The following is a 57,019-nucleotide window of genomic DNA, read 5'->3' on the forward strand; positions in this document are numbered from 1 at the left end:
GCCCGCTTCGTTTCGTCTATCTGCGCATCCAGCGCCGCAATGACCACGCGGATTGAGGGCTGCACCACCGCATCCGAGACCTCCAGCCGGTTCTCTTCCATCTGCCGCATTTCCTGAAGATTCGTCAGGCGCTTCACCAGCGCCTTCAGCCTGCGTTCATTCAGCGGCGCCGGCTGCCACAGCGACGGGCCGTGCAGTTTACAGTAGCGCGCTATCATGCGCGCATCGTCTTTATCCGTCTTGTTACGGCTCAGCTCCGCCTGTCCGAAGCGCCTGATGCGCGCGGGATTTTCCACGCTGACATCATAGCCTTCGTCGTGCAGGAAGGTGGCCAGCGGCTCACTGTACGCGCCGGTAGCCTCCATGCAGATATGGCAGCAGCCGAACGGCTCCAGCCATTTTTTCAGGGCGATAAAGCCCTTAGGGGTGTTGGGAAAGACTTTGGTTTTGTAAGACGTGTCGCCTTTCCAGACGGCCACATCAAACTTTCCGGAGGCAATATCAATGCCGACAGGCATACGGGTTTGCATAGATTCTCCTTAACAGCACAGGGAAACCGCCATGACCATCCTTATGGATGCGTGCTCGGGGCACAGGATACCGTCCGGTCTTGAAGGCGGGAGTTAAGTTGCCGGGGATGAATCTACGAAGCAGGCTTTATGCCCAGGGGGCGCCCCCATCTCACCAGCAACTTCCCGATGATCAGTCGGGGATCATCATACCCGGAGGAGAATGATCGGGATATAAGGGGCGCCATTCATGGCGACCTTTCAAAAATACGCTTCCATCTTCGCCCCAATGATGTTTCCGCAACGCCGGTCTGAACGCTCAACAATCACTGGCCTCACCGGTCATTGCTCAGCACTCTGCCTTCCACTGTTTTTCAGCCATTTAGCCGCTTTTTTTTCCCGCCTCATCGCTGACTGGCAGATGGACTTTTTGACGATTTTTTATGTGTTGACAGAGAGTTAGTGCCGGTTTTTCAGATAAAGATTATACTTGCTCAACCGGCCGATCCTGCATAATCGACCCCACGTATTCACTTCATGAAATGGAATAAATATGACCAAGCTTAAAGCAGTAATCCCGGTTGCGGGTCTCGGTATGCATATGCTCCCTGCGACTAAAGCCATTCCGAAAGAGATGCTGCCTATCGTCGATAAACCAATGATTCAGTACATTGTCGACGAGTGCGTGGCGGCGGGCATCAAGGAGATTGTGCTGGTCACCCATGCTTCCAAAAATGCAGTGGAAAACCACTTCGATACCACCTACGAGCTGGAAGCGCTGCTTGAAGCGCGCGTTAAACGCCAGCTGCTGAGCGAAGTGCAGTCAATCTGTCCGCCGGGCGTGACTATCATGAACGTGCGTCAGGCGAACCCGCTGGGTCTTGGCCACTCAGTACTGTGTGCCCGTCCGATGATTGGCGACAACCCATTTGTGGTGGTACTGCCAGACGTGCTGCTGGATGACTCCACCGCTGACCACCTGCGCTACAACCTTGCCGCGATGGTGGCACGCTTCGAAGAGACCGGCCGCAGCCAGGTTCTGGCGAAACACATGCCGGGCGAAGACCTGTCTGAATATGGCGTGCTGACCACCGAGCAGCCGCTGGATAACCCGGGCGATATCAGCACCATCACCAACTTCGTGGAAAAACCTGAGCATCCGTCCGAGCTGAACTCAGACCTGACCGCCGTGGGCCGTTACGTGCTTTCTGCGGATATCTGGGGTGAACTTGAGCGCACGGAGCCAGGCGCCTGGGGCCGTATCCAGCTGACCGATGCCATCGCCTCTCTGAGCCAGAAAAAACCGGTTGATGCTCAGCTGCTGACCGGCACCAGCTTCGACTGCGGCCGTAAACTCGGCTACATGCAGGCCTTCGTCTCTTACGGTCTGCGCAACAACACCCAGGGCCGCGATTTCCGCGAAGCAATCCAAAAAATTCTGGCAAAATAATCTCTTTCCCCGCCGCGCAGGTTGCGCGGTTTTAAAGGAGTACACATGGCTATTTTGGTAACGGGCGGAGCAGGGTACATCGGCTCCCATACGGTGCTGGCGCTGTTAGAGCGCGGCGACGACGTTGTAGTCCTGGATAACCTTTGCAATGCCTCGCGCGAAGCAATCAATCGCGTTGAGAAGCTGGCCGGTAAGAAAGCGGTCTTCGTTGAAGGCGACATCCGCGACCGCGCCTGCCTGCGCGATCTGTTTGCCAGCAATGACATCTCAGCCGTCATCCACTTCGCCGCGCTGAAAGCGGTGGGCGAATCCACGCGCATGCCGCTGGAATATTACGAGAACAATGTCGCCGGGACCGTGGTGCTGCTGGAAGAGATGCGCGCCGCCGGCGTGTGGAACTTCATCTTCAGCTCATCCGCCACCGTATATGGCGCTGACGCACCGGTTCCGTACGTCGAAACGACGCCGATTGGTGGCACCACCAGTCCGTACGGCACCTCCAAGCTGATGATTGAGTTCGTGATGCGCGACTTCGCCAAAGCCGAGCCGAACTTCAAAGCCATCGCGCTGCGCTACTTCAACCCGGTCGGCGCGCACGAATCCGGTGAGATTGGCGAAGACCCAACCGGTATTCCGAACAACCTGCTGCCGTACATTGCGCAGGTGGCGATTGGGCGTCTGGACAAGCTAGGCGTGTTTGGCGATGACTACGCGACGCCAGATGGCACCTGCCAGCGCGACTACATTCACGTCGTCGACCTGGCGGAAGGGCACCTGAAAGCGCTGGATCACCTGCCAAAAGTTGAAGGCTACAAAGCTTACAACCTCGGCGGCGGCAAAGGCTTCTCGGTGCTTGAGATGATCAAGGCGTTTGAGCAGGCGTCCGGTAAACAGATTCCGTTCGAGTTCAAACCGCGCCGCGACGGCGATCTGCCCGCGTTCTGGGCGGATGCCAGCCTGGCCAACAAAGAGCTCGACTGGCGCGTCACGCGCGGTATTGATGCGATGATGCGCGATACGTGGAACTGGCAGTCGAAGAACCCGAATGGCTTTAAGTGATTAAGCAGGTAATGAGTAAAAACCCGGCATATGCCGGGTTTTTTTATGGGCAAATAATTTACTTTGGTGTTTTTTTGTTCAGGCATTCATTTGCGGGATGCAGAAAAATCCTAATCAGCGCCAGACCAATGCATCAAGTTCACAACTCATCATATTGATTTAGTGAAACCCCGCTGCAGCCTTTCATTCTGCGAATCGCCAGCTATATTCTTTCCGACTCAGTAGCTTGCAGTTAACCGCAACGATGAAAAGAAATTAAGATTCGCCGCGCCGGCATCAGACAATAACCATGTTAATTCGGCAGCACAAAATGTATTATTTGCGATGGTCTCAGACAAAGCGGTTGATGCTGCAATATTGACCATAATTAGCCGAGACGGAAAGCACAGGATTGACTTGTTACACAGCATATTGGTTGCTGCAAGCCAAGGGCGGTAGCGTGGCTATTTTTTGTTTTGCTGAAAAATTGTCCCGCTGAAAATGATAGAGCAGTCTAAAAGACACATTAGAGGTTGTGGAATGTTACTTCCCGTAATCATGGCCGGAGGAACCGGCAGTCGTTTGTGGCCCCTTTCACGTGAATTGTATCCAAAACAGTTCATCAGCTTGCACGGACAGCACTCGATGCTGCAGGAGACTGTCAACCGCCTGACCGGTGTCGAAGCGCGAGCTCCGCTGGTCATCTGCAACGAAGAGCACCGTTTCCTCGTCGCTGAACAGCTTCGTCAGATCAACAAACTTTCCCATAACATCATCCTTGAACCGGTTGGTCGCAACACGGCGCCGGCGATTGCTCTGGCAGCGATTAACGCGATTGAGCAAGGCGATGATCCGGTACTGTTAGTGTTAGCCGCCGACCATGTCATTGAGAACCGCGCGGCATTCCACCAGGCCATCACCACCGCAACGAAATATGCCAAGCAGGGGCATCTGGTCACCTTCGGCATCGTGCCCACCGGACCTGAAACCGGTTACGGCTATATTCATCGCGGTGAGCAGCTGGCGGGTGATGAACATGCGCCGTTTAGCGTGCAGCGTTTTGTGGAAAAGCCTAACCTGAAAACGGCTCAGGATTATCTGGCTTCCGGTGAATATTACTGGAACAGCGGGATGTTTATGTTCCGCGCCAAACGTTATCTGCAGGAACTGGAAAAATTCCGTCCTGATATTCTGGATGCCTGCCGCCGTGCCATGGCGAATGTGGCAGAAGGTAACGACTTCATCAGCATTGATAAAGACGATTTCATTGCCTGCCCGGATGAGTCCGTTGATTATGCCGTGATGGAGCAAACGGACGCTGCCGTCGTGGTGCCGCTGGATGCAGGCTGGAGCGATGTCGGATCCTGGTCCGCGCTGTGGGAAGTGAATGAAAAAGATGCAGCCGGTAACTCGCTGAAAGGCGATACCTTCCTGCATAACACTAAAAATTGCTACATCAACAGCGAAGATCAGTTAGTGGCAGCTATCGGCGTGGAAAATCTGGTGATTGTTAACACCAAAGATGCCGTGCTGGTGGCGCGCAAAGATCAGGTTCAGGACGTCAAACGCGTGGTGGAGTTCCTGAAGAGCGAATGCCGTACGGAATATCGTCGTCATCGTGAAACTTACTGGCCATGGGGACGCTGCGATCTGGTGGTAAATACCGGCCGTTTTAATGTAAATCGTATCACCGTTAAACCGGGTGAACGTTTCGAATTACAGATGCATTATCACCGAACTGAACACTGGGTGATCTTATCCGGCACTGCCAAAGTGACTATTCAGGATAAAACCTTATTGCTGACGGAAAACCAATCGACCTTTATTCCTATTGGCCATCAGCACACTCTTGAAAATCCAGGCAAGATTCCCTTAGAGTTGCTGGAAATTCAGTCAGGCTCCTATCTGGGTGATGACGACTTAATTCTGATTAAAGAACAATTTGCAAGTAAGTAAGGACAGACAAGATCATGGCAGCATTGACCTGTTTTAAAGCTTATGACATTCGCGGTGAGCTTGGCGCGGAATTAAATGAAGAAATTGCATATCGTATTGGTCGCGCTTATGGCGAATTTTTAAAGCCGGAAACGATTGTCGTGGGCGGCGATGTCCGCCTGACCAGCGAAAGCCTGAAAATGGCCCTGGCCAATGGTTTAATGGATGCGGGTACCAATGTACTTGATATCGGCTTAAGCGGCACGGAAGAGATTTATTTCGCCACCTTCCATTTAGGCATTGATGGTGGCATCGAAGTGACGGCAAGCCATAATCCGATGAACTATAACGGCATGAAGCTGGTGCGTGAAGGTTCCCGTCCTATCAGTGGCGATACAGGCTTACGTGATGTTCAGCGTCTGGCTGAAGCTAACGATTTTGCGCCGGTAGATGCAGCTAAGCGTGGCAGCTATAAACAGATCTCGGTATTGGATGCCTATGTCAATCACCTGATGGGTTACATTGATCTGGCAAATTTCACCAAACCCATGACGCTGGTCATCAACTCGGGTAATGGCGCTGCCGGTCATGTTATCGATGAGATCGAAAAGCGCTTTCAGCTGGCGAATGCACCGGTCACCTTCGTTAAAGTTCATCATGAAGCGAATGGCAACTTCCCGAACGGTATTCCTAATCCCTTACTGCCAGAATGCCGGAAAGATACCTCCAATGCGGTGAAAGCGAACAAAGCCGACATGGGCATCGCATTTGATGGCGACTTTGATCGCTGCTTCCTGTTTGACGAGAACGCAGAGTTCATCGAAGGTTATTACATTGTTGGCCTGCTGGCAGAAGCGTTCCTCAAGAAAGAGCCTGGCGCGAAGATCATTCACGATCCCCGTTTGACCTGGAACACCATCGACGTCGTAACCAAAGCGGGTGGCATACCTGTTATGTCTAAAACAGGTCATGCGTTTATTAAAGAGCGCATGCGTGAAGAAGATGCGGTGTACGGCGGCGAAATGAGCGCACACCATTACTTCCGTGATTTTGCCTATTGCGATAGCGGAATGATTCCGTGGTTATTATCGGCTGAACTGCTAGCTGTAAAGGGAATTAAATTATCGGACATGATAAAAGAAAGATTGACCAAATACCCTTGTAGCGGTGAAATTAATTTCAACATTGAAAACAAGAACGCAGCGATAGCCGCAATAAAAGATTCATTTTCTGCGAAATGTCTTGAAATTAATCATACCGATGGCCTTAGCATAGATCATGAACATTGGCGAATTAACGTTAGAACTTCTAATACAGAACCATTACTACGTGTAAATATAGAAGGGAAATCAAATCCCGGAATGGTTGAAGAAAAACTTACGGAAGTAAAAGAAATCATCAGAGGCTTGATTTAATGCTCAAAACATTAATAGCTGCTTCAGCTTATAAAGATTTTATAATTAACAGTATCAAAAGAGAGTTTAAGAGCAGATATCATACCAGCTTATTGGGGGCTGCATGGCTCGTACTTCAGCCCCTTGCAATGATTGTTGTATACACTGTCATTTTTTCGGAAGTTATGAAAGCGAGGATGCCGGATAGCACTATTCCTTTTGCATATAGTATATATCTGTGTGCAGGCTTGCTAACGTGGGGCTTTTTCTCAGAGCTTCTGAGTAGATTAATAAATATTTTTGTAGATAGTGGGAATTATTTAAAAAAAATAAACTTTCCGAGAATATGCCTGCCTATTATTTCTATTGGAGTATCGTTTGTTAATTTCCTTATAATATTTTCATTGTATGTTGTTTTTTTGATAGTAACAGGAAATTTTCCTGGGGTAGTCTTCCTTTGCATCATACCATTACTAATAATACAGGTTTTATTCGCTACAGGTCTGGGTATTACATTAGGGGTGATGAATGTATTTTTTAGAGATGTTGGCCAGTTTATGACTATACTTTTGCAATTCTGGTTCTGGTTCACACCTGTAATATATTTAATAAATATCATTCCAGAATGGGCTCGCAGTTGGTTAATGTGGAATCCAATGACTGCAGTGATCATGGGTTACCAAAGAGTATTTGTGTATCACCAGGCACCTATTTGGTCTGATTTAACATTAGTAATGACATTAACTATTATATTCAATGTGATTGCATATCGTTTATATCGCAAACACTCCGGCGAAATGGTAGACGAACTATAATGAATATTATCTCAGTTAGTGATGTATCTAAAACTTATAAAAATTACGCAAAGAGAAATCATAGGATTATTGAATGGCTGACGTTCGGAAATAAGATATGCCACAGTAACATTGAAATATTGAGAGATATAAGTTTCGATATTGGCTCTGGTGAATCTGTCGGTATTATTGGAATGAACGGTGCTGGTAAGAGTACCCTATTGAAGATAATTACCGGTACCACTACAGCTTCATCAGGCTATGTTAAAGTGCAAGGACGCGTTGCTGCACTTTTAGAGTTAGGCATGGGGTTTCATCCGGATTTCTCCGGGCGTGATAATGCTTATATGTCGGGTCAATTAATGGGACTTTCTTCGCAGCAAATTACAGAATTAATGCCACAGATAGAGTCGTTTGCTGAAATAGGCAACTATATCGATCAACCTGTGCGGACTTATTCAAGCGGTATGCAAATTCGGCTTGCATTTTCTGTAGCAACAGCAACCCGTCCGGAACTACTGATTGTAGACGAAGCTCTCTCTGTAGGCGATGCTTATTTTCAGGCTAAGTGCTTCAATAGAATCCGGGAATTTAAATCTCAGGGAACTACATTATTGCTTGTATCACACGATCAGGCTGCAATTGCCAATATTTGTTCCAGGGCTATCTTGTTGGAAAAAGGAAAGATTATAGCAGATGGATTACCTACAGATATTATGAATCTGTATAACGCCAAATTATCAAAAACATCTGAAAAAAATGAGGTTTCCGCAGCTGGTGGTCAATCAGAATCGGGTAATAAAAAAGCCATGATTAAGGCTTTTTACCTTGAAAATAGCATTGGTGAAAAAACTGACATAGCAACCTCTGGTGAAAATATATATTTAGTCTTTGAAGTTTTTAATGGCAGCGTTACTAATGGCTTGACACTTGGTTTTCATATCAGAGACAGGCTAGGAAATATTATATTTGGTACTAACACACTTGCGCATAAAATAGAAATGAATAAGTTAGGGGAAAAGTTAATCAAGTTCAATTTGAATATGAATATAGGTGTTGGAGAATATAGTGTTTCAGCAGCGTTGCACAAAGATCGTGACCATTATGAAGAATGTTTTCACTGGAAAGATGGTTTAGGGAAATTTCAAGTCATCGCACCAGGAAAAATTTTCGTTGGAAGCGCATGGCTTGAAAATAAATGTGTAGTTATCGAATCCTAAGGTTATTATGATCAATTTCATTCATGAATTAAAATCCAGATATCAAAACATTGTAAACTCGTTAAACCTACTGAACGAAAAGGTTAATCAACTGGATGCAAAATTACAAACCATAGTAATGGATAAAAACTCAAACACTCAACCTAATCCTGTGACTGAGACAAGTGATGAAAATATAAATATTATAAAAGATGATATAATTGAGCGAGTGATAAGCAATAGTAATAATATTTTAGCCAGAGTTGATGATGTACGCAATCGTATGGAATTCATACGTGAAGAAATGATGTTTGAAATGCGATTGAAAACTGACACTTTGACGGATAAGAAAGATTTTAATAAAATTGATAAAAGAACAATATCTGATGATAAATTCTTGAAGCTTGGTATTCGTAAGATAAACTTGGGATGCGGGCATGTACAGCCAGAAGGATATATAAATGTTGATGCGCGTGAGCTTCCCGGTGTTGATGTAGTTACTAGTGCGGATGATCTCTTATTTGATGACAACATTTTGGAAGAAATTTATGCTGCGCATTTGATAGAACATTTCACTGAATTAGAATTGAAAAGAAAAATTTTCCCACATTGGCTTAAAAAAATTAGGCCTGGCGGAAAGTTGCGATTAGTTACACCTGATGCCGATAGTATGATTAGAGATTATATTGCAGGGGAAATGACTTTTGAAGCGCTTCGTAAAGTCACTTACGGGGCTCAAGACTATGAAGGCGATTTTCATTACACAATGTTTTCAGTAAATTCATTGAAAGAATTACTGATAAATGCAGGATTTGAAAAAATAGAGCTTATCGAAGATAACAGACGAAACGGACTTTGTCGGGAAATGGAACTTGTTGCAGTAAAATCGGAGGTTTAATGAAGGCATTCTCTGAAATCGATAATGACATAATGTCAATCATTGATGAGTGTCGTATCGAAAGAAAAAAAGAAGAGCGTAAGGGCGCGAATTTACTGCCAAAAGATTTGCGCTTTTTGTTCAAATCAAACGTTTTTCAAATAAATGAATTGCTTAACCTATGTCATGGTGATTACAGGCAAATCATGACAGTTCTGATAACAAAAAAAACTCCTGAGAATGTTAAATGTTATGATTTAATAAATAAGTTCAGAAACCGACCGTTTATTTTCATAACGTTATTATCCTGCCATCCCGCTTCTCAGGTAAGAGTTAAGGGGGGCTTTAAATATGCAGCCGTGAAAATTCTCAAGAAAAATAAAAGAGCCTTCGACCTGGCGAGAAAAATTCATCATAAGATTAGAGGGTGAAGATGTATACTCATTACAAAGGAAGGTTTATTCAAGTAATTGAGTCTTTAGATATGTATGACGCGTGCTCTAATCATGTTGTTAACATTGATGAGTACGTGAAGACTAATTATGGATTGCAGTCTGAAATTTATGTCAAACATTTCCATCCTCAGAGAGAATCAATGGTTAAATATATTGATCATCTTGATACAACTGATGATGATATTATTCTATTCCATTTTTCGGCTTTTTCTGAATATTGTGCGAATAAAGTTATTTCAAGCAAAGGTTTAAAAATACTTCATTACCATAATATCACTCCTCATTATTTTTTCTCTAAGGGCTCTTTTCTCTACAAGTTGTGTAAAAAAGGAAGGGAACAACTAGCTGAAATTTATAATAAGTTTAATTACGTGACAGGTGATAGTTTTTACAATATTCAGGAGATAACTGAGTTAGGGTTTAATCCGGGCAGGACCAAAAAATTACCTATTATTATCGATGATAGAAAGCTTGACCGAGTAAGAACTTTAAAAGAAATAAATAAAGATATAATCTTTGTTGGTAGAATATGTGAGAATAAATGTCAACACAAGCTCATCGAATTTTATAACCTATATAGAAAAAGCAACGAGGTGGGGAGATTATATATAGTCGGTAAGTTTGACACTGCATCAGACTATTATAAATTAGTTGTCAGTAAAATTAATGATTATAAATTAAATGACAGTGTAATAATAACAGGCGCTGTTTCTGAAGGCGAACTTGATGAGTTGTATAAAAATGCAGCATGTTTTATTTCTTTTAGCGAACATGAAGGATTTGGTGTGCCTTTACTGGAGGCATCACAATATCAGATTCCTGTTCTAGCCTTAAATAAAGCTGCTGTTAGCGAGACTCTTGGTGGCTCACAAGGGCTTTTTGATGATCAGATTGAATTGGAAATAAAGCTCAACAAAGTTTTAAGCGATGATGACTATAGAAAAGCAATAATCGATTTTCAAAATCAGGTTTTAAGCAATAATAATTATGAATCCTGGAAGAATTTCGCCGACTCATTTTTTACAACAATTCTTCCGAATGCTGAAAATTTCAAGAATGTTTCAGTTGTTATCTGTACCTTCAACAGGGCTGATCATTTGGCAAGATGTCTTGAATACCTTGAACGAAGTTATAGTAACAACTTTGAAGTCATTGTGGTTAACGGTCCCTCTACGGACCATACTTCTCAGGTTTTGGAGAAATGGAAAGGGAAGATAAAATTAGTAAACAACTCAGTACGCAATCTTTCTGTTTCAAGAAATTTAGGGATAAGTGCTGCCAGCGGTGATTTAGTTGCTTTCATCGATGATGACGCAATTCCTTTTTTGGACTGGTTCGAAAGAATTCAAAACTACTTCAATAGTACGCATAATTTTGTAGCTGGTGCTGGAGGTCCAACGTATTATGCTGGAACACTAGCTTTTCAGGCAGAAGACATTTTTGTAGACCATTATGGTAGTGGAATCATAAATCCTAGCCAAGATGTTGTAATGGACCCTGAATATAATCGCTCTTTATTAGGTACTAACTCAGTTTTTCGGCGAGATTATTTGATTTCTGTGGGCGGATTTAATGAAGAATACGATTATTTTTTAGATGAAACTGATGTTTGTTTCAGATTAATTAAAAATGGTTTTCTTATAAATCATTGCAAAGATGCGTACTTAAGACATGAATTCGCACAAAGCGAAAATAGAATCAATAAATATAACTATAATTGGTTTTCAATTGTTAAAAATACCGTATATTTCGCATTCACTTATGCGAATGCTCCAGAATCTTTCCTCAAAGAAGAACTTGAGAATCTTATAAAGAAAGATCGGGTCGCTTATATTCAACATGGAATGAGCACTGGAGAGATAACAAAGGAAGAATTCGAGAGATATCTTAAAAATATTTGGGATGGTTATGCTGCTGGAAGAGAGGCTGCAAAAAGATCTCCTGTCTTATTGGAAGAAAAGGAAATCGAAAAGGATTTTTTACCATTCAATCAGTTTGAAAAGTCTTTTCAAAGACTTCACATTGTTATAGTCAGTAAAGAATTTCCACCTTTCACAAAGGCGGGTGGGATAGGTACATTATACTATCATCTTGCTAGCGAGCTGTTGCTTGCAGGAAATTTTGTAACCGTAATTACTGAAAGTGAAGAAAGCAATGTGCTAGAACGGGGGCGTTTTAAACTTATTGCTCTTGAAAAAAACGGTATTCATAATAATATAATTCCGGATTCTGATCTGGCTAACTCAATACTTAATTGGTCAACAAGAGTTGCTATTGAAATTGATGCTCTCAATGAAATTGAGCCTGTATCAATTGTTGATTCTTGCCTGTGGGATTCGGAAGTCTATAGTTTTAGCTTAGTCAAAGACAAATTAAATATCCCGTTAGTAATCAGATTGGTTACTCCTCTCAAAGTTGCTAATGAGATGAACAATTGGGGTATGAATTCTTCGGATTTGAATTATTTATCGCATTTCGAAACTCAAATAGTCAATCGAGCTAATGCAGTAGTACCTATAAGCGATTCCATAAAGAATACCTTCATTAAGAAATATGATCCTGCCAATTCGGTTAATTACATAAAAATTAATGCGGGTATTGCTTACTGGCCTTCATATGAGGTATCACAAGGCTATGGTGTCCTTTCTTCTGACTCTCCTCTTTACAGTTTGAAAGAAAGAAAGGAAAGAGGTGAAAAAATATTTCTTTTCCTGGGAAGGCTAGAGCTCCGAAAAGGCATTGATATTCTCTTAGATGCTATTGAAATATATAATAATAAATTTTCATCTGAGAGCAAAGCTAGCTTTGTCATCGCTGGGAGTTCATCAATACCTATTGATGAAATACTTGCAACAAGATTCACTAATGTAAATAATATTGAATACATAGGTGAGGTCAGTAACTTTGATCGCGAAAAAGCATATGCACTATGTGATGTTGTTATTTTCCCATCAAGATATGAATCGTTTGGGTTAGTACCATTGGAGGCCTTTGTTCATGGTAAACCAGTTATAGCAAGTAATGCTGGAGCTATCCCAGAAGTCGTTATTGATGGTAATTGTGGTTTGCTTTTCAACGATGGTGATGCCTTAGATCTTTCTTCAAAAATAGAGTTATTGGAACAGGATCATGACCTATACAATAAATTAAGCGCTGGAGCAAATGAAAGAGTCCGTCATTTGTCATCTTATAATTCGGCTCAACAATCACTTGAGCTTTACCATTCTTTAAATATCAATTCAGGTAATAAAATATGAAATCAGCAGTAGTTACTGGAATCACCGGACAAGATGGCGCCTACCTTGCAGAATTACTCCTTAATAAAGGCTATACAGTTTATGGTACCTACCGGCGTACCAGCTCAGTAAATTTCTGGCGTATTGAAGAGCTAGGTATCAAGAATCACAGTAATTTGCATTTGGTTGAATACGATCTTACCGATCTTTCCGCTAGTATTCGTTTATTACAGCAAAGTGGTGCAACGGAGGTTTATAACTTAGCCGCTCAGAGCTTTGTTGGTGTCTCTTTTGAACAACCACTAACCACTGCAGAAATTACCGGTATTGGACCTGTTAATCTGCTCGAAGCAATTCGTATTGTTAACCCGAAGATCCGTTTTTATCAGGCTTCGACATCAGAGATGTTTGGAAAAGTTCAGGCTATTCCACAGAAAGAAGATACACCATTTTATCCGCGTAGCCCATATGGCGTAGCTAAGCTTTATGCCCACTGGATGACGATTAACTACCGTGAAAGCTATAACATCTTTGCCTCAAGCGGTATTTTGTTTAATCATGAATCTCCACTGCGTGGTCAGGAGTTTGTTACTCGGAAAATCACTGATTCAGTGGCAAAAATCAAACTGGGTAAGCTTGATGTACTTGAACTGGGCAACCTTGATGCGAAACGCGACTGGGGCTTTGCTAAAGAGTATGTAGAAGGAATGTGGTTGATGCTTCAGGCAGATGAACCGGATACCTTTGTACTTGCTACCAACCGAACAGAAACTGTACGTGACTTCGTGTCAATGGCATTTAAAGCTGCTGATATTGAATTACGTTTCGAAGGTAAAGACGAACAGGAAGTGGCAATTGACGTGGCAACAAATAAAGTTGTTGTAAAAGTGAATCCGAAATTCTACCGTCCAGCCGAAGTTGAATTACTGATCGGTAATCCTCAGCGTGCTAAAGATATTCTTGGATGGGAACCTAAAACTACTCTTGAAGAGTTATGTGCTATGATGGTTAAAGAAGATCTTCGCCGTAACGAACAAGGATTCTCTTTCTAATATGACTAATGGCAAAAAAGCATTGATCACCGGGATCAAGGGCTTTACTGGCCATTATATGGCAGCGGAACTTTCCGCTGCTGGATATGATGTTTATGGCCTGGGTTCAGCTTGCTCGGATAATATCGATAATTATTTTCAAGTAGATCTCACAGATAATATTCAAGTTAAAAACGCAGTAGATTGTATAAGTCCCGATGTGGTCGTTCATCTGGCAGCAATTGCTTTTGTTGGTCACTCAAATCCGAACGCATTCTATGATGTCAACCTTTCCGGCACGCGTAACTTGCTATCTGCGTTAACTGAAACAAAGAAAATGCCCGAAGCCGTATTAGTGGCAAGTAGCGCAAACGTTTATGGAAATAATATTGCTGGTAAGCTTGATGAATCAACGCTTCCGAATCCTGCTAATGATTATGCCGTTAGTAAGCTAGCTATGGAATATATGGCTAACCTGTTTAAAGATAGGTTGCCATTAATTATTACCCGTCCTTTTAACTACACGGGAGTGGGACAAGCTGAAAATTTTTTAATTCCTAAAATTGTTAAACATTTCCGCGAACGCAAAGACGTTATTGAACTTGGTAATATAGATGTATGGCGTGACTTCTCTGATGTACGAGATTTGGTTAAATGCTATGCTGAATTACTGAAGTGTAAAGCTTTTGGGGAAGTGGTCAATGTTGCTACTGGAGAGATGCACTCACTTAGAGATGTTATTAGCCTTTGTGAAGACATTACCGGCCACTCCATAACTATTGAGGTGAACCCTGGTTTTGTTAGACCAAATGAAATCAAAGAGTTGTGCGGTGATATTTCGTTGCTGAATAGTCTGATTGGCCATGAAATGCAAAAAGTACCACTTAGGGAAACTCTGAAATGGATGCTGGAAACAAAAAGCTAGAGGTTGTTTTCTCGACGGATTGCATAAAATACCCTTTAACGGGTATCGGGCGTTATGCTTTTGAACTGGCGAAACAACTTCAGCAACGGGAAGATAAACTTTCACTTACTTTTTTGCATGGAGCAAGAATAAGAGATTCATTGGCGGTTGCAAGTGAATCTTCGCAATCCGTTCAGTCGCTTAAGCGAGAGTTACAAAAAAGCAAAATAGTTAGTGAAGTTTATCGCCTTGTTTTTCCTCATTTAAAGTCCCGGGCACTTAAGAAATTCAAAGAATACATTTACCATAGTCCTAATTATTATCTCCCTCCGCGTGTTAAAAATTGCGTTGCGACTTTTCACGATCTGTCAGTATTTCATTGGCCACAGTTCCATCCTGCTGGGAGAGTACATCTCATGCAGAAAGAGTTGCGTAACACTGTAAAGCGTGCTTCGGTATTGATTACGGATTCGTATTATACCAAAAATGAGTTGATGGAATTTTTTTCTTTGGATGAAAAGAAAATTTCAGTTGCACCATTGGCGTGTAATCACCAATTTCATTCGCGCACTCAAGAGGATGTTCACGCAGTATTGGATAAGTATCATTTAAAATGGCGTCGCTTCTTTCTTTATACTGGTACAATCGAACCCAGAAAAAATATTTTAACGCTTCTACGTGCATACGATCGCTTGTCATTACAAGAGAAGAACAATTTCCCGCTCGTTATTAGCGGATATAAAGGCTGGGAAAATGAAGAGCTCTTTCGTCTTTTTGATAAAGGTGAGCGGGAAGGCTGGTTGAAATATTTAGGCTTTGTACCAGGTAGCGATTTACCCATGCTCTTTAGCGCTGCTAACAGTTTCCTCTTCCCTTCGATTTATGAAGGGTTTGGATTACCAGTTTTGGAGGCTATGTCATCTGGCACTCCCGTTATTTGTTCAAATGCAACGTCATTACCTGAAGTCGTTGGAGATGCCGCGTTAATGCATGAACCGGAAGACATAGAATTGCTCACGCATTATCTAAAATTGATGATTAATGATGAGGAGTTGAAACAGAAAATGATCCAGGTTGGTCTTAGTCAGGCCCAAAATTTTTCGTGGTCATTTTGTGCCGATAAAACGATAGAAGCGTATGATCAGGTTTCTAAATTAATATGATAAAAGTCCTTCACTGCTATAAAACATATTACCCGGATACTTTTGGTGGTATTGAGCAAGTTATTTATCAGCTCGCTGAAGGCGGGGTGAAAGAAAATATCCAATCAACGGTTTTTACGCATAGTCCTGATTTTGATGATGCTATTTCAATGTTGGATCATCATACTATTCATCGTGTTAAAACATCATTAGAGTATGCATCTACGCCAATTTCATTTGCTGCTATTACTGAGTTTAAAAAGCTAGCAACACAGGCAGATATTATTCATTATCATTTTCCCTATCCGTTTATGGATGTCCTGCATTTCTCGAATTTTACAAAAAAGCCATCGATTGTAAGCTATCATTCCGATATTGTTAAACAAAAGGCCCTGCTAAAACTTTATACACCATTGATGAATAGGTTCCTTTCCAGTGTAGATTGCATTGTCGCTGCATCACCAAATTATGTCGAAAGTAGCCCGATTCTGCAAAAATTTAAAGATAAAGTTAAGGTTATTCCCTACGGTCTGAATGAAAGTTTTTATCAAAACAATGATCCCCAGGTATTAGAAAAGTGGTCCCAGCGATTCCCTAACGGCTTTTTTCTTTTCATTGGGACCTTTCGTTACTATAAAGGGCTTCACATACTCATCGATGCTGTCGCTGGTAGTGATTATCCTGTTGTCATTGTTGGTGCGGGACCCATTGAATCTGAACTGAAAGCGCAAGCCCAGTCATTGGGTATCGACAATATTCATTTCCTTGGTGCATTACAGGATGACGATAAATCTGCGTTATTACAGCTTTGCACTTGCTTAGTTTTTCCTTCACATCTTCGTTCAGAAGCTTTTGGTATTTCTTTGCTTGAAGGGGCTTTGTACTCAAAACCACTGATTTCAAGCGAAATTGGAACCGGTACTACTTTCATCAACATTGACGGCCTTACCGGTCTGGTTGTCCCGCCTTCAGACCCCAGGGCTTTACGCAAAGCTATGGATGAGATCTGGTTCAACCCAGAGAAGGCTCGTACCTTTGGCCAGGCTGCTCAACAACGATTCGAAAAACTTTTTACAGCAGACAAGATGATTGAAAGTTATGCAGGTTTGTATATGTCTCTGTTAAATAAGTAAATTTCATCACTCGCTGCATTTCTTAAAAAGCATCAATAATTACCTCTTATCACCTCTCATGAGTTAACATATTGGTCACTTACTGAATGGTGTTACTGGTAACACCTAGCGAGACCACAGACAGGAGTATGTAATGTCCAAGCAACAGATCGGCGTTGTAGGTATGGCAGTGATGGGGCGCAACCTTGCTCTTAACATCGAAAGCCGCGGTTACACAGTCTCAATCTTTAACCGTTCACGTGAAAAGACTGATGAAGTTATCGCTGAAAATCAGGGCAAAAAACTTGCTCCTTATTACTCCGTGGAAGAGTTTGTTGAGTCGTTAGAAAAACCCCGCCGCATCCTTCTGATGGTACAGGCAGGTGAAGCGACAGACAAAACCATCGCTTCACTGACGCCACACCTTGATAAGGGCGACATTCTGATTGATGGTGGTAACACCTTCTATAAAGACACTATCCGTCGTAATAAAGAACTATCTGATCAGGGCTTCAACTTCATCGGTACCGGTGTCTCCGGCGGCGAAGAGGGCGCACTGAAAGGCCCATCGATCATGCCTGGCGGTCAGAAAGAAGCGTATGAACTGGTAGCGCCAATTCTGGATAAAATTGCTGCGCGTGCAGAAGACGGTGAGGCCTGCGTTACTTACATCGGTCCGGACGGTGCTGGTCACTATGTGAAGATGGTGCACAACGGTATCGAGTATGGCGATATGCAACTGATTGCAGAAGCATACGCTTTACTTAAAGGCGCACTAGGTCTGAACAATGAAGAGCTGGCTAAAACCTTCACTGACTGGAACAACGGTGAACTGAGCAGCTACCTGATCGACATCACCAAAGATATCTTCACCAAGAAAGATGAAGACGGTAAATACCTGGTTGATGTGATTCTGGACGAGGCAGCCAACAAAGGTACCGGTAAATGGACCAGCCAGAGCTCCCTGGATCTTGGCGAGCCACTTTCTCTGATCACTGAGTCCGTGTTCGCACGTTACCTCTCTTCACTCAAGTCACAGCGTGTTGCAGCTTCTAAAGTGCTGAGCGGCCCTCAGGCGCAAGCCTTCACCGGTGACAAAGCTGAGTTCATTGAGAAAGTGCGCAGAGCACTGTATCTGGGTAAGATCGTTTCTTATGCTCAGGGCTTCTCTCAGCTGCGTGCGGCTTCAGAAGAGAACAACTGGGATCTGCATTACGGTGAAATCGCGAAGATCTTCCGTGCTGGCTGCATCATCCGTGCACAGTTCCTGCAGAAAATTACTGATGCTTATGCGACCGATGCTAACATCGCAAACCTGTTGCTGGATCCCTACTTCAAAAACATCGCTGATGAATATCAGCAGGCGCTGCGTGATGTTGTCTCTTATGCCATCCAGAACGGTATTCCAACGCCAACCTTCTCCGCGGCAATTGCATACTACGATAGCTATCGCTCAGAAGTACTGCCTGCCAACCTGATTCAGGCGCAGCGCGACTACTTTGGTGCGCACACTTATAAGCGTATTGATAAAGACGGTGTATTCCATACTGAGTGGCTGGACTAATTGTAAAAAGGCTTCCTTCGGGAAGCCTTTTTTCTTATACCACCAGCAACTCCCCCTTACGTCCCGCATTTTCCCCCGCCAGCCTCACCACCAGCATTCCGGCCGTGACAAACTTGGTCAGGTTTCGTGCATACAGCACGCCGCCAAACTCAGCCACCAGCGGTGTCACGTAGTCATTGATCGGGTCGACAATCTCCGCCACCACTTCGCCCGCTTTAATCCACTCGCCTAATTTTCTGCGGTTCAGCAGCAGTCCGGAGTGAGGTGCGTGGATGTACTCACAGCCCGCCAGCTGGGTTGGTGCATGGATCAGGGCAGGGGAGTCTCCGGTTTCTCCGGCAATATATCCCCCTTCAATCAGCGCATTGATAATCGCATCCGCATCTTTCTCCGCCTGTTCCGGCGACACATCGGCTACGCCGCGCAGTTCCAGCGTCACCGGCAGCAGCCCGCGCGGCATCGGGTAGTCCTTGCCAAAACGCTCAGCCAGCGTCAGCCAGGGTTCGCAGCAGGCCTCATCAAACGGCTCTCCGCCGGAGATCTGCGCCAGTAGCTGCACTTCACTGCCAAGCCAGCGCGCCAGCGGCTCAATCTGCGGCCAGGCGTGCGGTGTGGTGTAAAGATGCGGCAAGGCATCCCAGTCGCAGTGCAGGTCAATCATCAGGTCTGCCTGGCTGGCCATGCGCATCAGGGTAAAGCGCTGGGCCTCCAGTTCGGTTTTGGCGATGCGGTCGCGGTAGTGACGATCGATGGCGTCGCGAATCAGTCGTTTGTTTTCATATTCACTCTGTGTCAGCGAGCCCGCCAGTTCTGCCGCCAGCGTATCGCCCAGCGCCGGGAAGCGACGGTTAAAATCCTGACCAGAAAGAGTATGAAAACGTCCGAGGTGAGTGCCGTGCCAGTGCTGACCCAGCGCGAGCGGATTCGCGACCGGCACCAAAGTGACTTTGGCTTTCAGCTTGCCCGCTGACTCCAGCGCCAGCAGCTTCTGCTTGAGATACCACGCCACCGCCATGCCCGGCAGTTCATCGCCGTGCAGCGCCGCCTGAATATACACCCGCTGCTGTGAGTCGGTGCCGAAGTGGAAGCTGACAATTTCCCGCTGGGTGCCCAGCGTCGCGCTTAACAAAGGATGATGTTGTTGTTGCATAACGCTGTCGATGTCCTGTGTCTGGGCACGCTCGTGGCCGCGCCGCATGAAATTGATGAAGGGAATTATAGTTCTGCTGGAAAAAGGGCGGCAAATGCGCCGCCCCATCGATCACGGCTTAATAGAGATATCCGTCGCAAAATACTTCTTCTGCAAGGTATCAAAGGTACCGTTCTTTTTGATTTCCGCGAAGGCGTTATCCAGCACGGTTTTTAATTCGGTGTCGCCTTTGCGCAGGCCGATGGCGGTGCCGGGGCCGATAATCGGATCCTGCACAATCGGGCCAGCCAGCTCGAAATCTTTGCCCTGCGGATGTTTCAGGAAACCGTTTGCGGCCTGTGCGGCATCGGTGAACACCACGTCAAGGCGTCCGGAAATCAGGTCGCTCTCGACCTGTGCCTGATCGCCATACGGCACCACGTTCACGCCGTGCGGCTGCCATTTTGCCAGCGCGTAGCGCTCCTGCACGGTGCCCTGTTCCACGCCCACGGTTTTGCCTTTCAGCGATTCCGCGGTGGGCAGCAGGCCGGAGCCTTTACGCGCAATCAGCTGGGTGTGGGTGTCATACAGCGGCACGGTGAAGTCGATCTGCTTCAGACGCTCTTCGGTGATACCCATATCCGACAGGATGGCGTCAAACTTACGCGCCTTCAGCGCCGGGATCATGCCGTCGAACTGGCTCTCGACCCACACGCATTTGGCCTGCATCTGCGCGCACAGCGCATTGCCGAGGTCGATGTCAAACCCGACCAGCTTGCCCTGCGGCGTTTTGGATTCAAAAGGGGGATAGGTTGGATCAACGGCGAAACGCACCTGATCGATTTTTGCCTGAGCGCCGAACGCGCAGCCTGCCAGCACAGCCAGTGCCAGCGTCTGGCGCAGACGGGCGGTAAAACGGGAACTTGCCATAGTTGCGGTCTTCTTTTGTCGTGATGATAAGTCATCGAGAGTACCGCTCAGCGTGGTGTATGGCAATTAGAGTATTATTTTCATCACGTTACCATTATGCAGTGCGCGGTAATCCTCCACCTGCAGTACCACCGACTTCTCCAGCAGCCCGGCGTTAAAGGCAATTTCGTCGTAGCGCTCGAACAGCAGCGGGTCGACCACCAGCTGTAAATCCGCATGAAAGCTAAACGGCGGAATCGCGCCAAATACGCAGCCGGTCAGCGCATCCACCTCAGCCGGCGAGGCCAGCGAGGCGCGACGGCCACCCACGGCGGCTGCCACTTTACTCAGGTCGGCCTGCTGGTCGGCCGGTAGCACCGCCAGCACATGCTGTTTGATGCCGTTGCCCTTGACGTGACACACCAGCGCTTTGGCACCTTGTCCCACTTCTGTGCCACGAATCGCGGCCACGGCTTCACATTTACCGGTCGCTTCATGCTCCATGAGTCGGTAACGGGCGTTGTGCTGATCGAGCAGGGCGAGCAGTTTTTCATGCGTGGTCATGGAGGTTTCCATTCTGATGAAGTGCAATTGATCGCACTCTTTTGCGAAGTATGCTGCTCAAAATCGAGCCAGAAAGCCCGTTTTGAGCAGCATGGCGCACAATCGTTACTTATGGCGTGCGCGCAGGTTGTTGATGATGGTGCTGAGGTCCAGCTCCTGATCCTGCAGCAGCACCAGCAGATGGTACAGCAGGTCGGAGGCTTCGTTAGTCAGTTCGTGGCGGTCATTGACGGTAGCGGCCAGCGCGGTCTCAACACCTTCTTCTCCCACCTTCTGTGCAATGCGCTTGGTGCCGCTGGCGTACAGCTTCGCCGTATAGGAGCTGGCCGGATCGGCGCTTTTACGCGAGGCCAGCAGCTGCTCCAGCTGATACAGGAAAGTCCAGTCCGGTGCGGCAGGCGAAAAGCAGCTTGAGGTACCGAGATGGCAGGTGGGGCCAATCGGATTGGCCAGCACCAGCAGCGTGTCGTTATCGCAATCCGGCGTGATGCTGACCACTTTGAGGAAGTGGCCCGACGTTTCGCCTTTGGTCCATAAACGGTTTTTGGTGCGGGAGAAGAAGGTGACGTTGCCGTCGGCCAGCGTCTTGTGCAGCGCGTCCTCGTTCATATAACCGTGCATCAGCACTTCGCCGGAGACGTTGTGCTGGACGATGACGGGCATCATGCCCGCGGTTTTGGCCCAGTCCAGTCTGGCCAGTTGTTCTGCAGTTAACACGCGCGAATCTCCACACCGTTGTCGATCAGGAAGTTTTTCAACTCGCCGATATTGATAATTTGTTTGTGAAACACCGAAGCCGCCAGCGCGCCGTCGACGTTTGCCTGCTCGAATGCTTCGAGGAAGTGCGCCATGGTTCCTGCACCGCCGGAGGCGATCAGCGGCACCTTACACACGTCACGCACTTTCTTCAGCTGCACCAGGTCGTAGCCGTTACGCACGCCGTCCTGGTTCATCATATTCAGTACGATCTCGCCAGCGCCCAGCTTCTGCACTTCCTCTACCCAGTCCAGCGTTTCCCACTGGGTAACGCGGGTGCGCGCTTCGTCGCCGGTATACTGATTGACGTGATACTTGCCGCTGGCTTCATCAAACCAGGTATCGATGCCGACCACGATGCACTGTACGCCGAAGCGATCTGCCAGCCGGGTTATCAGAGTCGGATCGGCCAGCGCGGGCGAGTTGATGGAGATCTTATCTGCGCCAAACTGCAGAATGCGCGCCGCATCTTCCGGGGTTTTGATGCCACCGGCGACGCAGAACGGAATATCGATCACTTCCGCCACGCGCGATACCCAGCTTTTATCCACTACGCGGCCGTCGGAAGAGGCGGTGATATCGTAAAACACCAGTTCGTCAGCGCCTTCCTGGGCATAGCGCTGCGCCAGCGGAACGATGTCGCCAATGATTTCGTGGTTGCGGAACTGCACGCCTTTCACTACTTGCCCGTCACGCACGTCCAGACAGGGGATTATCCGTTTTGCCAGCATGCAATTGCCTCCGCTACCGTAAATTTATCTTCCAGCAGGGCGCGACCGACAATCACACCCTGGGCACCGCTGCCGCGCAGGGCGGCGATATCATCCAGTGAACCGATGCCGCCGGAAGACTGGAACGCGATGTCCGGAAACGCCTGGGACACTTCCTGATACAGCGCCACGTTGGAACCGCTCAGCGTGCCGTCGCGCGAAATATCAGTGCACAGCACATGTTTCAGGCCCACCGGCTGATACCAGCCAATCACCTCTTCCAGCGTCACGCCTGCCGCTTCCTGCCAGCCGCTGATCGCCACGTCTTTGCGATTGCTGGCGTCAATGCGCACGTCAAGCGCCAGCACAATGGCGTCGGCACCAAATTCGCTGAACCAGCCTTTCACTTCTTCCAACTGCTTGACTGCGGTGGAGCCAACCACCACGCGCGTGGCGCCGGCTGCCAGCAGGGCGGCCACATCGTCACGATGACGAATACCGCCACCAACCTGCACCGGCACGCTGACGCCGCGTAAAAGCGTGGTTAGCAGCGGGATCTGGCGCTTTGCCGGATCTTTCGCCCCGGTCAAATCCACCAGATGTAACACTTCCGCGCCCTGGCGTTCATAATCCTGCAGGCGCGGCAGGGGATCGTTGCCGTAATCGCGCTGCTGGCCGTAGTCGCCCTGATGCAGGCGTACCACTTTGCCGTCGATCAAATCTAATGCGGGGATAATCATCACATCTCCAGGAAGTTTTTCAGCAGCTGCGCGCCAGCTTTACCCGAGCGCTCCGGGTGGAACTGCACGCCGAAGAAGTTATCTTTCTGCAGGGCGGCCGTGAACGGCAGGCCATAGTCGCACTGGGCGATGGTGGCGGCATTCACCGGCATGGCGTAGCTGTGCACAAAGTAGAAGTAGCTGCCGTCCGGAATGTTGCGGAACAGGTGATTGCCGGCCTGCGCGGTGATCTGGTTCCAGCCCATGTGTGGCAGCGGTAAACCCTGGGTATCCATCAGCGATACCGGCTCATCAACGATGCCCAGCGTGCTGACGCCGCCGTTCTCATCGCTGCCGCGTCCGAGCAGCTGCATGCCGAGACAGATGCCGAGCACCGGCTGGGTGCAGGCTTTCACCAGCTCGATCAGATCGCGCTCCTGCAGCTGGTCCATCGCCGCCCGTGCGGTACCGACGCCGGGCAGAAACAGTTTGTCGGCGCGCAGCACCACGTCCGGATCGCGGCTCACCGCGGGCGTGTAGCCAAGGCGCTCAATCGCCCACTTAACTGAAGAGAGGTTGGCGCAGCCGGTATCAAGAATCACCACGTTCATTACAGCACTCCTTTCGAGCTCGGCAGGGTGTTGCCCTCAACGCGAATCGCCTGACGCAGCGTGCGGCCAAAGGCTTTGAACAGGCTTTCTACGCGGTGATGATCGTTGCGGCCTTTGGTTTTCAGGTGCAGCGTGCTCATCATGGCGTACGACAGCGAGCGGAAGAAGTGCTCGACCATTTCGGTGCTCAGGTCGCCAACGCGCTGGTAGCTGAACTCGGCTTTGTATTCGAGGTGCGGACGGCCGGAGATATCCAGCGCGCAGCGCGCCAGGCACTCATCCATTGGCAGCACGAAGCCGAAGCGGCCGATGCCGCGCTTGTCGCCCAGCGCCTTCAGCAGCGCTTCGCCCAGCGCCAGGCCGGTGTCTTCTACCGTGTGGTGATCGTCGATATACAGGTCGCCTTTCACCTCGATGTTCATGCGGAAGCCGCCGTGCACGGCGATCTGATCCAGCATGTGATCAAAGAAGCCGACGCCGGTGTTAATTTTGCTGCCGCCTTCGCGATCCAGCCACACTTCCACTTTAATCTGCGTCTCTTTGGTGTTGCGGTTCACCAGCGCGTGACGATCGCGTTTGGTCAGGCGCGCCTGAATCGCGTCCCAGTCTTCGCCTTCCGCACCGTAGCGCAGGCCCTGAATGCCCATGTTCTGCGCCAGCTGGATGTCGGTCAGACGGTCGCCAATCACATAGCTGTTGGCGGTATCCAGCGCGCCGTCGGCCAGCCAGGCTTCGACCATTTTGGTCTTTGGCTTGCGGCAGTCGCAGTTCTCTTCCGGCAGGTGCGGGCAGATCAGAATGTCGCTGAAGTTCACGCCTTGTGAGCGCAGGATCTGCATCATCAGGTTGTGCGGGCCGTCAAAATCGGCCTGCGGGAAACGTTCAGTGCCGAGGCCGTCCTGGTTGGTGATCATCACCAGCTGATAACCCGCCTCCTGCAGCGCCAGCAGGGCCGGGATGGCGTTCTTCTCAAACGCCAGCTTCTCCATACGGTCCACCTGAAAATCCGTCGGCGGCTCAGAGATGAGGGTGCCATCGCGGTCGATAAAAAGGATCTTCTGACTCATGCTTGCTCCACAGATAAGGCTTGCAGCGCGGCGATCAGGCGCTCGCACTCTTCACGGGTGCCGATGGAGATGCGCAGACATCCCGCCAGGCCAGGGTTTTTGTTTTGGTCGCGCAGAATAATGCCCTGATCCCACAGCGTTTTAAACACTTTTGGCGAGTCAGTGAAGCGCGCCAGAATGTAGTTGGTCTCGCTCGGGAAGACCTGCTGCACCACGCTCAGCTGCGGCAGCTGTTCGCACAGCCAGGCGCGGTTGTCGTTAAGCTGCTGCGCGTGCTGACGCATCAGCGCGATGCCTTGCTCGCTCAGCGCCTGCGCCGCCACGTCGGCCACCGGCGTCGCCAGCGGGTAAGGTGCAATCACTTTCAGCAGCAGATCGATCACCGGCTTGTTGGCCAGCGTAAAGCCGCAGCGAAGGCCAGCCAGCGCAAAGGCTTTCGACAGCGTGCGCAGAATCACCAGGTGCGGGAACTCCTGCAGCCAGCTGGCCAGCGTCGCTTGCGGGCAGAACTCGATATAGGCTTCGTCGGCGACCACCAGCGCTTTGCCGGCGGTCATCGCCAGCAGTTGGCGGATGTCATCCTGATTAATCAGATTGCCGGTCGGGTTGTTCGGGCTGCACATGTACACCACTTTCACGCCGTCCAGCTGGTCCGCAATGGCGGGCAGGTTGAGTTGCCAGTTGTCCAGTGCCGGCACGGTGCGGTACTCAATGCCGATGGTTTCGGCGCTGACGCTGTACATGCCGTAGGTCGGCGGGCAGAACAGAATGGCGTCTTTGCCCGGCTCGCAGAAGGCGCGCATCAGCAGCTCAATCCCTTCATCCGCGCCGCGGCTCACCAGCACCTGCTCCGGCTGGACGCCGGCATAGGCGGCATAGCGCGAAATGACTAATTTTGGCTGGCACTCCGGATAGCGGTTCAGCGTCTGCTGCGACAGCTCAAACGGCACCGGCAGCGGAAATTCGTTCGCATTCAGCCACACGTCACCGTTGCCACCGAGGCGACGAGCAGACTGATACGGCGTCAGCGCGCGCACGTTGGCGCGGGCTAAATCTTCAACGTTGTTGCTCATGCTTGCTCCTTCAGGGCGGCGACGCGCAGGGTCACGGCATTTTTGTGCGCGTCCAGCTGTTCCGCGGCGGCGAGGGTTTCAATGGTGGCGGCGAGGTTGAGGAAGCCCTGCGGCGTCAGCTCCTGGACCGTCATGCGTTTCTGGAAATCGGCCAGCCCAAGGCTGGAGCAGGTCGCGGTGTAGCCATAGGTCGGCAGCACGTGATTGGTACCGGAGGCATAATCACCGGCGGATTCCGGCGACCAGTCGCCGAGGAACACCGAACCGGCGCTGGTGATCTCCTCAACCAGCGCGCGCGGCTGGCGCGTCTGAATAATCAGGTGCTCCGGGCCGTACTGATTGGAAATCTCAACGCACTGCACCAGATCCTGCGCCACGATCAGGCGGCTGCTCTCCAGCGCCTGACGCGCGGTGGCGGCGCGCGGCAGCTGCGCCAGCTGCTGTTCAACCGCCAGCGCCACGGCGTCAGCCAGCTGCCGCGAAGGCGTCAGCAGGATCACCTGGGAATCCGGACCGTGCTCGGCCTGCGACAGCAAATCGGAGGCGACAAACGCCGGCGTCGCGCCTTCATCCGCAATCACCAGCACTTCAGACGGACCGGCAGGCATGTCGATCGCCGCGCCGTCGAGACGCTGGCTGACCTGGCGTTTCGCTTCGGTCACGTACGCGTTGCCCGGGCCAAAAATCTTGTCCACTTTCGGCACAGATTCCGTACCGAAGGCGAGGGCGGCAATCGCCTGCGCGCCGCCGACCTGAAACACTTCCTGCACGCCGCACAGCTGCGCCGCGTACAGAATTTCATCGGCAATTGGCGGCGGCGAGCAAAGCACCACACGACCGCAGCCGGCGATGCGCGCTGGCGTCGCCAGCATCAGCACGGTAGAGAACAGCGGTGCGGAGCCGCCAGGAATATACAGGCCGACCGACTTCACCGGACGGGTGATCTGCTGGCAGCGTACGCCCGGCTGGGTTTCCACATCCACCGGCGGCAGAATCTGCGCGTTGTGGAAGGTTTCGATATTCGCCATGGCGTCTGCCATCGCCTGCTTTAAGCTGTCGCTCAGCCGCTCGCCGGCCGCCTGCATCTCAGCGGCGGACACGCGCAGATTCTCCACCTCGGCTTTGTCGAAGCGCGCGCTGAACGCCCGCAGCGCCGCGTCGCCTTGCTGTTTTACCTGCACCAGCACGTCCTGCACGGTGGCGCTGATACTGGCCGATGCCGAAATAGCCGGACGCTGCAGCAGCGCCTGCTGCTGTTCGGCACTGCACGCCTGCCAGTCGATAGGTTGCATGATTGCGCTCATCGGTTACTCCAGCATTTTTTCAATTGGCAGCACGAGGATCGAACTGGCACCCAGCGCCTTCAGTTTTTCCATGGTTTCCCAGAACAGCGTTTCGCTGCTCACCATGTGCATCGCCACGCGGCTCACTTCGCCGGCCAGCGGCAGCACGGTAGGGCGCTCGGCACCCGGCAGCAGGGCGATAACTTCTTCCAGCCGCTCGCTTGGCGCGTGCAGCATGATGTATTTGGATTCACGCGCTTTAATCACGCCCTGAATACGCGTCATTAGCGTGTCCACCAGCTGCTGTTTCGCCGCCGGCAGTTCGCCATCGCGCTGAATCAGCACCGCTTTGGAGCGGTAGATCACTTCAACTTCACGCAGGCCGTTGGCTTCCAGCGTGGCGCCGGTGGAGACCAGGTCGCAAATGGCATCGGCCAGACCGGCGCGCGGTGCCACTTCAACGGAGCCGTTCAGCAGGCAGGATTTAAACGCGATGCCTTGTTTATCGAGGTATTTCTTCAGCAGGTGCGGGTAAGAGGTGGCGATACGGGCATTATTCAGGCATAGCGGACCGGTGTACTCGTCATCGACTGGCATCGCCAGCGACAGGCGGCAACCGCCGAAATCAAGGCGGCGCAACGTGAAGTAGCGCGGATCTTCGCCCTGCGCGCGACGCGTCAGCAGCTCCTCTTCCAGCACGTTTTCACCGATGATACCGAGGTCGACCACGCCGTCCATCACCAGACCAGGGATATCGTCATCGCGCACGCGCAGGATATCGATCGGCATGTTCTCCGCAAACGCAATCAGACGCTGCTGCTGAAGGTTAATTTTGATACCGCAGCGTGCCAGCAGTTCGCGTGAATCATCACTTAAACGGCCAGATTTCTGCATAGCTATGCGTAAACGGGTGTTATCTAACATGGTTCCTGTCCTCTTATTCAATCCTGTCTGAAGCGTATCGGGTTGCGTTCGCCCATAAAAAAACCCCCGGAAGACGATCTTCCGGGGGCTCTCTTTGCGCTCGCACCACTGGAAGATCCTAAACGTCTTCCAGCACACATCGCCTGAAAGACTAGTCAGGGTGATGGTGATGATGGTGGTTGAACTGAACGCGTGTCATAAAAAATTCCGTTGCTGAATGAGTATTCATTTGCGTGCTGATTAACCTAACGAAGATGGCGGCGCTTGGCAACCCTTTTTTAACGTCAGTTTTCGCAACCTTCGGCAACAGTTTGCGCTGGTCTGGCTGGCGCGCTGGCACTAAGATGGGATGTCTTAGCGCGGGAGAGCAGGAGTCGATATGAAAAAGGTCGCGATTGTAGGTCTGGGATGGCTGGGAATGCCGCTGGCGATGGCGCTGTCAGCGCGCGGCTGGCAGGTGACCGGCAGCAAAACTTCACCGGACGGCGTCGATGCGGCGCGCCGCTGCGGTATTGATGCGTTTCAGCTGGTGCTGTCACCGGAGCTGGAGTGTGAAGCAGACGATTTGGCCGCGCTGATGGCGGTGGATGCGCTGGTGGTGACGCTGCCCGCCAGCCGCACCGTGCAGGGTGGCGAAGATTACATGCAGGCGGTGCAGAACGTGGTCGATACCGCGCTGGCGAATAAAGTGCCGCGCATCATCTTTACCAGCTCTACCTCGGTATACGGCAGCGGCGACGGCGTGAGAAAAGAGAGCAGTGCGCTGCAGCCGGAGACGGTGGCAGGCAAAACGCTGGTGGAGCTGGAAAACTGGTTGCATGACCTGCCGGGCACCAGTGTGGATATCGTGCGTCTCGCCGGACTGGTCGGCCCGAACCGCCATCCGGGGCGTTTCCTCGCCGGTAAAACCAACCTGGAAAACGGCGCGCACGCGGTGAACCTGGTGCATCTTGATGATGTGGTCGACGCGATTGTGCTGCTGCTGCAAACGCCGAAGGGCGGGCACGTTTACAACCTGTGCGCCCCGAAACATCCTTCACGCGACAGCTTTTACCCGAGCGTGTCGAAGCAGTTAGGCCTGGTGCCACCGACGTTTGTTGCCGAGCCGGTGCGCGCCAGCGGCAAGGTGATTGACGGTTCGAAGATTTGTCACGAGCTGGGGTTTGAATACAGCTACGATGACCCGATGAAGATGCCGCTGGAGTAGGGGCGGTGCGGGGTTGCCCTCACCCTAACCCTCTCCCGCCCGCGGGAGAGGGAACCGCCCGAGCGTTTATTTCGCTGGTTTCGTCACTTTGACAAACGGCAGCATTAACCTCAGACAGATGATCTCACGGCCATTCTCCTTCTCCATACAGATGAACGCACTGTCATTCTCCCTCTCTATGCAGATGAACGCACCATCATTCTCCCTCTCCCCGTGGGAGAGGGCCGGGGTGAGGGCAGCAAACCGCACCCACCTAAACCCCCAGCCGATCCCTTAACGCATACCAGGCCGCGCCCATCGCCGTCAGTGGCACCTTAAAGCGTCTTCCGCCGGGAAACGGCAGGTGCGGCAGCTTCGCAAACGCATCAAATCGCTCTGCATGGCCGCGCAGCACTTCGGCAATCAGCTTGCCGGAGAGGTGCGTGCAGGTCACACCGTGTCCGCTATCGCCCTGCATAAAGAAAACATTCTTCTCCAGCTGACCAAACTGCGGCATACGCGACAGCGTGAGCAGGAAGTTACCGCTCCAGCGATGGCTGATCTTCACATCGCGCAGCTGCGGAAAGGTGCGCAGCAGCTTGGGCCGGATCAACGCCTCGATGTCTTCCGGTTCGCGCGCCCCATACACCACGCCGCCGCCGTACAGCAGGCGGTTGTCGGCAGTCAGGCGGAAGTAATCCAGCAGATAGTTACAATCTTCCACACAGTGGTTATTGGGCATCAGCCCCAGCGCCTGATCGCGGCTCAGCGGCTCGGTGGTGACGATCTGCGAGCCGCACGGCATGCTTTTGCGCCCCAGCCGAGGTTCCAGTTGCGAGGGCAGATAGGCGTTGCCGGCAAAAATCACAAAGGTGGCGCTGACTTCACCCTGCGCGGTTTTGACCCGGTTGGGTGCGCCGTAGGTCACTGCCAGCGCCGCCGACTGCTCATAAATACGGCCGCCGTGCCGGCGAATTGCCTCGGCTTCACCTAACGCCAGATTGAGCGGATGCAGATGACCGCCGCGCCGGTCCAGCAGACCGCCGACGTAACGGTCGGTGGCCACTTCACGGCGGATACCGCGCTCGTCCAGCAGCTCCAGATCGCTGTTGCCGTAACGCGCCCAGCTGGCCTGCTGGCTGCGCAGATGCCCCATCTGGCGCTGATTGAGGGCTGCAAAAATGCCGCCGGGACGATAGTCGCAGGCGATGGCGTAACGATCGATACGGTCGCGGATAATCTCCGCCCCTTCGAACATCATGCTGCCCAGCATCTGCGCAGTCTGTTTGCCGTAGCGCTGCTCAATCACATCGACATCGCGGCTGTAAGAATTCACCACCTGGCCGCCGTTGCGGCCGCTGGCGCCGAAGCCGACGCGGGCCGCTTCCAGCACCACCACATCGTAACCGGCTTCGGTGAGAAACAGCGCGGAAGAGAGCCCGGTAAACCCGCCGCCGATGATGCAGACGTCACACTGAATGCTCTCCTGCAGCTGCGGCCACGGCGCGTGCGCGTTGGCGGTCGCGGCGTAATAACTTTGCACGTGGTGCATCATAACCTCCTGTAGCGCGTGAACTCAGAAATTGGCGGGCGTATGCGCGCTGACAATGCGACACGGCTGATCTGACGTATTGGTAAAACTGTGCGGCAAACCGGTATCAATCACGTAGCTTTCGCCGCGGTTAAGGTGATAACTCTGACCGTTCACCACCAGGGTGATTTCCCCCTCCAGCACCGTGCCGGTCTCTTCCCCCGGATGGCGCAGCTTTTCACCGGTGCTGGCCCCCGGCTCGTAGCGCTCCAGCAGCATCGCCAGCGCACGCTTCGCCGCACCGTTATCAATCAGCTGTAAAGAAACACCGAGACTGCCGATCTCAACGCAATCATCCGGGCGTACGATGATGCGCGGCGTGGCATTCTCTTTCGGCTCCGAGAAAAACTCCGACAGCGACAGCCCATACACTTTGAGTAGCTTTTGTAATGTGCTGACCGCCGGACTGACTTTATCCTGCTCAATAGTGCTGATAGCGCTGTGTGTTAAACCTGACAACTCAGCGACGCGACGCTGAGACAATCCCAACTCCTGCCGGATTTGCGATAAGCGTCGTCCGGGCGCCAGAGTGGCATCATTCATGGCTGCTTTTCCTTGTGATAACGTGCTGCGGCGTGGATAAAGGCCTCGAATAAACGGCGCGAGACCGGATCGCGATCGGATTGCCACTCCGGATGCCACTGCACCGCCAGCGCAAACGGATGCTGGCGCAGGCTGACGGCTTCGATCAGGCCATCCGGCGCGCGGGCTTCAATGCGTAACTGCGGACCCGGCTCGCGGATGCCCTGGCCGTGCAGCGAATTGACCGCGAACGCGGCAGCGCTGCCGAGCAGCTGGCTCAGCAGGCCATCGGGTTCGGGCTGCACCAGATGCGCCGGCGCGTACTGCTGTTCCAGCAGCTGGCTGTCATCTTCGCGGTGCTCCTGAAACAGATGCGTCTGATGCAGCTGGCGATGCAGCGCGCCGCCGTTGGCGACCACCAGCTCCTGCAAACCGCGGCAGATGCCCAGCATCGGCATCTTTTTCCCGCTGGCGTGGGTGATAAGCGCAAAGGATAAGCGGTCACGCGACGGATCAGCATGCGCCTCATGACCCTCTTCACCGTAATGCCAGGGTTCAATATTGCTTGGGCTGCCGGTGAGCAAAATGCCGTCCAGCAGCGTCATACTGTTTTCTAATAGCTGCGGCGCGTGCATCAGCTGATGCGGTAACGGCAGCGGCACGCCACCAGCCAGCACCACGGCGTCGAGGTATTTGTTATGCACGGTCTGCCCAACGTGGTTGCCGATGGGGTTCTGGCACATCACTACGCCAATCAAAGGCTTGTCAAAAATAATGCCCATTACGTCTCCACGCTGCTGTTCAATATTTTCGCCGGTTTTGCGCGCTAAGTAGAAAAAGTGTGCAATATATTGTCAATCTAGCAACCGTCTGGTTGTTCTTCAAACAGAATTGTTACATTTGCACACCATTTGCGTTAGAGCTATGTTAGAGGTGTGGCTGTTATTTTGAGCATGTGCAAACCATCTTAAACGGTATAGGGCGGGTGGGAAGATGACGAACCTCGTGGAAGTAGAAGACTTCACGCGACACAGTGAAGAAAAACGAACCAGCGCGTTCCAGCTGGAGGTGAAAACCTGGCTGGAACGCCATCCGGAAACGCAGTATGTCGATATTCTGTTAAACGATCTCAACGGGGTATTTCGCGGTAAACGCATTCCCGTCTCCGCGTTAGCCAAGCTGGAAAAAGGGTGTTACTTTCCGGCCTCGGTTTTCGCCATGGACATTCTCGGCAACACCGTCGAGGAAGCCGGCCTCGGACAGGCGCTCGGCGAACCTGATAACCTCTGCATACCGGTCCCTGGGACCTTAATTCCTTCCGCCTCTGACCCGCAACGCATCGCCCAGCTGCTGCTGACCATGTGCGACCAAGATGGCACTCCCTTTGACGTTGAACCCCGAAACGTGCTGAACCAGCTGTGGCAACAGCTGCGCAATCGCGGTCTGTTTCCGGTGGTAGCGGTAGAGCTGGAGTTCTATCTGGTGGACAAAAAGCGCGATGCCGAAGGCTATATTCAGCCGCCGTGTGCGCCGGGTAGTGAAGAGCGCAATATGCAGAGTCAGGTCTATTCGCTGGATAATCTCGACCATTTCGCCGACGTACTGCGCGATATCGACGCGCTGGCGAAACTGCAGAATATCCCCGCCGACGGCGCGCTGGCGGAAGCCTCGCCGGGCCAGTTCGAAATTAACCTGCACCATACGCGCGATATCCTCAAAGCCTGCGACGACGCCATTCTGCTGAAGCGGCTGGTGCGTCAGGTGGCAGAAAATCACGGCATGACCGCCACGTTTATGGCCAAGCCGTATGAGGAGTATGCGGGCAGCGGCATGCACGTACACATCAGTATGCTGGATGCCGCCGACCACAACGCCTTTGCGCTGGATGATGGCAGCGATTCGCCGCTGCTGAAGCGGGCGCTGGCTGGCATGATCGATCTGATGCCGGCATCAATGGCGCTGCTGGCGCCCAACGTCAACGCGTTTCGCCGCTTCCTGCCGGAGGCGTTTGTGCCGCTGCAGGCGTCATGGGGACACAATAACCGCACGGTGGCGCTACGCATTCCCTGCGGCGATGTAGAAAACCATCGCGTCGAGTACCGTGTGGCGGGCGCCGATGCCAATCCGTATCTGGTGGTGTCAGCAATTATTGCCGGTATCTTGCACGGTCTGGATAATCAGCTACCCTTACCGCATCCGGTGAAGGGCAATGGCCACGAGGCGGAAGGGCTGGAACTGCCGATTCGCCAGAGCGATGCGCTGTACGAGTTTGAAAACAGCTATCCGCTGCAAAAGCTGCTCGGCGAGCGTTTCAGCGGCGTGTGGCACAGCTGCAAACAGTATGAACTGCGCGAGTTTGAACGGCTGATCACCGCCACGGAAATTGACTGGATGTTAAAGAACGCCTGACCGACAGAAGAATTGATCCAACATCTTGTGTCGATGGCCTAAGTTGGGGCAAAATACGCGCCCTGCAAAAGACAAAACATAACCGACGCTTATTACGTCGGTTATTTTTTTGCATGGTGCTTTCACTACATGAACGAGGCCGGACACGCATCCGGATAGATAGACACTGAAACACGCTTGTGCGTGAGATTTGAGGAACAAAGATGGGACTGTTTACAATTGCACCAGCGCAGGCTGGTTCTCGCTTCCGTGATGATTATGGCGCGGCGACAATCGCAAACACTAATATCACTTCTCACTGCAGCACATTGCGCAGTATCCCTGTGGTACAACTGAACTCAGTTGTTGCTGTAGGGGGCCTGAACAATGTCGCTTAATACCTCTGCCGCACCACAGCGTGCACATCTGAAAAAATCTCTGACTCTGATCCCGGTCGTCATGATGGGCCTGGCGTATATGCAGCCAATGACCCTGTTTGATACCTTCGGCATCGTGTCAGGCCTCACCGACGGTCACGTCGCCACCGCTTATGCTTTCGCGCTGATCGCGATACTGTTTACTGCCGTGAGCTACGGCAAGCTGGTACGCCGCTTCCCATCTGCGGGCTCCGCTTACACCTATGCTCAGAAGGCTATCAGTCCGCACGTCGGCTTTATGGTGGGCTGGTCATCACTGCTGGACTATCTGTTCATGCCGATGATCAACATCCTGCTGGCGAAAAGCTACTTTGAGTCGCTGGTGCCGGGCATTCCGTCGTGGATTTTCGTGGTGCTGCTGGTGGCGTTTATGACCATCTCCAACCTGCGTGGGATCAAAACCGTGGCCAACTTCAACAGCGTCATTGTGGTGCTGCAGGTGGTGGTGATGGCAGTGATCACCGGTATGGTGGTGTATGGTGTGGCACACGGTATTGGCGCCGGTACGCTGACCAGTACGAAGCCGTTCTGGTCTGAAAATGCGCAGGTGGTGCCGATGATTACCGGTGCAACCATTCTGTGCTTCTCGTTCCTTGGCTTTGATGGTATCAGCTCGCTGTCGGAAGAGACCAAAGATGCCGAGCGCACCATTCCACGCGCGATTTTCCTGACCGCGCTGATTGGTGGGGTGATCTTTATTGGCGTCTCGTACTTCCTGCAGCTGTACTTCCCGGATATCTCGCGTTTCCAGAATCCTGACTCTTCACAGCCGGAAATCATGCTGTTCGTGGCGGGTAAAGCGCTGCAGATCGGCATTCTGATTTTCTCGGTGGTGACGGTGCTGGCCAGCGGCATGGCGGCACACGCCGGCGTTTCGCGTCTGATGTACGTGATGGGCCGTGACGGCGTGTTCCCGCAGCGTTTCTTTGGCTTCGTGCATCCAAAGTTCCGCACGCCGTCGCTGAACGTGCTGCTGGTTGGTGCGGTAGCGCTGCTGGCGATCAACTTCGACCTGGTTACTGCGACCGCGCTGATTAACTTCGGTGCGCTGGTGGCGTTCACCTTTGTCAACCTGTCGGTGATTGCCCAGTTCTGGATTCGTGAGAAGCGTAATAAGACGCTGAAAGACCACCTCAACTATCTGGTGCTGCCTATTATGGGTGCGCTGACGGTGGGTGCGCTGTGGATCAACCTGGAAGAGACCTCGATGGTGCTCGGCCTGGTGTGGGCGGCGATTGGTATTGTTTACCTGGCGTTTGTGACCCGCACGTTCCGCAATCCAGTACCGCAGTTTAGCGAAGAGGTGTAAGGCTTTTCCCTCACCCTAACCCTCTCCCGCCCGCGGGAGAGGGAACCGCCCGAGCGTGAGTCAGGTATCAGCCCAGTAGCTGTACCAGAACGCACCATACCTCCCCCTCTCCCCGTGGGAGAGTACCGGGGTGAAGGCACCAGAACGCACTAGACCTCTCCCTCTCCCTGTGGGAGAGGGCCGGGGTGAGGGCATCAGCCCGCACCATACCTCCCCCTCTCCCCGTGGGTGTACAGTCCGGGGACATCGTGAACACTTGTTCGGGGACATGGTAGACACTTACAACTAAGGCATAAGAACCCGTTTATGGAGTCGCTTATGCCCTGGGATGCGAGAGATACCATGTCATTACGTACTGAGTTTGTTCTGTTCGCCTCGCAAGACGGGGCGAACATCCGCGAGCTGTGCCGCCGCTACGGCATATCTCCCGCCACCGGCTACAAGTGGCTTCGCCGCTGGGAGGAGGAAGGACCGTCCGGCCTTCAGGACCGCTCCCGCGCGCCCCGTCACTCACCCAGCCGCTCATCTGACGACATCACTGACCTTCTGCGTATGGCGCACGAGCTTCATCAGCACTGGGGGGCCCGCAAGATTAAGCGCTGGCTCGAAGACCGCGGGCACGGCATGCCGGCCTTCAGCACCGTCCACAACCTGATGGCCCGCCACGGCCTGCTGCCGGGCGCAGCGCCGGGCGTCCCGGCCACCGGCCGGTTTGAGCATGCGGCCCCGAACCGGCTCTGGCAGATGGATTTTAAGGGCCACTTTCCCTTTGGCGGCGGCCGCTGCCACCCGCTTACCCTGCTGGACGACCACTCCCGGTTCTCGCTGTGCCTGGTGCACTGCGCTGACGAACGGCGTGAGACGGTACAGGAGCAGCTGGTCAGCGTCTTTGAGCGCTACGGCCTGCCGGACCGGATGACGATGGACAACGGCTCGCCGTGGGGCGACACCACCGGCACCTGGACGGCAGTGGAGCTGTGGCTGATGCGCCACGGCATCCGGGTGGGGCACTCGCGGCCGTATCATCCGCAGACGCAGGGGAAGCTGGAGCGCTTTCACCGCAGCCTGAAGGCGGAAGTGCTGCAGGGGAAGTGGTTCGCGGACAGCGGTGAGCTGCAGCGCGCCTTCGACCACTGGCGGACGGTCTACAATCTCGAGCGCCCGCATGAGGCGCTGGAGATGGCGGTGCCGGCGTCGCGCTATCAGCCCTCATCGCGGCAGTACAGCGTCCGCGTAGCGCCACCGGAATACGACGAGGGCGTGATGGTCAGGAAGGTGGATATCAGCGGGAAGCTGAGCGTAAAAGGACTCAGCCTGAAGGCGGGAAAGGCGTTCAGGGGAGAGCGTGTCGGGCTGAAGGAGACGGGGGAAGACGGTTATTACGAGGTGTGGTGGTACAGCACAAAAGTGGGGGTGATCGACCTGAAGAAAAAGTCGATCACCATGGGTAAAGGATGTTAAAAAGTGTTCACTATGTCCCCGAACACCTGTCTGCCATGTCCCCGGACTGTACAGTGGGAGAGGGCCGGGGTGAGGGCACCAAAACGCACTCTACCTCTCCCTCTCCCCGTGGGAGAGGGCCGGGGTGAGGGCATCAGCCCGCACGAAACCCTGCTACGACACCAGCTCCTGCGCATACAAATACAGCGCTTTCAGCTGCGCCATCTTCTCTGCATCGCCCTCATGTAAACTGGCCAGCGACTCCAGCTCCAGCAAAAACGCCTGCACCCGCTCCGCATTAAGCTGCTCGCGGCGGTGCTGCAGCCAGCGCTGCTGCTCTTTATCATCCAGCGTGCCGGGGAAGTTGCGGGCGCGATAGCGGAACAGCAGCTTCGCGATACGCTTATCCTCAAAGGTCAAATCCAGCGCCGGCAGGTTCTGCGGCGGCGTCTGACGCAGGATGTTCATACCGGCGCGATCGGCGTCGCTGAAGAAACCGTCATACAGCTGCGCATCGACATCCTCCGACGGCGTGAACGGCTCCGCTTCGGCAAACAGCGTCACCACATTTTCCCGCACTTCGGCATGCTGGCGCAGCAGTGCCAGATTCGCCAGACAGTGCTGACGATCGATACCCAGTCGTTCGGCATCTTCCGGGCGTAATGTATTGGCCGGGGCCAGAACCGGGCACTTATTGATGTGCACCAGCTTGATCGGCACCGCCGGCAAATCGCCCAGATCGCTGTGTCGCGTATACAGCCGCTCGCGCAACTCATCCGGCGACAGTGTCAGCAGCGGCGTCATGTCGCCGGCCAGATCGGCCACGATCAGCGCGTTTTTGTTATCCGGATGCCATGCCAGCGGCACAATCCAGCTGGTATTACCGCGCGCTGCGCCGAACATGCCGGAAACGTGCACCAGCGGCTTCATTTGCGGAATATCAATCAGCGTCATCAGTTTCTGCTTGTTGCGATGGGTAAACAGAAACTCAAACAGCTTCGGCTGCTTCTCCTGCACCAGCTTTGCCATCGCCAGCGTGGCGTACACATCGGACATGGCATCGTGCGCCTGTTCGTGTGCCACGCCGTTAGCCTGGGTGAGATGCTCCAGCTTAAAGCTCGGGAAACCGTCGTCGTTCTCCGGCCAGACGATGCCTTCCGGGCGCAGCGCATAACAGGCGCGCATCACGTCGAGCAGATCCCAGCGCGAATTGCCGTTCTGCCAGCTCCAGCCATACGGGTCGATAAAGTTGCGGTAGAAGATATTGCGCGTCACTTCGTCATCGAAGCGCACGTTGTTGTAACCGATCACGCAGGTCTGCGGTTCGCTGAACAGCGCGTGAATACGCTGAGCAAACTCCACTTCTGGCACGCCGCGCGCGTTGGCCACCTGCGGCGTAATACCGGTGATCATTACCGCTTCCGGCTGCGGCAGGTAATCGTCCGCGAGCTGGCAGTAAAACACCTGCGGTTCGCCCACGGCGTTAAAGGCTCTGTCGGTGCGCAGGCCTGCAAATTGCGCCGGGCGATCCAGCGACGGGCTTTTGCCGAAGGTTTCATAATCGTGGAACAGAAAAGTGAACTCAGAGGCGGGCACGGCGTTATCCTGGCTATGGAAAATCAACGCACAGAATAGTCGTCAGCCCGGTACAGCACAACCTCGATCGCCATCGCTGCGAGTGGGCGCGCAGCATTTGTCCGCGGTTCATACTTTTTTTCAATTTATTCAGATATCAAAGCGCTATTTGCCGTAAAACGTGCGGCGGTAAATTCATTTATTTGATGTTGAGGAAGAAGTGTTGAAAAGGCGTCTGTTGGTAACTGTATCTGGAATGATTGTTTGGGCATCGCTGGCGCACGCGGATGACAGCATGCCGTTTCCCCTGACGCCGCCGGCCATTGATGCCGCGTCCTGGGTGCTGATGGACGCCACCACCGGGCAGATCCTCACCGCAGGCAACCCGGATGCGGAGCGCAACCCGGCCAGCCTGACCAAACTGATGACCGGTTATGTCGTCGACCGCGCGGTCGATCAGAAGAAAATCACCCGTGACGATGTGGTCACGGTGGGTAAAGACGCGTGGGCCGCCGGCAATCCGGTGTTTAAAGGCTCGTCGCTGATGTTTCTTAAGCCGGGCGATAAAGTCACCGTGCGCGACCTGATGCGCGGCGTAATCATTGATTCTGGCAACGACGCCTGCGTGGCGCTGGCCGACTATGTGGCCGGCAGCCAGCAGAGCTTTGTCAACATGATGAACAGCTACGTGCAGAAGCTCGGTCTGACGCATACCCACTTCGAAACCGTGCACGGTCTTGATGCGCCGGGGCAGCACACCACCGCGCGCGATCTGGCGGTGCTGTCGCGCGCCATCATTAACGGTGAGCAGGATTTCTACGCCATGTACAGCGAGAAAACCCTCAGCTTCAACGGCATTACCCAGAACAACCGTAACGGCCTGCTGTGGGATCAGAATCTGCACGTCGACGGCATGAAAACCGGCCACACCGAGAGCGCCGGGTTCAACATCGTTGCCTCGAACATTGTCGGTCGCCATCGTCTGATTGCGGTGATCATGGGCGGGAAAAGTTCGAAGGGACGTGAAGAGCAGGCGCGTAAACTGCTGGTGTGGGGACAGAACAACTTCGACACCGTGCAGCTGTTCCACGCCGGGAAAAAGATCGGCAGCGAAAACGTCTGGTACGGCAACCCGCACAAAGTGGACGTCGGTACCACCGAGGATATCTATCTGTCACTGCCGCGCAGCGAAGTGTCGAACGTAATGGCGAAGTACGTGATCAATCGTAAAGACCTCGAAGCGCCACTCAAAGCCGGCGAGCAGGTGGGCGAAATTCAGGTGCTGGATAAAGACAAGCAGCTGGCCAGCTATCCGCTGTACGCGCTGCAGTCGGTCGATGAAGCAGGCATCATCACGCGCATCAGCGATTACGTGAAACAGAAACTGTAAGCCGTCGGGCGATAAGCAAACGCTGCGTTACATCCTTGTGTGCACTGAGAAAACAAGATGTAGCGCAGTTGTATTATTGCGCAAAAAGTTGCGCCAGCCCCTCAATGTTCGTGCTGCGCCAGGGTAACATAGCGCGCAAATTTTTATCGCACCCGGACCACCATGTTACGCGCTGACAAGCCCATCTCTCCGATTGAGTTCTGGTTTTACCGCCACTACCGCGCCGTGCACGGCGTACGCATCGCTATCGCCTTTGTGCTGTGTTTTCTGTTTGTCCGTCTCACCGATATTCCGGAAGGCACCTGGCCGCTGATCACGCTGGTGGTGGTGATGGGACCGATCTCCACCTGGGGCAATGTTTTGCCGCGCGTGGTGCAGCGTATCAGCGGTACCTTTGCCGGGCTGATATCAGGGCTGATCGCGCTGAAGCTGGAGCTGCTGTCACTGCCGCTGATGCTGGTGTGGTGCTTTATCGTGATGATCGTCTGCGGCTATCTGACGCTGGGCAAACACCCGTATATGGCACTGCTGATCGGCATCACGCTCGGCGTGGTGGTCGGCGCGCCGGCCGGCGATTTCACCGTGGCGCTGTGGCGCGGCGGCGATGTGATTCTCGGCTCGCTGATGGCCTTGCTGTTCAGCGCCATCTGGGCGCAGCGCGCCTACACTCACTGGCGCATTCAGCTGTCGGACGCCTTTATCAACATGGCGAAGATTCATCACGCTGGCTTTTCTGCCAATCTGGTGGAGAAGCCGCGCCTCAATCCGCGCTTCCAGAAGCTGCTTACCAGCGTGATCAAAATGCGCGCGCTGCTGGAGCCGGCGAGCAAAGAGACGCGCATCCCTAAATCGGTGTTTGAAGCCATTCAGACCATTAACCGTAATATGGTTAACACCATGCAGATGCAGATTGAAGCCTGGTGGGCGTCGCGCGAAAGCCATCTGATTCTGCTTAACGCGCCGACGCTGCGCCGCACGCAGCAGATGACCGAGAACACCCTGAACGCGCTGGCGGCGTTGATGGTGAAAGGCGAGACCGAACAGGTGATTGCCAACAGCCACGAGCTGGAAGCCATCACCCAGGAGCTGGAAGCGCTGATCGCCAACGGCAGCGCGCGGCTGGAGACCACCGCGATTTACGGTTACGTCTGGCTGAGTCTGGAGCAGGCGCGCCAGCTGGAGCGCATGACAGACCTGGTGCGTCTGGCGCTGCGCAAATAGTTTTCTCAGGCAATGACTTAGTGCGAATTGCCCTTTCTTTGCGCTAAGATAAGTGCCAGTCCGAATTTAGCGGTGAAAATTGCGAACCCGGCTTATAAGCCGCTAAGCTAAATGTCTTCCCGGTTTATGACTATTTTGCCTGCCGCGGCAGGCCACAAGAAAGGTGCCAACATGGAAAATGCCAAGCAATCATTTCAGGACGTACTGGAGTTTGTGCGTATGTTTCGTCGTAAAAACAAACTGCAGCGCGAAATTACGGACAACGAAAAGAAAATCCGTGATAACCAGAAACGTGTGTTGCTGCTGGACAACCTGAGCGAGTACATCAAACCTGGTATGAGCGTGGAAGCGATTCAGGAAATCATCGCCAGCATGCGCGTGGATTATGAAGATCGCGTAGACGAGTACATCATCAAAAACGCCGATCTGTCGAAAGAGCGTCGCGAGCTGTCGAAAAAGCTCAAAGCGATGGGCGAACCGAAAGGGCAGTAAGCTTCACAGGCCTGATACCCGCGTTTTGCTCCAGGGTCGCCATTTATGGCGACCTTTTTAATGCCCGCGCCAGCTGCTGTAACTGCTGCGCAATCTCCGCCACATCCACCTGCTGCTGCAACGGCGCCGCCGTGGTGGCGCGCAGGACCAGTTCGGTCTCCAGCGGCTGACTGTCCGGTATCTCTCCCTCCAGCTGCGCCAGCAGACGATCGACGCTCACTGTGCCTAACTGCTGTAAATCCTGGCGCACCGTGGTCAGCGGTGGCTGATACCACGCGCTCTCCGCCGTATCGTCGTAACCGATGATCGATATCTCCGCCGGAATTCGTACGCCATGCTGATGCAGCGCGCGCATCGCGCCCAGCGCCATTTGATCGTTAGCCACCAGCAGCGCCTGCGGCAGTTGGTCGGGCAGCAGTGTCAGTAGCGCCTGATAGCCGGACGCTGCGCTCCAGTCGCCGCTCAGTACGCAGTCCGGCACCAGCTGATGATGCGCCAGCGCCTGTTGCCAGGCGCTAAATCGCGCCCGGGCTGACGCGGAGCTGGCAGGCCCGTTCAGCACGCCAATCTGCCGGTGGCCGAGCGCCACCAGATGATCCACCGCCTGCTGCGCACCGCTGGTGCTTCGGTACTGACACTGCGCTACGGCAGCGCTGCGCTCCACATCGAGAAACAGCGTCGGTTTGCTGCCGCATTGCTGCTGAATCTGCGCCGCCTGCGCGGCATCCAGCGGCAGGTTGATCAGCAGAGCATCGACGCGCTGCGCCAGCAATTCATGCACCGTGTCCTGCGCGTGGCTGGTGGCATTGGCCATGGCGATCACCAGATGATAGCCCTGCGCCGCCGCGCGCTGCTGAATCGCCGAAGCAATCTGCGCTGGCGCCATCAGCGCCAGATCGCTGGTCGCCAGACCGAGCGTGCGCGTGGCCTTGCCGGCCAGCTGCTGCGCGACCCGGTTTGGCACGTAGCTGAGCTGCTGCATCGCGGCTTCCACCCGCGCGCGGGTGCGGGGGGACACCTGCGCGGAATGGTTCAGCACCCGGGAAACCGTTTGATAGGAGACGCCAGCCAGCCGGGCGACATCGTCAAGCGTTACGGAACGCGCTGTCATTAATCCCTCCTGATGAGAATGCGGCGAGTGTAGCAAATTTTTCCCTGCCGTCGCGGTATTAAGGCGTTACACTGCCAGTGATAACGCAAGGAGAAAGTGATGCAGCTCAATGACCATCAAATTCAGGATATCAACACCATTGCCGCCTGGCTGGCGCTCGATCAGCTGCCAAAGGACGGTACGCTGGAGGTCGATTTAGCCATACTTGCCGGACATGCGGTGCTGCCAAACGTCGAAGCGGTGATTGCGCTGGCGAAGAAATATCAGCTGCCGTTGCTGATCAGCGGCGGCATCGGTCATTCAACCGCGCTGCTGGCCGCGATGATTGCCAGCCATCCGCTCTATCGCCAGATCGACACCGCCGGCAAGGGCGAAGCGCAGCTGCTGGGCGAGATGGCGCGCGTGTTCGCTGAGCTGCCTGACGATCAGCTGCTGCTGGAAACCGCTTCACGCAACTGTGGCGAAAACGCCGCCCTGAGCCAGCGCCTGCTGGATGAGCAGCAGTGGCAGCCGCAGCGCGTGCTGCTGGTGCAGGATCCGTTGATGCAGCGCCGCAGCTGGGAAACCTTCCGCTGGCAGTGGCGCGATCGCGAGCATGCGCCGGAATTCATCAGCTGGCCGGTGTTTGTGCCTCAGGTGATGATGGATGCGGGCATGCTGCGCATCGTTGGCGCGCCGCCGCAGGGGTTGTGGTCAGTGGAGCGTTTTCTGTCGCTGCTGATGGGCGAGGTGCAGCGCCTGCGTGACGACGCCAGCGGCTACGGCCCGAACGGCAAGGGGTTCTTCGGTCACGTTGATGTACCCGACGCGGTCGAAGCAGCCTGGCAGCGCCTGATGCAGCTGCCCGGCGTGCAGTCGCGGTTGGGTTGAGCCGTCACCAAAAGCATATGTGATTGAGTAAAGAGAATATTCTGCCTTATCCGTAGCGGCGCAATTTATTGCGCAACCGGCCGCGGTGCGGAAATGCACATTGCGCGATAAATCGCGCCGCTACGGTTTGTGCGACTGGCTGGTGCCGCAATGACATGTCGCACAAATAACAGGATGCGCATTCATGCGCACCTGGCACGCCACGCACCGGACTGATCACCGCGTCTGCAAATACACCTGTAAATTCACATACACCGCGTTCAGCAGCGGCGTCGCCACCGCATGGCGCGCGCCGCGCACCAGCAAATCGCCGATGATCTGATCGGCTTCGATATCGTAGCCCTGGGTTAAATCGCGGTACATGGATGAGGTCATCGCCGCATCAGGATTGTTCAGCGTCTCATAAATCTTCGCCGTCACGGCCGGACGCTGTTGGTAGCCATCGGCGGTGATCACCGCCAGCACCTCGGCGAAAATGCCCTGTAACAGCGCTTCACCACCGGCTGAACGCAGGATGTGCTGCGTATTGCCGCGCGCCACACAACACACGGCACCCAGCGTGCTCAGCAGCAGCCACTTCTCCCACAGCTCACTGATAATGTTATCGGCGAACACGCTATCAAATTGCGCATCACGCAGCGCGGCATCCACGCGCGCCAAACGGGCATCGTTGTTGCCGTCCAGCGCGCCGTAGTAAAGCACGTGCAGCGGCGACAGCTGCATCACTTCGCCGTGCTCGCCCAGCGTGGCGTGAATCTTACACAGCCCGCCAATCACCTTGTCACCGAAACGTGCGCGCAGCGTATCAATGTGACGCATACCATTGAGGATCGGCATGATCAGCGTCTGCGCGCCAACCGCCGGGGCGATGTCTTCAATCGCCTGTTCCAGCGCAAAGCTTTTCACCGTCAGGATAATCAGATCGTAATCACCGGTCAGCGTCGCGGCCAGCGCCAGCTGCGGCTGCAGCACCGTGCTGCCTTCCGGCGTTTGCAGCACCAGTCCGGTCTGTTGCAGCTGCTGCTGGCGGCGCTCGCGCACCAGAAAGGTCACATCACGGCCGGCCTGCGCCAGGCGCGCGCCAAAGTACCCGCCGGTGGCACCGGCTCCCACAATCAGAATACGCATGGACTGTTTTCCCGTTAAGCATGAAAGCCTTACCTTAAAGCGCTGCGCGTCGCTGCGCCACACCGCAAATGCGGAAAACCGTGACAATCTCAGCGATGAGCAAAAAAAGCTCAAACTGTTCGTATTAATTCGTACAATGGGTTTATGCTGGGGCACAGCGGCGGGCAATGGTGCCTGCCGGTTTTTTTCGTCAACAGACTAAGGACGCATCATGCCCCGACCCCTCCCCATCGAACGTTATCGCAACATCGGCATCTCCGCGCACATCGATGCCGGTAAAACCACCACCACTGAGCGCATCCTGTTTTACACCGGAATGAGCCACAAGCTGGGTGAAGTGCACGATGGCGCGGCAACCACCGACTGGATGGCGCAGGAGCAGGAGCGCGGCATTACCATCACCTCGGCGGCGGTCAGCTGCTACTGGCCGGGCATGGACGGCAGCTTCACGCCGCACCGTATCAACATCATTGATACGCCCGGACACGTTGACTTCACCATTGAAGTGGAACGCTCAATGCGCGTGCTGGATGGTGCCGTGATGGTGTACGACGCGGTCGGTGGCGTTCAGCCGCAGTCAGAAACCGTGTGGCGGCAGGCGAATAAATACCACGTGCCGCGCATTGCGTTCGTCAACAAGATGGACCGCCAGGGCGCGGACTTTTTCCGCGTGGTGCAGATGATGAAAGATCGCCTGCAGGCGCATCCGGTGCCGATTGTCATTCCCATCGGCGCTGAAGAGCAGTTCAGCGGGGTCATCGATCTCAACAAAATGCGCGCCATCTACTGGGACGACGCCAGCCAGGGCATGAGCTTTAGCTATGCGCCGATTCCGGACGCGCTGCAGGCGCAGGCGGCGGAGTGGCGGGAAAACATGGTGGCAGCAGCGGCAGAAGCCAGCGAAGCGCTGATGGATCGCTATCTGGAGCAGGGCGATCTCAGTGAAGACGAGGTGATTGCCGGGCTGCGGCAGCGCACGCTGGCGGGCGAAATCCAGCCGATGCTGTGCGGCAGCGCGTTTAAAAACAAAGGGGTGCAGCGCATGCTCGATGCGGTCATCGAACTGATGCCTTCGCCGCTCGACGTGCCACCGGTCGCCGGCATCAACGAGCGCGGCGAACACGACGAACGCCATGCTGACGATGAGGAACCTTTCTCGGCGCTGGCGTTCAAGCTGATGAGCGATCCTTATGTCGGTCAGCTGACCTTTGTGCGCGTCTATTCTGGCGTGCTGCGCAAGGGTGACAGCGTGTGGAACGCGGTAAAAGGGCGTAAAGAGCGCATTGGCCGCATCGTGCAGATGCAGGCTAACGATCGCATCGAAATTGATGAGATCCGCGCCGGCGATATTGCCGCCTGCGTCGGGCTGAAAGAGGTCACCACCGGCGAAACGCTGTGCGATCCTAATGCGGTAATCACGCTGGAGCGCATGGAATTTCCCGATCCGGTGATTTCGCTGTCGATTGAGCCAAAGACCAAAGGCGATCAGGAAAAAATGGGGCTGGCGCTGCAGCGGCTGGCGGCAGAGGATCCGTCGTTCCGGCTGCACACCGATGAGGAGTCCGGTCAGACCATCATCTCTGGCATGGGCGAACTGCATCTGGAGATTATCGTCGACCGTCTGAAACGCGAGTTCGGCGTGGAAGCCAATATTGGCCGGCCGCAGGTAACCTACCGCGAAACCATCCGCAAAACGGTGCGCGAGGTGGAAGGGAAATTCGTGCGTCAGTCGGGCGGTAAGGGCCAGTATGGTCACGTGGTGCTGACGCTAGAGCCGCAGGCGGCCGGAAGCGGTTTCGCCTTTGAAGACGCGACCAAAGGCGGCGTGGTGCCGCGCGAATTTATTCCTTCAGTGGAGAAGGGCATTCGCGAAGCGCTCAACAGCGGCGTGCTGGCCGGTTATCCGGTGGTCGACATCAAAGCCACGCTGACGTTTGGCTCTTATCACGACGTTGACTCGTCCGAGATGGCGTTCCGCATGGCGGCGATCTTTGGCTTCAAAGCGGCAGCGAAGCAGGCCGATCCGGTGATACTTGAGCCGGTGATGCAAGTGGAAGTGGAGACGCCGGAAGAGTATGCCGGCGGCGTGATGGGCGATTTGTCATCCCGGCGCGGCACGCTGCAGGGCATGGACGAGCGTTTCGGCGCGCGCATTATCCGTGCTGAAGTGCCGCTGGCCGAGATGTTTGGCTACGCCACCACGCTACGCTCAATGTCTCAGGGCCGCGCCACGTATAGCATGGAGTTTACCCACTACGCCGAAGCACCGCGTAACGTCGCAGAGGCGATTATCGCGGCTCGCGCACAGTAAGTCCGCTGGCGGCAGGGATGCCGCCGGTTAGTGCTTTATTTACAGCGCCGTCACGCCCAGCGCGGCGGCGTCATCTTCCCAGCGTTTAACCTCGTCAAACCAGTCGCGCTGCGGCACAGAAAAGCCCGCCAGCAGGTTGGCCTTCATCACATCCTTGTAATCCTCCACATTGGCCAGCTCAAACAGCGTGCTGCGCAGCTTTTCCAGTAGCAGACTGTCGGTTTTCGCCGAGGTTATCAGCGGCAGCGCGGCACACAGCGGGGTTTCACCGATAATGGCTAAGCCCTGCAGCTCCTGCGGCCGGTATTTGCGCAGCAGCGCCCAGGTGATGCAATCAATGGCGGCGAGGTCGGCCTCTCCGGCGCGCAGCGCGGCCAGCGACTGGCGGTGGCTGCCGCTGAACCGGGTAGTGGCGAAGAATTTGCCGTCCTGGGCCAGCGGCGCGACCACGTAGCGCAGCGAATTGTATCCGGAGTGTGAGTCATTGCTGTTGCACACTGCGCGACGGTCGCGGAAATCGGCGAGGCTCAGGTTCTCATCTTCCTGCCGTGCCACCAGCCAGCTGCGATAGCGCAGATCATGGCAGCCAGGCGCATTGGACTGAAACGTGCCCACCAGTTGCACGTCAGGCAATAGCGCGACCAGCGGATAGCCGCAGGTCTGACTCAGCAGCAGATTGTCATCACGCCAGTGTGGCAGCAGGTCGTCGTGCCACTGCACCTCAGCCTGCACGCCGCGCTTCGCCAGCAGCCGCGTCAGCACTGAGGTCATGGCCAGCGTGCTCGGGTGGTCGATGTCGTACATCGGTAAAGAGATGATGTGCATTCTGTGCGTCCTTGTGGTGTCCCGGGTGGGCGTTAACGTCGATCGGCTGACGCCAGAAGCGCTTCATCCATTCGCCGTAACCGGCAACGCGAAAACCCTGATTACGCTGATAGTAGCCGTCGCGGTAGAGCAAATAGACTTTGCGCAGACCGTACCAGGGTAAACCGGGCAGATCGTGATGTACAGAATGATAGTTGAGATTCAGGAACAGCAGGCGCCAGGGCCAGGCCGCTTCGTTATTCACCGAGCGCGCCAGCGGCGCCTCATCGGCACGATGTTCGTAAAATGAGCGCACCTTGGTCAGCATCAGCGCCGGATAGCTCACCGCCAGCACCAGCCTCAGCGGGGAAAAGCCGCGCAGGCTGAGCCAGTAAAACAGTCCGGCCAGCAGTAGCAGGTGCACCAGCCACATCATCATCGCCGGCACGTCGCGCTGCACCACGCTTTGCGTCAGCGCGCGCAGCGTGGCGAGGATATCCAGCAGCGGTCCCAGCAGCAGACGTCCCGGAAAGGTATTACGCAGATGGATGATGCGCTGTTGCCAGGGTTTGAGCCGTGCCCAGTGCGCCGGCGACAGATAATAGGTTTCCGGATCATCATGTGGATCGGTCAGGGTGTGGTTGCGGTGATGTGCCAGGTGCGAATCCCGGTACAGACCATACGGATACCACACCGCCAGCGGCAGCGTGCCAAACAGCTGATTAAAGCGCGGCAGGCGCGTCGGATGGCCATGAATTAGCTCATGCTGCAGCGACAAATACCAGGTGGTGAACAGGATCAGCAGCAGCGTGGCGAGGGGCAGGCCCAGCGTTTGCCAGTACAACACGCTGGCGAACCAGCCGCTATAAACAGTAATGATTAACAGCCAGGTCGGCAATTCGCTGCGCCATAGCCAGCTGCGTGCCAGCTGATGCACCACTTCGCGCTGTTGCGCACTGAGGTAGGCGGAGGTTCCTTTGACCATGTTCATGTATTCAGTCAGCGAGACGGGAAAAGATGCGCTCACGATGCGCGATACGCGTGATAAACACAAAGACGGAAAATTGCTTTGTTATGCAAAAAAGTTGAAGAAGCGCGCGAAAACTATTGGCTATCAGTCCTCTTCGCACAGGCGTAACCTTACCTCATCGAATTCTGATTGATGACGCCGGCGCCGTTCTGGCCCGCGAGGAGCATTTAGCATGAAAAAAATAGGCTTTTTATCTTTCGGTCACTGGACCCCGTCACCACACTCGGCCACCCGTTCGGCGCAGGATGTGCTGCTGCAGTCGATTGACCTGGCGGTCGCCGCCGAAGAACTGGGTGCCGACGGTGCCTATTTCCGCGTACACCACTTTGCCCGCCAGCTGAGTTCACCGTTTCCGCTGCTGGCGGCGGTCGGTGCCAAAACCAGTCGCATCGAGATTGGTACCGGTGTGATCGACATGCGTTACGAAAATCCGCTGTATATGGCGGAAGACGCCGGGGCAGCGGACCTGATCGCCAACGGCCGTTTGCAGCTCGGCCTGAGCCGTGGCTCGCCGGAGCAGGTGATTGAAGGCTACCGCTACTTTGGCTTCAATCCGCGCGAAGGGGAAACCGATGCGGATATGGGACGTCGTCACACCGAAGAGCTGCTGGAAGTGCTGCGTGGCGAAGGGTTTGCCAAACCCAATCCGCAGCCGATGTTCCCGAATCCACCGGGGCTGCTGCGCCTGGAGCCATATTCCGAAGGCCTGCGCGAGCGTATCTGGTGGGGCTCTGGCTCGAACGCCACATCGATCTGGGCAGCCCAGCTGGGGATGAATTTGCAGAGTTCGACGCTGAAGGATGACGAGACCGGCGAACCGTTCCATGTGCAGCAGGCGAAGCAGATTCGCGCCTATAAAGAAGCCTGGCAGGCGGCAGGGCATCAGCGTGCACCGCGCGTGTCGGTCAGCCGCAGTATTTTTGCCCTGATGAACGACACCGATCGCGCTTACTTCGGTCGCGGCGGACAGGAGCAGGATTCCGTCGGGTTCCTCGATGAGAAAACCCGCGCCATCTTTGGGCGTAGCTATGCCGCAGAGCCGGAGCAGCTGATTAAACAGCTGGCACAGGATGAAGCGATTGCGGAAGCCGATACCCTGTTGCTGACCATCCCTAATCAGCTTGGCGTGGATTATTGTGCGCACGTGATCGACAGCATTCTGACCCACGTCGCGCCAGAGCTCGGCTGGCGTTAAGCCACAGTGCGCAGGGAAGCGCACAATCATTGAAATTTAATAACCCCAATAACTCTGGTTGTTGCATTTCAGGGTTATTGGGGTTATTTTATTGCTTTCAGGACGTAGCAGGACACGCGCATGGATAGCCGATCGCTAATGGCCGAAATCAAAGCCGACGGCTGGGAGCTGATACGAATTAACGGTAGCCACCATCATTTTGTCCATCCGACGAAAAAAGGCCTGGTCACGATACCGCATCCAAAAAAGGATTTGCCGATTAAAACGGTAAAAAGTATCAGAAAACAGGCCGGATTGACCGTCCATTAATTTGCAAGAGGCACACTTATGTTTTACCCCATCGCAATCGAAGCGGGAGATGAAACCACCGCGTACGGCGTTACGGTGCCGGATTTACCCGGCTGCTTTTCCGCGGGAGATACGCTGGAAGAGGCCGTAAAAAACGCCAAAGAGGCGATTACCGGTCATCTGGAGTTAATGGTTGAACTCGGCCAGGATATTCCGGCGGTCTCGGACCTTAAATCGCTGATGAAATCGGCGGAGTTTGCTGGTTACGTGTGGGTGCTGGTGGATGTTGATGTGACCCGGATTCTGGGCGGTTCGGAAAAAATCAATGTCACTCTGCCGAAGTTACTGATTGATCGCATCGACCGTTGCGTGGCGACCCATCCGGAATTTAAAACCCGTTCAGGATTTCTGGCGCAGGTTGCGCTGGAGCGCATTGCAAAAACTCGCTGAAGCAGAAAGGGCGAAACGATGACAGTTTTTGCGGCGAACAACCATTGCGCGATAAAGCGCGCCGTTATCAGGTGCGCATAAATGCGCAACCTGGGAAATGCGGCAAGGTCTTTTGACGCGTATTAGATTTTGCAGGGTTGCCATTGATGGCGACAACGCGTCCTTCACGAACGCACCCAGACCTTGTAACCCGCATTAAACCCTGTAGGGTCGCCATTGATGGCGACCAACCATTGCGCGATAAATCGCGCCGCTACCAGGTGCGCATAAATGCGCACCCTACAAAATTCAGCAAAGGCTTTGACGCGTATTAGATTCTGCGGGGTCGCCATTTATGGCGACCAACCATTATCCGATAAATCGCGCCGTTACCAGGTGCGCATTAATGCGCACCCTACGAAAATCAGCAAAGGCTTTGACCCGTTTTAGATTCTGTAGGGTCGCCATTTATGGCGACCAACCATTGCGCGATAAATCGCGACGTTACCAGCCATTAATCCGCGCCCAGCTCCCACCACAGCTTATCCAGCGCGTAATAACGGTCGCGCTGCGCCTCTGGCTGGTTCAGATCGCGCTTCCACGGTTTGGCGAGAATGTAGTGCAGATTCTTCACCTCATCGTCATGCCATAAGCCGGCATGCTGGAACGGCAGGGTTTTCAGCGCGTTATAAATGTACGGCAGCGGCAGCCAGCGTCCGGCAAACACTTCATTGAGCAAATCCTGTTCAGAGAACGGATAGCGGCGCAGGTCGTCAATCTCAGCCACTTTCTGCTGCAGCCAGTCGAATACCGCCTGATCCGGCTGCAGCACCAGAAAGCCGCCGTTGAGATAGTTATCAAGATCGGCGGGCGGCGTTTCACCGCGCGCCTGCCAGGTATAATGGCAATGCTCCGGCTGCCAGCTGTCAGGATAGCTGGCGATTTGATTCGGGTTGCAGCGGCAGGCGTGACAGGCCGCCAGCGCATGCTTGCCGAGGTCAAGCGTAAACAGCTCATCCATGTTGCGCAGCACCAGCATATCGGCATCAAGAAACACCACGCGCTCGCAGCCGGTCAGCTCCCAGGCGCGCAGCTTGCTCCACACTTCACCAAACTGTGCCGAGGCATAATGCTGCTCCAGCGCGGCGTCCGGCATCAGCGGCTGGACCGGATGGATCACGCAGCCCAGCGCCTGTAATGCTTCGCGCATGCTCAGATCGATGGCATCGGTGACCATCACAATCAGCGGCCAGCGCGTTTCGCTGCGTTTGAGTGAGCGATGCAGCGCTTTCACCCCGACATAATATTCCGGCTGCGTTAACAGCGTTACCCAGGCGTACATAGCTTCTCCCCATCAAAATCAATCAAACTCAATCAAACAAAGCCGTGACATAGTCATTGCTAAAGCGGTGCGTCGGATCCAGCTGTTCACGTACCGCACGAAACGCATCCCACTGCGGATAGATGGCGCGCCACTGATAGCGCTGCGGATCGTAATATTTACCCCAGTGCGGACGTCCACCTTCTGCCGCCAGCAGTTTTTCCACTTCGGTGAGGAAATGCAGTCCGTCCTGCGACAGCGAGCCGTCATCCGCGTAATACACCACAAAACCAAAAAAGCAGGTCGGCTGCTGATGCGCCGGGCTCATCCACGCCTGTGAAGCGCCGGTGCAGCGCAGGATGATGGGATAGTGCATGTGCGGTCGATTCTGTGCGTACCAGGCTTTGATCTTGCCAATAATTTCCGGCGTTTTGGCCAGCGGCACGCCAATCTCAACGTTGATCTGCGGTACGGCGATACCACGACAAAACAGCTGGTAAATATCGCCGCTGATGTCGGTGAAGTCACGGAAGCGGGTGACGGTACGGAACTGTTTGCCGCCTTTACCGTGAATCTGCGTGTCGCGATGCATGTGTTCCAGCGTCTGATCGATGGTGTCGTTCAGGCTGCTGTCGGCCTGATCGCCGTGCTCAATCACTTCGCGCTGATGGTCGTACCACGCCTGGGTGTCTTTCGCACTGGCGACATCGGCGTTCCAGACATGCATCAGGTTGTCATCGACAAACCACCAGGCTTTGCTGAGTTCGTGCTGCTCATTCCACGTCAGCAAATCCTGCTCCAGTGAATCGGCAGATGCCGCGAATTTATGGCAGGTAAACAGGCGAAATGGCTGAGTGCGCAAGGTAATGGCGGTGACGATGCCGAGCGCGCCAAGCGACACCATCGCCGCCGGGAAATCGGCGTCACCGCGCTGAAACTCGCGCACGCTGCCATCGGCCAGCACCATGCGGATATGCAGTGCTTCGTCTGCCAGCGAACTCTGTGCCAGACCCTGACCGTGGGTGCCGGTTGCCAGCGCGCCGGCCAGCGTCTGCACCGCTATCACGCCGGGCGAGGAGGCGAGCATGCGATCCATCTTTGTCAGGCTGTCATACACCTGCTGCAGCGGCGTGCCCGCGGCAAACGTGACGCTCTCTTCATCCTGAGCGAGGATGCCGTGCAGCGCACTGAGATCCAGCAGTACGTCCTGCGGCTGTACGCACAGCATGCGACCGGGCGACAAACGGCTGCCGAGCACGCGCACTTTGCCGTGCGAGTCGCGCAACAGCTGTTGCAGCTCGGCTTCACTACGCGGCTGATGCAACTGCTGGCGCTGGCCAACTACCGAATTCTGCGCCCAGTTCCATAGCGCAGGCGTGTCATCGGTATTTTGCGTGTTGCGTAACGGATAGAGGAGAGCATCTTTCTTCACTGCAGCGTTCCTTAATCTGAGGTCTGTCACGGTCCCGTTTATTTGATCAAGCGTAGACCATCACAGCGAACCCGCAGATTACGGGGCTTTGCGGATATAGCGCAGCGTGGCCGTCACCGCCAGCTGACGGTTGCGGCGAATACTGTCCTCTTCACTGTCGTGGGGGGTAAACAGCGTGTGGAAGGTGTAGCGGTTGGAGACGTGATGCACACAAATACTGCTGAGCAGGCGGTGTACGTCCACGGTATCCAGGCCGTCGATAAAGATGCCCTGACGCTGGCCGCGGGACAGGATGTCATCCAGCAAATCGAGGGTACTTTTGTTCATCGCTTTGATGCGCTCAGACTGCATGATGTAACGCCCGCGCAGCAGGTTTTCTGTACACACCAGGCGCATAAAATCGGGATGCGTGACGTGATAGTCAAAACTGGCTTCCACCAGTTTGATCATCGCCTCTTCCGGCTCCAGCGTAGTAAGATTCAGGCCGGTTTCATGCTGGCGGATCGCCTGATACACCTGCTCCAGCACCTCAATATACAGCTTCTCTTTGTTGATGAAGTGATACACCACCATGCGCTTGGTGGTCTGTGCCAGTTCAGCAATCTGCTCCATTCGCGCGCCCTGCATACCGTATTCGGCGAAGGTTTGCAGCGCACCCGCGAGGATGCGTTTTTTCAACCCTTCCGGGTCATTTTTACGTTTGGGTGTGGTATCCGACATAGCGCTCAATAACGGTCAATCAAACAGGCATGGTAGCACAGCCGCCCGGGGCCTTTTGGCGCGATGAGCGGCGGCATGGCTTTATTCATTTCAGGAATAGCATTCCCGGATAAATCATAATGCTGGAATAAGCAACTGCGTATACTGCGCGTATCTGTCGATCACGGCAGCTTATTTTGACTCGCGTAATAATAACACTCAGGAAATAATTTATGCACACACGCTTTGTATCAGCCAAAAATAAATTGTTGTTAACCGTCGGCGCGTTACTGGTTGCCGGCAGCGTGGTCGCGCCGTTTTCAGTGGCGCAGGCGGCGGATAAAACCGCGGTGAAGGTTGGTATCATGAGCGGCGAGGACGAAGACGTCTGGCGTGAAGTAATAAAGCAGGCCGCCGCGAAAGGGCTGACGGTGAAAACCGTGATTTTCAATGATTATAATCAGCCCAACGAAGCGTTACAGAATGGTGAAGTGGATGCCAATGCCTTCCAGCATCAGCCGTTCCTGAATAATCAAATCAAGGTCAATCATTACGATATCGTGCGCGTCGGCGATACCGCCGTCTGGCCGATCGGTCTCTATTCGAAGAAAGTGAAAAGCGCCGCCGCTCTGAAAGAGGGAGCGGTAATCGGCGTGCCTAACGATCCGTCGAACGAGGCACGCGGGCTGGTGCTGCTGCAGCAACAGGGGCTGATCAAACTCAAACCGGGCGCCGGCATTGCCGCCACCACGGCCGACATCACAGACAATCCCCATCACCTGAAAATCAAAGAGCTGGATTCCGGCATCATTGGTCGCTCGGTGCCGGATCTTGATGCGGCAGTGGTCAATACTGACTGGGCGCTGAAAAGCGGCCTGACCGCGGCGGATCGTATCGCGCAGGAGCCGGTGAAAGACAACCCGTACAACAACTTTATCGCGGTGAAAAAAGAGAACGCCAGCGCCCCGTGGGTGAAAACCCTGGTGGCATCGTACCAGAACGATGCCGTCAAAACGGTGTTTGACAAGGTCTACAAAGGCACGGGCGAAACCGCCTGGTAAGGAACCCATCCATGACGCTATTTTCCGAGGCCACCGTGCCCCTGACCGCCGTGGCGCGCGGCGTGATCGAAGAGACAACAGTACGCGATCGCGTGGCGCAGCACAGCAACGTGGTGCGTTTGCAGGGCGTGTCGCGCCGTTTCGGCCAGACACAGGCGCTGCGCAATGTCTCACTGACGGTGCAAAAAGGCGAAATCCTTGGCCTGATCGGGCGCAGCGGCGCCGGAAAATCGACGCTGATTCGCTGTCTCAACGGGCTGGAGCAGCCCGACGAAGGCGTAATCGAGATTGAAGGGCGGGGTATTACCGGTCTCTCGGAACAGCAGCTGCAGGCGGTGCGCAGTCGCGTCGGCATGGTGTTTCAGCACTTCAATCTGCTGTCGGCAAAAACCGTGGCGCAGAATGTGGCGCTGCCGCTGAAAATAGCTGGCATGGAAAAGGCACAGCGCAACCAGCGCGTAGCGGAACTGCTGGCGCTGGTAGGATTGAGCGATAAGGCCGGACACTATCCGGCGGCGCTCTCCGGTGGACAAAAACAGCGCGTCGGTATTGCCCGCGCGCTGGCCGCCAGCCCGGCGCTGCTGCTGTGTGACGAAGCCACGTCGGCGCTCGATCCGGAAACCACCCGCTCGATTCTCGCGCTGCTGAAATCGCTCAATCAGCAGCTTGGTATCACCATTCTGCTGATCACGCATGAGATGGAGGTGATCAAATCCGTGGCGCATCGCGTGGCCGTCATCGACGCCGGGGAGATTGTCGAGCAGGGCCCGGTGTGGCAGGTGTTCGCCCATCCGCAATCCGCGCTGACGCGCACGCTGCTGCGCGGGCTGCTGCCGCAGCTGCCGGAGAATCTCGCAGCGCGGCTCAGCGAACAGCGTGAAGGTGAGGCGATCTATAGCGTTCACTTTGCTGGTGTGGCGGCGCAGGGGGATTTGCTGACGCAGTTTGCCAGCGCTCTGCCGGGTAAATTTCGCCTGCTGCAGGGGGGCATCGACCACATTCAGCACTACGCGGTAGTGCGTTTCTTTATTGCGCTCCCGGCCGCCAACGCTGCCGATGAGTATCAGGTTCTCAGCTGGCTGCGTACGCAGCAGGCACAGGTGGAGTTGGTCGGTTATGTCGCCAGTGATGATTGATTTACTGCTCAATGCGTTGGGTGAAACGCTGCTGATGACGGCGGTGGCCGGCCTGTTTTCGCTGCTGGCCGGATTACCGCTGGGACTGATTCTGGTGACCACCAGCCCCGGCGGCATTGCTGAAAACCGGAGCATCAATCGTCTGCTGGGCGTAGTGATCAACGGCTTTCGCTCGCTGCCGTTCATTATTCTGCTGGTGGCGCTGATTCCCTTTACCCGTCTGCTGGTCGGCACCTCTCTGGGCACCTGGGCCGCAATTGTACCGTTA

Annotated in this window: 54 protein-coding genes and 1 other annotated feature (2 of these 55 running past the window's edge); of the genes, 30 read left to right on the top strand and 24 right to left on the bottom strand. The window is 53.9% G+C overall.

Annotated elements, in window-relative coordinates:
- Positions 1-530 carry the 5' portion of an IS110 family RNA-guided transposase gene (locus tag C1N84_RS06980; RefSeq protein WP_104189859.1) on the bottom strand. 433 nt of this gene lie to the left of the window's left edge, so 530 of the gene's 963 nt are visible here — the first part of the coding sequence; the start codon lies at positions 528-530; the stop codon falls past the left edge of the window.
- Between the two features lie 229 nt (positions 531-759).
- On the opposite strand from C1N84_RS06980, the gene C1N84_RS06985 reads away from it, so the two are divergent.
- From C1N84_RS06985 to gndA, 15 genes are all read left to right on the top strand, one after another.
- Positions 760-972: a hypothetical protein gene (locus C1N84_RS06985; RefSeq protein WP_264442809.1), complete on the top strand. Its 213-nt coding sequence runs from the start codon at positions 760-762 to the stop codon at positions 970-972.
- A 90-nt stretch (positions 973-1,062) separates the two neighbouring features.
- Positions 1,063-1,959 carry a UTP--glucose-1-phosphate uridylyltransferase GalF gene (gene galF, locus C1N84_RS06990; protein ID WP_021509335.1) on the top strand — a complete coding sequence of 299 codons (897 nt, stop codon included), beginning with the start codon at positions 1,063-1,065 and terminating at the stop codon, positions 1,957-1,959.
- 45 nt (positions 1,960-2,004) lie between these two features.
- A complete protein-coding gene (gene galE, locus C1N84_RS06995) occupies positions 2,005-3,018 on the top strand; it encodes a UDP-glucose 4-epimerase GalE (protein ID WP_058757297.1) in 1,014 nt (337 codons plus the stop codon).
- A gap of 519 nt (positions 3,019-3,537) precedes the next feature.
- Complete coding sequence (locus tag C1N84_RS07000; RefSeq protein ID WP_058757298.1) at positions 3,538-4,953, top strand: mannose-1-phosphate guanylyltransferase/mannose-6-phosphate isomerase; 1,416 nt, start codon at positions 3,538-3,540, stop codon at positions 4,951-4,953.
- 14 nt (positions 4,954-4,967) lie between these two features.
- A complete protein-coding gene (cpsG, locus tag C1N84_RS07005) occupies positions 4,968-6,347 on the top strand; it encodes a phosphomannomutase CpsG (RefSeq protein ID WP_264442817.1) in 1,380 nt (459 codons plus the stop codon).
- On the top strand, positions 6,347-7,141 hold the full coding sequence (locus C1N84_RS07010; protein WP_264442820.1) for an ABC transporter permease: 795 nt from the start codon (positions 6,347-6,349) through the stop codon (positions 7,139-7,141). The genes cpsG and C1N84_RS07010 overlap by 1 nt, the downstream gene beginning before the upstream one ends.
- Positions 7,141-8,340 (top strand): ABC transporter ATP-binding protein, encoded by a 1,200-nt coding sequence (locus C1N84_RS07015; protein ID WP_264442822.1) that lies wholly within the window; start codon positions 7,141-7,143, stop codon positions 8,338-8,340. Before C1N84_RS07010 ends, C1N84_RS07015 begins: the two co-directional genes overlap by 1 nt.
- Before the next feature lie 7 nt (positions 8,341-8,347).
- Complete coding sequence (locus C1N84_RS07020) at positions 8,348-9,217, top strand: class I SAM-dependent methyltransferase (RefSeq protein ID WP_264442825.1); 870 nt, start codon at positions 8,348-8,350, stop codon at positions 9,215-9,217.
- Positions 9,217-9,627 carry a hypothetical protein gene (locus C1N84_RS07025; RefSeq protein WP_394541819.1) on the top strand — a complete coding sequence of 137 codons (411 nt, stop codon included), beginning with the start codon at positions 9,217-9,219 and terminating at the stop codon, positions 9,625-9,627. The genes C1N84_RS07020 and C1N84_RS07025 overlap by 1 nt, the downstream gene beginning before the upstream one ends.
- A gap of 98 nt (positions 9,628-9,725) precedes the next feature.
- Entirely contained in the window at positions 9,726-12,908 is a 3,183-nt protein-coding gene (locus C1N84_RS07030; protein ID WP_264442827.1) for a glycosyltransferase, read from the top strand.
- The gene (gene gmd, locus C1N84_RS07035; RefSeq protein ID WP_264442829.1) at positions 12,905-13,939 is read left to right on the top strand and encodes a GDP-mannose 4,6-dehydratase; all 1,035 of its coding nucleotides are present in this window, start codon (positions 12,905-12,907) and stop codon (positions 13,937-13,939) included. The genes C1N84_RS07030 and gmd overlap by 4 nt, the downstream gene beginning before the upstream one ends.
- Position 13,940: 1 nt before the next feature.
- A complete protein-coding gene (locus tag C1N84_RS07040) occupies positions 13,941-14,843 on the top strand; it encodes a GDP-mannose 4,6-dehydratase (RefSeq protein ID WP_264442832.1) in 903 nt (300 codons plus the stop codon).
- Positions 14,819-15,985 (top strand): glycosyltransferase family 4 protein, encoded by a 1,167-nt coding sequence (locus C1N84_RS07045; protein WP_394541820.1) that lies wholly within the window; start codon positions 14,819-14,821, stop codon positions 15,983-15,985. Before C1N84_RS07040 ends, C1N84_RS07045 begins: the two co-directional genes overlap by 25 nt.
- The gene (locus C1N84_RS07050; protein WP_276557013.1) at positions 15,982-17,097 is read left to right on the top strand and encodes a glycosyltransferase family 4 protein; all 1,116 of its coding nucleotides are present in this window, start codon (positions 15,982-15,984) and stop codon (positions 17,095-17,097) included. Before C1N84_RS07045 ends, C1N84_RS07050 begins: the two co-directional genes overlap by 4 nt.
- Positions 17,098-17,230: 133 nt before the next feature.
- Positions 17,231-18,640, top strand: a complete 1,410-nt coding sequence (gndA, locus tag C1N84_RS07055) for an NADP-dependent phosphogluconate dehydrogenase (protein WP_058771656.1) — start codon at positions 17,231-17,233, stop codon at positions 18,638-18,640.
- Between the two features lie 34 nt (positions 18,641-18,674).
- Here the strand turns inward: gndA and C1N84_RS07060 are convergent, their stop codons facing one another.
- The 12 genes from C1N84_RS07060 to hisL form a co-directional block, all read right to left on the bottom strand.
- Positions 18,675-19,790 carry a succinylglutamate desuccinylase/aspartoacylase family protein gene (locus C1N84_RS07060; RefSeq protein WP_264442839.1) on the bottom strand — a complete coding sequence of 372 codons (1,116 nt, stop codon included), beginning with the start codon at positions 19,788-19,790 and terminating at the stop codon, positions 18,675-18,677.
- Positions 19,791-19,901: 111 nt separating this feature from the next.
- The gene (locus tag C1N84_RS07065; RefSeq protein ID WP_264442842.1) at positions 19,902-20,699 is read right to left on the bottom strand and encodes an ABC transporter substrate-binding protein; all 798 of its coding nucleotides are present in this window, start codon (positions 20,697-20,699) and stop codon (positions 19,902-19,904) included.
- 66 nt (positions 20,700-20,765) lie between these two features.
- Entirely contained in the window at positions 20,766-21,242 is a 477-nt protein-coding gene (locus tag C1N84_RS07070; protein ID WP_072209928.1) for a YbaK/prolyl-tRNA synthetase associated domain-containing protein, read from the bottom strand.
- A gap of 105 nt (positions 21,243-21,347) precedes the next feature.
- Positions 21,348-21,959, bottom strand: a complete 612-nt coding sequence (hisIE, locus tag C1N84_RS07075) for a bifunctional phosphoribosyl-AMP cyclohydrolase/phosphoribosyl-ATP diphosphatase HisIE (RefSeq protein ID WP_021509350.1) — start codon at positions 21,957-21,959, stop codon at positions 21,348-21,350.
- Positions 21,953-22,729: an imidazole glycerol phosphate synthase subunit HisF gene (hisF, locus tag C1N84_RS07080; protein ID WP_021509351.1), complete on the bottom strand. Its 777-nt coding sequence runs from the start codon at positions 22,727-22,729 to the stop codon at positions 21,953-21,955. Before hisF ends, hisIE begins: the two co-directional genes overlap by 7 nt.
- Positions 22,711-23,448, bottom strand: coding sequence for a 1-(5-phosphoribosyl)-5-[(5-phosphoribosylamino)methylideneamino]imidazole-4-carboxamide isomerase (hisA, locus tag C1N84_RS07085; protein ID WP_264442849.1), 738 nt, complete (start codon positions 23,446-23,448; stop codon positions 22,711-22,713). The genes hisF and hisA overlap by 19 nt, the downstream gene beginning before the upstream one ends.
- A complete protein-coding gene (gene hisH / locus C1N84_RS07090) occupies positions 23,448-24,038 on the bottom strand; it encodes an imidazole glycerol phosphate synthase subunit HisH (protein WP_021509353.1) in 591 nt (196 codons plus the stop codon). The genes hisA and hisH overlap by 1 nt, the downstream gene beginning before the upstream one ends.
- On the bottom strand, positions 24,038-25,105 hold the full coding sequence (gene hisB, locus C1N84_RS07095) for a bifunctional histidinol-phosphatase/imidazoleglycerol-phosphate dehydratase HisB (protein ID WP_021509354.1): 1,068 nt from the start codon (positions 25,103-25,105) through the stop codon (positions 24,038-24,040). Before hisB ends, hisH begins: the two co-directional genes overlap by 1 nt.
- The gene (hisC, locus tag C1N84_RS07100; RefSeq protein WP_264442854.1) at positions 25,102-26,178 is read right to left on the bottom strand and encodes a histidinol-phosphate transaminase; all 1,077 of its coding nucleotides are present in this window, start codon (positions 26,176-26,178) and stop codon (positions 25,102-25,104) included. Before hisC ends, hisB begins: the two co-directional genes overlap by 4 nt.
- Entirely contained in the window at positions 26,175-27,482 is a 1,308-nt protein-coding gene (gene hisD, locus C1N84_RS07105) for a histidinol dehydrogenase (protein ID WP_264442857.1), read from the bottom strand. The genes hisC and hisD overlap by 4 nt, the downstream gene beginning before the upstream one ends.
- A 3-nt stretch (positions 27,483-27,485) precedes the next feature.
- Positions 27,486-28,385 (bottom strand): ATP phosphoribosyltransferase, encoded by a 900-nt coding sequence (hisG, locus tag C1N84_RS07110; RefSeq protein ID WP_264442860.1) that lies wholly within the window; start codon positions 28,383-28,385, stop codon positions 27,486-27,488.
- Between the two features lie 54 nt (positions 28,386-28,439).
- Positions 28,440-28,561: a sequence feature (His leader region), on the bottom strand.
- Entirely contained in the window at positions 28,537-28,584 is a 48-nt protein-coding gene (hisL, locus tag C1N84_RS07115; RefSeq protein WP_100396937.1) for a his operon leader peptide, read from the bottom strand. (Overlaps the previous feature by 25 nt.)
- A 180-nt stretch (positions 28,585-28,764) precedes the next feature.
- On the opposite strand from hisL, the gene C1N84_RS07120 reads away from it, so the two are divergent.
- Positions 28,765-29,592 (top strand): SDR family oxidoreductase, encoded by an 828-nt coding sequence (locus tag C1N84_RS07120; protein ID WP_058757317.1) that lies wholly within the window; start codon positions 28,765-28,767, stop codon positions 29,590-29,592.
- 253 nt (positions 29,593-29,845) lie between these two features.
- Here the strand turns inward: C1N84_RS07120 and C1N84_RS07125 are convergent, their stop codons facing one another.
- The 3 genes from C1N84_RS07125 to puuD are packed head-to-tail and all read right to left on the bottom strand — an operon-like array spanning position 29,846 to position 32,466.
- On the bottom strand, positions 29,846-31,126 hold the full coding sequence (locus tag C1N84_RS07125; RefSeq protein ID WP_058771096.1) for an NAD(P)/FAD-dependent oxidoreductase: 1,281 nt from the start codon (positions 31,124-31,126) through the stop codon (positions 29,846-29,848).
- Positions 31,127-31,147: 21 nt separating this feature from the next.
- Positions 31,148-31,705, bottom strand: a complete 558-nt coding sequence (gene puuR, locus C1N84_RS07130) for an HTH-type transcriptional regulator PuuR (RefSeq protein ID WP_058757319.1) — start codon at positions 31,703-31,705, stop codon at positions 31,148-31,150.
- Positions 31,702-32,466 carry a gamma-glutamyl-gamma-aminobutyrate hydrolase gene (gene puuD / locus C1N84_RS07135; protein ID WP_394541821.1) on the bottom strand — a complete coding sequence of 255 codons (765 nt, stop codon included), beginning with the start codon at positions 32,464-32,466 and terminating at the stop codon, positions 31,702-31,704. Before puuD ends, puuR begins: the two co-directional genes overlap by 4 nt.
- Before the next feature lie 211 nt (positions 32,467-32,677).
- Between puuD and C1N84_RS07140 the strand changes: the two genes are divergently transcribed.
- The 3 genes from C1N84_RS07140 (at position 32,678) to C1N84_RS07150 (ending at position 37,279) form a co-directional block, all read left to right on the top strand.
- Positions 32,678-34,093, top strand: a complete 1,416-nt coding sequence (locus C1N84_RS07140; protein WP_238561823.1) for a glutamine synthetase family protein — start codon at positions 32,678-32,680, stop codon at positions 34,091-34,093.
- A 366-nt stretch (positions 34,094-34,459) separates the two neighbouring features.
- Positions 34,460-35,818: an APC family permease gene (locus C1N84_RS07145; protein ID WP_058757322.1), complete on the top strand. Its 1,359-nt coding sequence runs from the start codon at positions 34,460-34,462 to the stop codon at positions 35,816-35,818.
- Between the two features lie 306 nt (positions 35,819-36,124).
- Positions 36,125-37,279 carry an IS481 family transposase gene (locus C1N84_RS07150; RefSeq protein WP_238561055.1) on the top strand — a complete coding sequence of 385 codons (1,155 nt, stop codon included), beginning with the start codon at positions 36,125-36,127 and terminating at the stop codon, positions 37,277-37,279.
- Between the two features lie 153 nt (positions 37,280-37,432).
- On the opposite strand, the gene sbcB is transcribed toward C1N84_RS07150, so the two are convergent.
- On the bottom strand, positions 37,433-38,854 hold the full coding sequence (gene sbcB, locus C1N84_RS07155; RefSeq protein ID WP_394541822.1) for an exodeoxyribonuclease I: 1,422 nt from the start codon (positions 38,852-38,854) through the stop codon (positions 37,433-37,435).
- Positions 38,855-39,056: 202 nt separating this feature from the next.
- Between sbcB and dacD the strand changes: the two genes are divergently transcribed.
- The 3 genes from dacD to tmaR all read left to right on the top strand — a co-directional run bounded on the left by dacD (position 39,057) and on the right by tmaR (position 41,936).
- The gene (dacD, locus tag C1N84_RS07160) at positions 39,057-40,223 is read left to right on the top strand and encodes a serine-type D-Ala-D-Ala carboxypeptidase DacD (RefSeq protein ID WP_201449179.1); all 1,167 of its coding nucleotides are present in this window, start codon (positions 39,057-39,059) and stop codon (positions 40,221-40,223) included.
- A gap of 162 nt (positions 40,224-40,385) precedes the next feature.
- Positions 40,386-41,444: an FUSC family protein gene (locus C1N84_RS07165; protein WP_021509368.1), complete on the top strand. Its 1,059-nt coding sequence runs from the start codon at positions 40,386-40,388 to the stop codon at positions 41,442-41,444.
- Between the two features lie 171 nt (positions 41,445-41,615).
- Complete coding sequence (tmaR, locus tag C1N84_RS07170; protein ID WP_021509369.1) at positions 41,616-41,936, top strand: PTS system regulator TmaR; 321 nt, start codon at positions 41,616-41,618, stop codon at positions 41,934-41,936.
- 43 nt (positions 41,937-41,979) lie between these two features.
- On the opposite strand, the gene C1N84_RS07175 is transcribed toward tmaR, so the two are convergent.
- Positions 41,980-43,047, bottom strand: a complete 1,068-nt coding sequence (locus C1N84_RS07175) for a LacI family DNA-binding transcriptional regulator (protein ID WP_394541823.1) — start codon at positions 43,045-43,047, stop codon at positions 41,980-41,982.
- Positions 43,048-43,146: 99 nt separating this feature from the next.
- Here C1N84_RS07175 and C1N84_RS07180 point away from each other — a divergent pair, with 99 nt between their 5' ends.
- Positions 43,147-43,917 (top strand): YdcF family protein, encoded by a 771-nt coding sequence (locus tag C1N84_RS07180; RefSeq protein ID WP_058757325.1) that lies wholly within the window; start codon positions 43,147-43,149, stop codon positions 43,915-43,917.
- 216 nt (positions 43,918-44,133) lie between these two features.
- On the opposite strand, the gene C1N84_RS07185 is transcribed toward C1N84_RS07180, so the two are convergent.
- A complete protein-coding gene (locus tag C1N84_RS07185) occupies positions 44,134-45,045 on the bottom strand; it encodes a ketopantoate reductase family protein (RefSeq protein WP_349844349.1) in 912 nt (303 codons plus the stop codon).
- A 211-nt stretch (positions 45,046-45,256) separates the two neighbouring features.
- On the opposite strand from C1N84_RS07185, the gene fusA reads away from it, so the two are divergent.
- Entirely contained in the window at positions 45,257-47,356 is a 2,100-nt protein-coding gene (gene fusA, locus C1N84_RS07190; RefSeq protein WP_394541824.1) for an elongation factor G, read from the top strand.
- Between the two features lie 39 nt (positions 47,357-47,395).
- Here the strand turns inward: fusA and C1N84_RS07195 are convergent, their stop codons facing one another.
- Entirely contained in the window at positions 47,396-48,181 is a 786-nt protein-coding gene (locus C1N84_RS07195) for a phosphate/phosphite/phosphonate ABC transporter substrate-binding protein (RefSeq protein WP_040679873.1), read from the bottom strand.
- A complete protein-coding gene (locus tag C1N84_RS07200) occupies positions 48,078-49,145 on the bottom strand; it encodes a fatty acid desaturase (RefSeq protein ID WP_264251497.1) in 1,068 nt (355 codons plus the stop codon). Before C1N84_RS07200 ends, C1N84_RS07195 begins: the two co-directional genes overlap by 104 nt.
- Positions 49,146-49,362: 217 nt before the next feature.
- Here C1N84_RS07200 and C1N84_RS07205 point away from each other — a divergent pair, with 217 nt between their 5' ends.
- The 3 genes from C1N84_RS07205 to C1N84_RS07215 all read left to right on the top strand — a co-directional run bounded on the left by C1N84_RS07205 (position 49,363) and on the right by C1N84_RS07215 (position 51,123).
- Positions 49,363-50,385: an LLM class flavin-dependent oxidoreductase gene (locus C1N84_RS07205; RefSeq protein ID WP_021509376.1), complete on the top strand. Its 1,023-nt coding sequence runs from the start codon at positions 49,363-49,365 to the stop codon at positions 50,383-50,385.
- 120 nt (positions 50,386-50,505) lie between these two features.
- Positions 50,506-50,694, top strand: a complete 189-nt coding sequence (locus C1N84_RS07210) for a type II toxin-antitoxin system HicA family toxin (RefSeq protein WP_141495245.1) — start codon at positions 50,506-50,508, stop codon at positions 50,692-50,694.
- Between the two features lie 18 nt (positions 50,695-50,712).
- Positions 50,713-51,123, top strand: coding sequence for a type II toxin-antitoxin system HicB family antitoxin (locus tag C1N84_RS07215; protein ID WP_058781997.1), 411 nt, complete (start codon positions 50,713-50,715; stop codon positions 51,121-51,123).
- Between the two features lie 493 nt (positions 51,124-51,616).
- Here the strand turns inward: C1N84_RS07215 and C1N84_RS07220 are convergent, their stop codons facing one another.
- The 3 genes from C1N84_RS07220 to C1N84_RS07230 all read right to left on the bottom strand — a co-directional run bounded on the left by C1N84_RS07220 (position 51,617) and on the right by C1N84_RS07230 (position 54,575).
- Positions 51,617-52,444 carry a glycosyltransferase family 8 protein gene (locus tag C1N84_RS07220; RefSeq protein ID WP_058771104.1) on the bottom strand — a complete coding sequence of 276 codons (828 nt, stop codon included), beginning with the start codon at positions 52,442-52,444 and terminating at the stop codon, positions 51,617-51,619.
- 28 nt (positions 52,445-52,472) lie between these two features.
- Positions 52,473-53,855 carry a D-arabinono-1,4-lactone oxidase gene (locus C1N84_RS07225; RefSeq protein WP_264442901.1) on the bottom strand — a complete coding sequence of 461 codons (1,383 nt, stop codon included), beginning with the start codon at positions 53,853-53,855 and terminating at the stop codon, positions 52,473-52,475.
- Positions 53,856-53,933: 78 nt separating this feature from the next.
- The gene (locus C1N84_RS07230) at positions 53,934-54,575 is read right to left on the bottom strand and encodes a TetR family transcriptional regulator (RefSeq protein WP_021509768.1); all 642 of its coding nucleotides are present in this window, start codon (positions 54,573-54,575) and stop codon (positions 53,934-53,936) included.
- 212 nt (positions 54,576-54,787) lie between these two features.
- On the opposite strand from C1N84_RS07230, the gene C1N84_RS07235 reads away from it, so the two are divergent.
- The 3 genes in view from C1N84_RS07235 to C1N84_RS07245 are tightly spaced (at most 11 nt apart) and all read left to right on the top strand, a layout consistent with a single transcriptional unit that may run on beyond the window.
- Positions 54,788-55,615: a MetQ/NlpA family ABC transporter substrate-binding protein gene (locus C1N84_RS07235; RefSeq protein WP_264442907.1), complete on the top strand. Its 828-nt coding sequence runs from the start codon at positions 54,788-54,790 to the stop codon at positions 55,613-55,615.
- Between the two features lie 11 nt (positions 55,616-55,626).
- Positions 55,627-56,751, top strand: a complete 1,125-nt coding sequence (locus C1N84_RS07240; protein ID WP_241799048.1) for a methionine ABC transporter ATP-binding protein — start codon at positions 55,627-55,629, stop codon at positions 56,749-56,751.
- Positions 56,732-57,019 carry the beginning of a methionine ABC transporter permease gene (locus C1N84_RS07245; protein WP_058771108.1) on the top strand. Its footprint extends 366 nt past the window's final position, so only the first 288 of its 654 coding nucleotides appear in the window; the start codon lies at positions 56,732-56,734; the stop codon falls past the right edge of the window. The genes C1N84_RS07240 and C1N84_RS07245 overlap by 20 nt, the downstream gene beginning before the upstream one ends.

The organism is Pantoea sp. SGAir0418, from assembly GCF_043529865.1.

Bases quoted from the DNA above. Each gene is read 5' to 3' on its own strand.
- C1N84_RS07230 (WP_021509768.1), bottom strand. From the start codon at position 54,575: ATGTCGGATACCACACCCAAACGTAAAAATGACCCGGAAGGGTTGAAA.
- C1N84_RS07240 (WP_241799048.1), top strand. From the start codon at position 55,627: ATGACGCTATTTTCCGAGGCCACCGTGCCCCTGACCGCCGTGGCGCGC.
- galE (WP_058757297.1), top strand. From the start codon at position 2,005: ATGGCTATTTTGGTAACGGGCGGAGCAGGGTACATCGGCTCCCATACG.
- C1N84_RS07015 (WP_264442822.1), top strand. From the start codon at position 7,141: ATGAATATTATCTCAGTTAGTGATGTATCTAAAACTTATAAAAATTAC.
- C1N84_RS07120 (WP_058757317.1), top strand. From the start codon at position 28,765: ATGAAAAAGGTCGCGATTGTAGGTCTGGGATGGCTGGGAATGCCGCTG.
- hisG (WP_264442860.1), bottom strand. From the start codon at position 28,385: ATGTTAGATAACACCCGTTTACGCATAGCTATGCAGAAATCTGGCCGT.
- hisD (WP_264442857.1), bottom strand. From the start codon at position 27,482: ATGAGCGCAATCATGCAACCTATCGACTGGCAGGCGTGCAGTGCCGAA.
- C1N84_RS06985 (WP_264442809.1), top strand. From the start codon at position 760: ATGGCGACCTTTCAAAAATACGCTTCCATCTTCGCCCCAATGATGTTT.
- puuR (WP_058757319.1), bottom strand. From the start codon at position 31,705: ATGAATGATGCCACTCTGGCGCCCGGACGACGCTTATCGCAAATCCGG.
- hisB (WP_021509354.1), bottom strand. From the start codon at position 25,105: ATGAGTCAGAAGATCCTTTTTATCGACCGCGATGGCACCCTCATCTCT.
- C1N84_RS07140 (WP_238561823.1), top strand. From the start codon at position 32,678: ATGACGAACCTCGTGGAAGTAGAAGACTTCACGCGACACAGTGAAGAA.
- C1N84_RS07165 (WP_021509368.1), top strand. From the start codon at position 40,386: ATGTTACGCGCTGACAAGCCCATCTCTCCGATTGAGTTCTGGTTTTAC.
- C1N84_RS07025 (WP_394541819.1), top strand. From the start codon at position 9,217: ATGAAGGCATTCTCTGAAATCGATAATGACATAATGTCAATCATTGAT.
- gndA (WP_058771656.1), top strand. From the start codon at position 17,231: ATGTCCAAGCAACAGATCGGCGTTGTAGGTATGGCAGTGATGGGGCGC.
- C1N84_RS07145 (WP_058757322.1), top strand. From the start codon at position 34,460: ATGTCGCTTAATACCTCTGCCGCACCACAGCGTGCACATCTGAAAAAA.
- C1N84_RS07205 (WP_021509376.1), top strand. From the start codon at position 49,363: ATGAAAAAAATAGGCTTTTTATCTTTCGGTCACTGGACCCCGTCACCA.
- C1N84_RS07125 (WP_058771096.1), bottom strand. From the start codon at position 31,126: ATGATGCACCACGTGCAAAGTTATTACGCCGCGACCGCCAACGCGCAC.
- C1N84_RS07215 (WP_058781997.1), top strand. From the start codon at position 50,713: ATGTTTTACCCCATCGCAATCGAAGCGGGAGATGAAACCACCGCGTAC.
- hisA (WP_264442849.1), bottom strand. From the start codon at position 23,448: ATGATTATCCCCGCATTAGATTTGATCGACGGCAAAGTGGTACGCCTG.
- C1N84_RS07185 (WP_349844349.1), bottom strand. From the start codon at position 45,045: ATGCGTATTCTGATTGTGGGAGCCGGTGCCACCGGCGGGTACTTTGGC.
- C1N84_RS07010 (WP_264442820.1), top strand. From the start codon at position 6,347: ATGCTCAAAACATTAATAGCTGCTTCAGCTTATAAAGATTTTATAATT.
- C1N84_RS07040 (WP_264442832.1), top strand. From the start codon at position 13,941: ATGACTAATGGCAAAAAAGCATTGATCACCGGGATCAAGGGCTTTACT.
- C1N84_RS07175 (WP_394541823.1), bottom strand. From the start codon at position 43,047: ATGACAGCGCGTTCCGTAACGCTTGACGATGTCGCCCGGCTGGCTGGC.
- C1N84_RS07050 (WP_276557013.1), top strand. From the start codon at position 15,982: ATGATAAAAGTCCTTCACTGCTATAAAACATATTACCCGGATACTTTT.
- C1N84_RS07150 (WP_238561055.1), top strand. From the start codon at position 36,125: ATGGAGTCGCTTATGCCCTGGGATGCGAGAGATACCATGTCATTACGT.
- puuD (WP_394541821.1), bottom strand. From the start codon at position 32,466: ATGGGCATTATTTTTGACAAGCCTTTGATTGGCGTAGTGATGTGCCAG.
- C1N84_RS07065 (WP_264442842.1), bottom strand. From the start codon at position 20,699: ATGGCAAGTTCCCGTTTTACCGCCCGTCTGCGCCAGACGCTGGCACTG.
- C1N84_RS07195 (WP_040679873.1), bottom strand. From the start codon at position 48,181: ATGCACATCATCTCTTTACCGATGTACGACATCGACCACCCGAGCACG.
- hisC (WP_264442854.1), bottom strand. From the start codon at position 26,178: ATGAGCAACAACGTTGAAGATTTAGCCCGCGCCAACGTGCGCGCGCTG.
- galF (WP_021509335.1), top strand. From the start codon at position 1,063: ATGACCAAGCTTAAAGCAGTAATCCCGGTTGCGGGTCTCGGTATGCAT.
- C1N84_RS07070 (WP_072209928.1), bottom strand. From the start codon at position 21,242: ATGACCACGCATGAAAAACTGCTCGCCCTGCTCGATCAGCACAACGCC.
- C1N84_RS07210 (WP_141495245.1), top strand. From the start codon at position 50,506: ATGGATAGCCGATCGCTAATGGCCGAAATCAAAGCCGACGGCTGGGAG.
- gmd (WP_264442829.1), top strand. From the start codon at position 12,905: ATGAAATCAGCAGTAGTTACTGGAATCACCGGACAAGATGGCGCCTAC.
- C1N84_RS07200 (WP_264251497.1), bottom strand. From the start codon at position 49,145: ATGGTCAAAGGAACCTCCGCCTACCTCAGTGCGCAACAGCGCGAAGTG.
- C1N84_RS07000 (WP_058757298.1), top strand. From the start codon at position 3,538: ATGTTACTTCCCGTAATCATGGCCGGAGGAACCGGCAGTCGTTTGTGG.
- C1N84_RS07235 (WP_264442907.1), top strand. From the start codon at position 54,788: ATGCACACACGCTTTGTATCAGCCAAAAATAAATTGTTGTTAACCGTC.
- C1N84_RS07220 (WP_058771104.1), bottom strand. From the start codon at position 52,444: ATGTACGCCTGGGTAACGCTGTTAACGCAGCCGGAATATTATGTCGGG.
- tmaR (WP_021509369.1), top strand. From the start codon at position 41,616: ATGGAAAATGCCAAGCAATCATTTCAGGACGTACTGGAGTTTGTGCGT.
- fusA (WP_394541824.1), top strand. From the start codon at position 45,257: ATGCCCCGACCCCTCCCCATCGAACGTTATCGCAACATCGGCATCTCC.
- hisH (WP_021509353.1), bottom strand. From the start codon at position 24,038: ATGAACGTGGTGATTCTTGATACCGGCTGCGCCAACCTCTCTTCAGTT.
- C1N84_RS07020 (WP_264442825.1), top strand. From the start codon at position 8,348: ATGATCAATTTCATTCATGAATTAAAATCCAGATATCAAAACATTGTA.
- C1N84_RS07045 (WP_394541820.1), top strand. From the start codon at position 14,819: ATGGATGCTGGAAACAAAAAGCTAGAGGTTGTTTTCTCGACGGATTGC.
- hisF (WP_021509351.1), bottom strand. From the start codon at position 22,729: ATGCTGGCAAAACGGATAATCCCCTGTCTGGACGTGCGTGACGGGCAA.
- cpsG (WP_264442817.1), top strand. From the start codon at position 4,968: ATGGCAGCATTGACCTGTTTTAAAGCTTATGACATTCGCGGTGAGCTT.
- C1N84_RS07060 (WP_264442839.1), bottom strand. From the start codon at position 19,790: ATGCAACAACAACATCATCCTTTGTTAAGCGCGACGCTGGGCACCCAG.
- C1N84_RS07180 (WP_058757325.1), top strand. From the start codon at position 43,147: ATGCAGCTCAATGACCATCAAATTCAGGATATCAACACCATTGCCGCC.